The organism is Pseudomonas sp. MDT2-39-1 (assembly GCF_054898085.1).
The window spans coordinates 2667446-2725116 of the sequence record NZ_CM142716.1 but is presented as its reverse complement, the minus strand read 5'-3'; the positions used below and the strand labels follow the sequence as shown (position 1 = coordinate 2725116).

Sequence of the window (57671 nt, the reverse complement as noted above, 5' to 3'; positions counted from 1 at the left end):
GCGCCTTCACTGAAACTCAGCTTGTCGAGCAATGCCACCACGCTTTCGCGGTATTGCGGCAGGCCGGCGATCAAGTCCTGCTGGGCGCGAAACTTTTCCGCCACCCGTGAGAAAAAGTCCTGGCTGGCGGCGGCTCGTTGCCCATGGACCTGAGCGATCCGCGACTGCACATCGGCCGGCAGGGTCAGGTTGTCCACTTCTTCGAGCAAGGCTGCGTGCAGCTTGCCGCCCAGCAGGTCGGTGTGGGGCAGGGCGCGACGGTAGAAAATCGCGTTGCCTTCACGGCGAGTCGCCACCAGGTCGGCCTGGGCCAATACCTTGAGGTGGTGACTCATGCCCGACTGACCCATCCCGAAGATCTGCGCCAGTTCCAGTACGCCAAACGAATCGTTGGCCAGTGCGCGCAATACATTCAGCCGCAGAGGATCGCCGCCGGCCTTGCACAGGGCCGCCAGCTCATCGCAATCGTCATGTTGAATGGAAGGCACGCGTAAATTCATAAGGCCAGCAGTCTAGTGACGGGCAGAAATCACTGCAAGAGCAATATCAAAAAGTTTTGATATTGCTCGATAGATGGCACTTCTCGACGTTAGGTTCAGTCAACAAACGAACAGCGGAAAGGTTTCATCAGTCGAAACCGCTGTTAACAATTGGAAAAACGCCTCCAGATGACTATCTGTCATTGCCCCGAGGCGGGTGGGTGAGGGAAAATGCTCGCCTTTTTTCCGTTTCGTTTTATTCAGCCCCCAGGAGATCAGCGATGCCCAGCCGTCGTGAGCGTGCCAACGCCATTCGTGCCCTCAGCATGGATGCCGTGCAAAAAGCCAACAGCGGCCATCCCGGTGCCCCTATGGGTATGGCGGATATCGCCGAAGTACTTTGGCGTGACTACCTGAAGCACAACCCGAGCAATCCATCGTTCGCCGACCGTGACCGCTTCGTGCTGTCCAACGGTCACGGCTCGATGTTGATCTACTCGCTGCTGCACCTGACCGGCTACGACCTGTCGATCGATGACCTGAAAAACTTCCGCCAACTGCACAGCCGTACCCCGGGCCACCCGGAATTCGGCTACACCCCGGGCGTTGAAACCACCACCGGTCCATTGGGCCAAGGCTTGGCCAACGCCGTAGGTTTCGCCCTGGCTGAAAAAGTCCTGGCGGCGCAGTTCAACCGTCCTGGCCACAACGTTGTCGACCACCACACCTACGTGTTCCTGGGTGATGGCTGCATGATGGAAGGCATTTCCCACGAAGTCGGCTCCCTGGCCGGTACTTTGGGCCTGGGCAAACTGATCGCCTTCTACGATGACAACGGCATCTCCATCGACGGCGAAGTCGAAGGCTGGTTCACCGACGACACCCCGAAGCGTTTCGAAGCTTACAACTGGCAGGTGATCCGCAACGTCGACGGTCACGATCCGGAAGAGATCAAGACTGCGATCGAAACCGCGCGCAAAAGCGATCAGCCAACCCTGATCTGCTGCAAGACCACCATCGGTTTCGGTTCGCCGAACAAGCAAGGCAAGGAAGACTGCCACGGCGCCCCACTGGGTGACGCGGAAATCGCTCTGACCCGTGCTGCGCTGAAATGGAACCACGGTCCGTTCGAAATCCCGGCCGACATCTATGCCGAGTGGGACGCCAAGGAAACCGGTCGCGCGGCCGAAGCCGAATGGGATCAGCGTTTCGCTGCCTATTCCGCTGCGTTCCCTGAGCTGGCCAACGAACTGGTCCGTCGCTTGAGCGGCGACCTGCCGGAAGACTTCGCTGAAAAAGCCTCTGCTTATATTGCTGAAGTCGCCGCCAAAGGCGAAACCATCGCCAGCCGTAAAGCCAGCCAGAACGCACTGAATGCCTACGGCCCGCTGTTGCCTGAACTGCTGGGCGGCTCCGCTGACCTGGCCGGTTCCAACCTGACCCTGTGGAAAGGTTGCAAAGGTGTTTCGGCTGAAGACGCCAGCGGCAACTACATGTACTACGGCGTTCGCGAATTCGGCATGAGCGCGATCATGAACGGCGTGGCTCTGCACGGCGGTCTGGTGCCTTACGGCGCGACCTTCCTGATGTTCATGGAATACGCGCGCAACGCCGTGCGCATGGCTTCGCTGATGAAGAAGCGCGTGGTGTTCGTCTACACCCACGACTCCATCGGTCTGGGCGAAGACGGCCCGACTCACCAGCCGATCGAGCAACTGACCAGCCTGCGCAGCACGCCGAACCTCGACACCTGGCGTCCAGCCGATGCCGTTGAATCGGCCGTTTGCTGGAAAGAGGCCATCGAGCGCAAGGATGGCCCTTCGGCGCTGATCTTCTCGCGTCAGAACCTGCAACATCAGGAACGCAGCGCGCTGCAGATCGCCGACATCGCCCGTGGCGGTTACGTGTTGAAGGACTGCGCAGGCGAGCCTGAGCTGATCCTGATCTCCACCGGTTCCGAAGTCGGCCTGGCGGTTCAGGCTTACGACAAGCTGACCGAGCAAGGTCGCAAAGTGCGCGTTGTTTCGATGCCGTGCACCAGCGTGTTCGATGCGCAAGACGCCGGCTACAAGCAGGCAGTTCTGCCGTTGCAGGTCAGCGCCCGTATCGCTATCGAAGCCGCTCACGCGGACTTTTGGTACAAGTACGTGGGCCTGGAAGGCCGCGTGATCGGCATGACCACCTTCGGCGAGTCGGCGCCTGCGCCAGCCTTGTTCGAAGAGTTCGGTTTCACCCTGGAAAACATCCTGGGTCAGGCTGAAGAGCTGCTGGAAGACTGATCCAGAAAATGTGTCGTCTGGACTGCCGCTTTCGCGAGCAAGCCCGCTCCCACATGAGATCGCATTCTCATGTGGGAGCGGGCTTGCTCGCGAAGGCGTTGGTCCAGGCAACGCTGCAATAACGGATTCACCACGGTAATCGAGAACCCAATGCCTCAACCGCGTCCTTACAAAGTTGCACTCAACGGCTACGGCCGGATTGGTCGTTGCGTCTTGCGTGCGTTGTTTGAGCGAGGCGAGAAGGCAGGGTTTGAAATTGTCGCGATCAACGATCTGGCTGACATGGCCAGCATCGAATACCTGACACGCTTCGACTCCACGCACGGGCGTTTTCCCGGTGAAGTGAAGGTCGACGGCGATTGTCTGCATATTAATGGTGACTGCGTGAAGGTCCTGCGCAGTGCCACCCCCGAAGGCATCGATTGGGCGTCCCTGGGCGTCGATCTGGTGCTGGAGTGCTCCGGCGCTTACCACACGCGTGCCGATGGCCAGCGGTTCCTTGATGCCGGTGCGCCGCGTGTGTTGTTTTCCCAGCCGATGGCCAGCGAGGCGGATGTCGACGCTACCATCGTCTACGGCGTGAACCAGGATTGCCTGACCGGCGACGAGCTGCTGGTGTCCAACGCGTCCTGCACCACCAACTGCGGCGTGCCGCTGCTGCGCCTGCTGGATCAGGCCATTGGTCTGGAATACGTGTCGATCACCACCATCCACTCGGCAATGAACGATCAGCCGGTCATCGATGCCTATCATCACGAAGACCTGCGCCGCACGCGTTCGGCGTTCCAGTCGGTGATTCCGGTGTCCACTGGTCTGGCGCGTGGCATCGAACGCCTGTTGCCGGAACTTGCCGGGCGAATTCAGGCCAAAGCCGTGCGGGTGCCGACGGTTAACGTGTCTTGCCTCGACATTACGATGCAGACCGTCAGCGACACCGACGCCACCGAGGTCAATCGGATTTTGCGCGAGGCCGCCACCACTGGCCCGCTCAAAGGCCTTCTGGCCTACACCGAGTTGCCTCACGCCAGTTGTGATTTCAATCATGACCCACATTCGGCCATCGTCGATGCCAGTCAGACCCGAGTTTCCGGCCCACGGCTGGTGAACATCCTGGCCTGGTTCGACAACGAATGGGGTTTTGCCAACCGAATGCTGGATGTTGCGGAACACTATCTGCAATCAGCTGGCTCTCCAAAACACTGCTCTCCAAAACAGTAGGAAATGCGACCCATGACCGTGTTGAAGATGACCGACCTCGATCTGCAAGGTAAGCGCGTACTGATCCGCGAAGACCTCAACGTCCCAGTCAAGGACGGTGTAGTCACCAGCGATGCGCGAATCCTGGCTTCGCTGCCGACCATCAAGCTGGCCCTGGAAAAAGGCGCGGCCGTGATGGTTTGCTCGCACCTTGGCCGTCCGACCGAAGGCGAATTCTCGGCCGAGAACAGCCTCAAGCCAGTCGCTGACTACCTGAGCAAGGCCCTGGGCCGCGAAGTGCCGCTGGTTGCCGATTACCTGGGCGGCGTCGACGTGAAAGCCGGCGACATCGTTCTGTTTGAAAACGTACGCTTCAACAAAGGCGAGAAAAAGAACGCTGACGAACTGGCCCAGCAATACGCCGCCCTGTGCGACGTGTTCGTGATGGACGCCTTCGGCACCGCTCACCGCGCCGAGGGTTCGACCCACGGCGTGGCCAAGTTCGCCAAAGTCGCTGCCGCTGGTCCGCTGCTGGCTGCTGAGCTGGACGCACTGGGCAAAGCCCTCGGCGCCCCGGCCCAGCCGATGGCTGCCATCGTTGCCGGCTCCAAGGTGTCGACCAAACTCGACGTGCTGAACAGCCTGAGCCAGATCTGCAACCAGCTGATCGTCGGCGGCGGCATTGCCAACACCTTCCTGGCCGCTGCCGGTCACCCGGTCGGCAAGTCCCTGTACGAGCCGGATCTGCTGGACACCGCTCGCGCCATCGCCGCCAAGGTCAGCGTACCGCTGCCGGTCGACGTCGTCGTTGCCAAGGAATTCGCTGAAAGCGCCACCGCTACCGTCAAGCTGATCGCTGATGTGGCCGCAGACGACATGATTCTGGACATCGGCCCACAGACCGCGGCGAATTTCGCCGAGCTGCTGAAGTCGTCCAAGACCATCCTGTGGAACGGCCCGGTGGGCGTGTTTGAATTCGACCAGTTCGGTAACGGCACCAAAGTCCTGGCCCAGGCCATCGCGGACAGCTCGGCGTTTTCGATCGCTGGCGGCGGCGACACCCTGGCGGCCATCGATAAATATGGCGTTGCCGATCAGATCTCCTACATTTCTACCGGCGGCGGCGCGTTCCTTGAGTTCGTGGAAGGCAAGGTTTTGCCAGCCGTTGAAGTCCTGGAAAGCCGGGCCAAGGCCTGAGGTCGTCCATTTGACCACGCAAAGGAGTGTTCTTATGGTCAAGCCGTTAGCGCTGTTGATCGCTGCGGGTATGCTGGTGGCTTGCGGGAGTAACCCGAAAGCCAAGCCGGAACCTGCGCCGCAGTCAGTGGAAAAAGGCTGCTACCAGGCCGACTGGCAAGCGGAAACCAACCCGGTGATCAACAAGCGTTCCGGGCCTGATGGCCTGGAGAAATACGAGACGCAGACCCCGGCCAAGGAACATGGTTGCCCTTGACGGGTCTGACACATTACTCAGGGCTGGCGGCGTGCGCCGTCAGTCGAGGAACATGGATGAAAGGTTTTATCGCCGTTATGGCGTTGGCATTGCTGGCCGGTTGCTCGAATTTCAACCTGTTCAAGCCTGCCGAATCGACGGACAACTGGACCACCTGGACCTGTGACAGCCAGGCCAAAGTGCTCTGGCGCTACACCGACGACAGCCGCAAGGAAGTCGACGTGCGCCTCGGCGGGGCCGATCAGGTCTATCGCCTGAAGCTTGAACCGGGCGCCGAAGGTTCGCTGTACAGCAACGACATGCTGGCGTTTCACGTAAAAGGTGAGGAAGGCCTGGTTTACTGGGTCGCCACCAATGATTTGATTGGCCGCGGTTGTAAAGCGCAGTAATTGAAACGCTTTTGCGAAACCTGTAGGAGCGAAGCTTGCTCGCGAAGACGTCATCACATTCAACACATGTGTGCCCGTTAAACCGCTTTCGCGAGCAAGCTTCGCTCCTACAGAGATCGATGCAACACCGAATTCGCAGCCCAGGGCCAACCCCCGATCTGCAATAACTTGAATAGCCGCCGCCGCTACGGCAGGCTGGCACGATTAACGACCCAAACCGGGAGAGACACACACAATGGCACTTATCAGCATGCGCCAGATGCTGGACCACGCAGCCGAGTTCGGCTACGGCGTTCCAGCCTTCAACGTCAACAACCTTGAGCAGATGCGCGCCATCATGGAAGCCGCTGACAAGACTGACTCCCCGGTGATCGTCCAGGCCTCGGCCGGTGCTCGCAAATACGCCGGCGCACCGTTCCTGCGTCACCTGATCCTGGCCGCCATCGAAGAATTCCCGCACATCCCGGTGTGCATGCACCAGGACCACGGCACCAGCCCTGACGTCTGCCAGCGTTCGATCCAACTGGGCTTCAGCTCGGTAATGATGGACGGTTCCCTGGGCGAAGACGGCAAGACCCCGACCGATTACGACTACAACGTCCGTGTCACCCAACAAACCGTGGCCCTGGCTCACGCTTGCGGCGTATCGGTTGAAGGCGAGCTGGGCTGCCTGGGTTCGCTGGAAACCGGCATGGCCGGTGAAGAAGACGGCATCGGCGCCGAAGGCGTTCTGGACCACAGCCAAATGCTGACCGACCCGGAAGAAGCCGCTGACTTCGTCAAACGCACCCAGGTCGACGCCCTGGCCATCGCCATCGGCACCAGCCACGGCGCCTACAAGTTCACCAAGCCACCTACCGGCGACGTGCTGGCCATCGACCGCATCAAAGAAATCCACAAACGCATTCCGAACACCCACCTGGTAATGCACGGTTCGTCTTCGGTTCCGCAAGAGTGGCTGGCGATCATCAACCAGTACGGCGGCGACATCAAAGAAACCTACGGCGTGCCGGTTGAAGAGATTGTGGAAGGCATCAAGTACGGCGTGCGTAAGGTCAATATCGATACTGACCTGCGTTTGGCTTCGACGGGTGCGATGCGTCGGTTGATGGCGACCAATCCTAGCGAGTTTGATCCGCGTAAGTTCTTTGGCGCGACTGTGACGGCGATGCGTGATGTGTGTATCGCTCGTTATGAGGCTTTTGGTACTGCTGGTAATGCTTCGAAGATCAAGCCGATCTCGTTGGAAGCGATGTATCAGCGGTATTTGAAGGGTGAGTTGAACGCTAAGGTTAACTGAGCCTTTCTCGTTATATAAAAACCCGCAGTGATGCGGGTTTTTTATTGGCTGAAAGAAGCATGGCAGGAAAATTTCCTTCGCTAACAACGCTTATTTTTTTTGTGAGCGTGTATTCCTTGGCTGCTAAAGAGTCGTCTTCGACTTTATATGATCTTATGCCCCAAATTGCAGTGCATGGCCTACCTGCATTCATGGTCCACGTGTCCTCTATTCCTGAGTTCTCCGTTGTAAACTTTATAATGGTAAGGCTAGGTTTGACGTGCTAGTAACAACCATTCACTGTGTAGTGATACCCGTTTTCCTTTAGTATTCCCTTCATTTTTCCAGTGCTTTCATTGGCGTATGTGATTTCTATACAGACACCTTTAGCATTGTCGCAAAACTCTCCGTTGGGGCCGGCCATATTTCATGTCTCCAGATATTGTTGAAAGGTGCTTTGTTGCGATTTTGAAACGAGTGGCTTTATTTTTCGATTTTTCTCCTGGTTGTATTGCGTATTAAGGACAGGCGCCGGTTCTCAAATCTCCATTGCAATTGACGATGGATTTTACAAAGCTGAAAGGGAACGATCTGGTTATTTCTGTTCTGTTGTTTACTTCCCTGGTGTTCCAACTGTTTTCTTGTTCTGGATGTGTTCCGCCAGAGAGGCAGGAGACATGAATGACGCAGTCAAATTCATTGTAATGGTCGCTAGGAGGTGCGGTCGGTATTGGTTGCGTCTTCAAGGAGCAGTTTTTGCTTGCCGAACTCTGATACCAATCATCGTCGCACTGCCCGGCTAAGGTGACGCCTGCACCGGCTATTGAGATAAATATACTAATAAAGAAAATGATGATTTTTGTATGCTTGCGCATGGCAGATACCTTCAGAAGTTATAGGGTGGCTGAAGTTGTTTGTGTGTCCGATTCTATTTCATGTGTTGCGTAGGCCAGATTAGCTTGATGAGTAGGTGGGGTCACCTGTAAGAGTTGACAGTTTTTAATATGGTTTTGCTATAAGCGAGCACGATTAAAGTTGGTGAAAGTGGAGTGGGTTTATTTGGTCGTTTGGTCTCAAAGTAGATGCGTTCTCTTGGTCTGTGCAATGGTATGTTTGGCGATATCTGTTATTTCGAAACTGTATGAATAACTGTCATTTATTACAGGTGATTTAATGCGTGCTGGCTATTGTTTAGCTTCGCAATCCAAAAAAAAGAGACGAATTAATCAAGTCGTTCCAAATTTTATTTGTTCGATTTGTTTCCTGATTATTTTTAAGAGAGGGTGTATGCAAATTATAGTTCAGCAAGTCCAAGGCTCCGCAACAAATGTAGTCAAGACGGTAACGTTGGAGGTTGAGCGGTCCGATTCTATCGAAAATATAAAGGCCCATTATCAAGATAAAGAAGGCATTCCGCCGGGCCAGCAGCGTTTGAATTTTTTCCGGTAAGCAACTTGAAGACGGACGTACATTGTCGGATTACAATATTCAGCCGAACTCGACACTCCAGTTGGTGCTTCGATTGTGAAAAAAAGGAAATAAAAGGGATTGCCCATTAACCGGTCTCAAGTCCCAATAATCCGCCCCTTTGTTCCACCTTCGTTCCATAAAAACCCGCATAAATGCGGGTTTTTATTGCTTGAAAATCGGCTACTTGGTTTTAGGTGTATCAAACCCACGCTGTTCAATCACCCCGAATACATCGGCAATGTCCTGAACCATGATTCGGGCGATGTTGGTGACGGTGTTGATGTCGTGTTCCGCATAGTCCGGCAGGCTGGTGCAGGCCATGAGGTTCAGGTATTTGAGGACGGCGTTGAGGCGTTCGCTGACGCAGTTGTGAAGTTCGCGTAGCGGGGCGTCGCTGTCGATGAGCAGGACGGGGTGGTCGGTGGCGAGTTGGGACATGGGGGTGAAGCGGCGGGGCGGGTTGTTCATTGACATAAGTAAAGCTCCTCGAATCTAAAAGAAGAGCTACTGCCGTTCGCTGCGAAACGAATTGGGTGGTAGCTGTGTGCGGGTTCGCAGACCGAGGATACGAGGAACCCGGCAGACCCGAAGGTCTCCCACACACAGCCACCATAAAAAAGGAGGACGAGTGCTGAGGCGCCCGTCTTTTCGAGGCGCTAGGTTACTACACGTATCGTTAGGGCTGCGAAACCCTATCGCCAACGGTGTCAGCGACAGGCCAACTTTAGGCAGCAATTCATGCTCCCGCAACCGACCTGTAGGACGCCGCCTTGCTTTTTAGGTAGGTGGGGTGGTTGTGGTTTACGGCGCGACCGCAGTAAAACAGGGCGCTGTGGGGAGTCATCAGAAATTGATGGCAGGATTTTGAGATGCTTCGCCGTCCAGCGGGAGCAAGCTCCTTCGCCACGGTCAGAGGCGTCCTACGAGTTTTTCAGACGCTTAGATGACTGGTTTGTAGCAGCTGTCGAGCTTGCGAGGCTGCGTTCGGCTGCGCAGCAGTCGTAAATCAGACAACGCATTTATTCAGGTAGACCAGGTTCATCGGGCTTGCGAGGACTTTGTCCTCGGACGCAGCCTCGCAGGCTCGACAGCTGCTACAGGGGATGTTGTGTTCTTGGGAGGGTTGGGACGCGGAGCGTCCCGGGATGCGTTACCACGCGGGAGCGTGGGAACGATCGGGCGTGCTCTCGCTACTTATCGTGATCAATATCCAGCGTGCTGAACGTCACTTTCCCGCCTTCGCTGGTGTACCCGGTGTGGTCTTGCACGTACACCCCGGCCTTGAAGTACAGCGGCTTGTCGCGCCAGGTCGCGCTGATGTCGGTGTCCCACTGGTAGCCCGCCGCACTGATGCCCAGCGCTCCGCCCGGGCTCAGGTGGATGAGGTAGGAAAACTCCCGGTCGAGTTTCACCCCGGTGGCGATGGTGATGATCCGACCTTCGTCGTCATCAGGGCGCATACGAACCTTGGCGACGATGTTGCCCGACTGCGTACTGGTCTTGTACTGATACTCGAGTTTCACCATGGGTTTCTGGCTTTCATAGGCGTGGATCTGGCCGATGACGATTTTGCCTGAGCTCGGTACCTGGTTGACCGCGAGGGTGGCGCGCAGGGAGTTGTCGGCGTCCGGGTAGAGCCAGTTTTTCAGGGTGCCATTGCTGTAAGTTTCGCGAAGTTCGGTGCGGGGGTATTTTGCGTTTTCAGTTTTGGAGCCGGTGACCGGTGCCCAGAAAAACAGTGTGCCGGTGTTGGAGTGGAAGTATTGATCCTTGAAGCCGTTCACCAGTTTTGGCGTGTCAACGGTGTACGGCGGATTGCCGACAGGAACGCTCAGGTTCCAGGTTGCGAGATCGATCATAGACAAAAGCTTCCACGAATTTTTTACTGCACGCGCGTGCCAGAAGCTCTGGCACGCGCCTTGGGGGCAATCTTTATATGCGCAGAAGTTCAATTTGTTAATGTGTAAATGACAAACGGATGGCGTCAAAATCCTGTTAAAAGGCCATCTTTCCCGGTTTCAGGGGGCTGTAGAAGCGACCGTTAGTCGGCAAATGTACGTGATGGTTAAATGATGGCGCGCTGATAGCTTCTGCTTTTGCGGATCCCGGTCTAGAGTGAAGTCTCAGTATTTGTCCGGTTTTTACGAGAAACCGGCCTGACGCCCCGAATAAGAGAAGCAGCATGGAATGCGCGCAACCCACGCCAGCTGAAGGCAGCTCGATCCTTTTGATCGTCGATGATTACCCTGAAAACCTGATCAGCATGCGCGCGTTGCTCCAGCGCCAGGATTGGCAGGTGATTACCGCGGCTTCCGGTTTTGAAGCGCTCAGTCTTTTACTCGAACACGATGTCGACCTGGTACTGCTGGATGTACAGATGCCGGGCATGGACGGTTTTGAAGTCGCGCGCTTGATGCGCGGCAGTCAGCGAACCCGCCTCACGCCGATTATTTTCCTCACCGCCAACGAACAGTCCCAGGACGCTGTGATCAAGGGCTACGCCAGTGGTGCCGTGGATTACCTGTTCAAGCCGTTCGACCCGCAAATTCTCAAGCCCAAGGTTCAGGCGTTGCTCGAGCATCAGCGCAATCGCCGTGCGTTGCAGCGCCTGAGCCACGATCTGGAGGTCGCTCGCGCGTTTAATGCCTCGGTGCTGGACAATACCGCCGAAGGCATCCTGGTGGTGGGTGAGGACGGTCTGATCCGCTTTGCCAACCCGGCGATGTCGCGGCTGCTCAATGCCACGGTGCAAGACCTGCAAGGCAGGGAGTTTCTGGATTTCCTGCAAAAACCGCATATCCCGGTCTGGGCGGACTCCGATTTTTATACCGGCTACAAACGCGGCGAAACCCTGCGCCTGCACGACGCGCTGCTGCGAACGGCGCCCGGCCAACAAGTGCCGGTGGCGCTGTCGTGCGCGCCATTGCCCAGCGAACAGCATGCGATGGTGGTGACGGTGCTGGACATGTCGGTGGTGCGTCATCTGCATCAGCAACTGGAGTTCCAGGCAGTGACGGATCCGCTGACCGGGCTGCTCAACCGCCGCGGCTTTTACCAGACGGTTGAAAATCTGCTGCTGCGCGGCGAACGCTCCGATGGCGCCTGGGTGTTGCTGTACCTGGACCTCGACGGCTTCAAACGCGTCAACGACTCCCTCGGTCACGATGCCGGCGACCGGGTGCTGCGCTGGGTGTCCGAGCAATTGAAAGCCTGTCTGCGGCCCTTCGACATTCTGGCGCGCATGGGCGGCGACGAATTCACGGCGCTGCTGGACCTGGAGTTCCCCGAGCAAGCGGCGAAGATTGCCGAGAAGCTCATTGAGCGGGTGTCGATCTGTCAGCAGATTGATGGCCTGGACATCGCGTTGGGCGCCAGCATCGGCATCGCTGCTTACCCGGATTGCGGTGCGAATCTCGACGGGTTGCTACGTGCATCGGACATTGCGATGTACGAAGCCAAACGTGCCGGCCGGCAGCAATACCGTTTCTACGATCACGATATGAATGGCCGGGCGCGTTCGCGGCTGATGCTCGAAGAGAGCGTGCGCACGGCCATTGAAAACCGTGATTTCACCCTCGTGTATCAGCCGCAGGTGGCGATCAGCAGCGGGCAGATTCGTGGTTTTGAAGCGCTGTTGCGCTGGCAGCACCCGAGCGTCGGTGATGTACCGCCGGGGCTGTTTTTGCCATTGCTGGAAGAGGCGCGGCTGATCAGTCGTCTGGGCAGCTGGATTTACCATCGCGGCGCCGGCCAGCGCAAAGCCTGGGAAACCTTGTTTGCCGAGGATCTGGTGCTGGGCGTCAGTTTGAGCAGCACTCAGTTCGGCATGCCTAACCTGGTCACTGAATTGCGCCAAGTGCTGGAACGTCACGGCTTGCAACCGCGTTATCTGGAAGTCGAAGTGACGGAAGAAGCGTTGATGCAAAACCCCGAAGAAACCCGCAAGACACTACGCTTGCTGCGCAACCTCGGGGTGCGGGTGGCGCTGGATGATTTCGGCTCCGGGCCGTGCTCGCTGTCTCACTTGCGCGATCTTGAGCTGGACACACTCAAGTTCGATCGGCATCTGATCGCCCGCTTGCCGGCGTCCGAACGGGATGCGGCGCTGGTGCGCAATGTGATCGACCTGTGCAAGCAATACGGGATGCTGGTGATTGCCGAAGGGGTGGAAACCGTTGCGCAATATGAATGGCTGCAAGCCAATGGTTGCCAGTATGTGCAAGGTTTTCTGGTGGGGCGACCGATGATGGCCGAGGACGCCGGCGACTTTGTCGCGCCGTTTGACTGGAGCGCGCTGACCCGCTGAATTCGCTACACTGGCGACCTTTTCGTGATTCGTGTTGCCGCCTCTAATGACCGCGTTGAAATACCTCCAGGCCTATCCCGCTGCGTTGCAGGACCAGGTTCGCCAGTTGATCGCCGACGGTCGGCTGGGCGACTACCTGAGCAAGCGCTACCCGGAAAAGCACGCCGTGCAGAGCGACAAGGCGCTGTACACCTTTGCGCTGGACCTCAAGCAGGAATACCTGCGCAACGCTCCGGCCATCGACAAGGTTTTATTCGACAACCGCCTGGACCTGACACATCGCGCCCTAGGCCTGCACACGACGATCTCGCGGGTGCAGGGCGGCAAGCTCAAGTCCAAGAAGGAAATCCGCGTGGCCTCGTTGTTCAAGGAGGCGCCCTCCGAGTTTCTGAAAATGATCGTGGTGCATGAACTGGCACACTTTAAAGAGTCGGATCACAACAAGGCGTTCTACAAGCTCTGCGAACACATGTTGCCGGGGTATCACCAGGTGGAGTTTGATCTGCGGGTGTACCTGACGTGGCGGGATATGCAATAAAAAGAACAAGGAGCGCACAGGTGGACGTGAGCAAGACCAAGAGCAGTTTCTACCGCCGCTTATACGTGGCGTACCTGATCGACAGCGGGTTGGCGATCAGCGTCCCGGCGCTGACCGAAGTGACCGGCATGCCCCGGCGCACGGCGCAGGACACGATTGCGGCGTTGGCAGACCTGGACATTATTTGCGAATTCGAGCAGGAAGAGGGCGCGCGCAACCATGCGGGGCGCTATCGGATTCGCGAGTGGGGGGCGATTGATCGGGGGTGGATCGAGCGCAATTTGCGGCAGATTAAAGCGGTGCTGGAATATCCGTAAGATTTACGGTGTTGCGGCTGACGTCTTCGCGGGCAAGCCTCGCTCCTACAGATCACGCGAATCCCGTAGGAGCGAGGCTTGCCCGCGAAGAGGCCCTTAGGAGCGACGCATCCCGATATGCGGAATGTCATCCTCAAGATATTCCTCGCCCGTCACAACAAACCCGTAACGCCCGTAATACCCCTGCAAATGGGATTGCGCCGAGAGATAGATCGGCACCTCAGGCCAGCGTTTCTCAGCCTGCTTCAACGCCTGCGCCATCAACTCATGCCCAAGCCCGGTGCCACGCGCTCCGGGCGCAATAATCACCCGCCCAATCACCACGTCGCCGCCCTGTAGCTCAGGGTCGAGCAAACGCAGATAAGCCACCAGCCGATCCCCTTCCCACGCCATCAAATGGCAAGTGTCACCTTCCAGATCCTGGCCATCGACATCCTGATATGCGCATTTCTGTTCGACGACGAACACCTCCGCGCGCAGCTGCAGAATGGCGTACAGCTGCTCTTTACCCAGATCGCTGTGGTGTTTGCAGACCCAATCGATTGTCATTTTCACTTTCCTTGAGCAACGTCGTTCCGATACTAAGCGCCCCGGCGAAATATGTCTTTATGGCGAAGAAATTTGTGACAAAGGCCAAAATGCCACCATTCATTTCGCGCGGAACTGTCTTCTTTGTGTAATCTGCGATGAAGCGCTGTGCAGTGGCTCCAATGAGCTAATGTTGAGTACCTGAGTGTCGGTACACGGGTCTTGGAGTTTTGGCAGAAAAATACGCCGGGCAGCCCGCCCGCTAAGGATTTTCTAGCATGCCGCGATTGCATCGAGCGTTTGCTTTGATTGGATTGCTGTTGCTGGCCCAGAGCGCGGCAGCGGAAAGGCTGCGTCTGGTCGCCGACGCCTGGCCACCCTTTACCGACGCCACGCTGGTCAACGGAGGCTTGGCCACCGACATTGTCAGCACCGCGCTGGCCCGGGCCGGTTACGCCAGTGATTTCGAACAGGTGCCTTGGGCGCGAGCGTTGCTCGGGTTGGGTGAAGGTCGTTACGACGTGCTGGTCAACGCCTGGTACACCGACGAACGCACCAAACTGGGCCAGTTCTCCGGCGAATATCTGCTCAACCGCGTGCGCTTTCTCAAGCGCAAGGACGCGCCGATCGAGTTCAGTAATCTGCAGCAACTGCACACCTATCCGATTGCGGTGGTGCGCGGTTACGCCTACTCATCGGAATTCGATGAAGACGTGTCGTTGCAGAAAGTCCCCGTGCATAACTTCGCCATGGCCGTGCGGATGGTCGCGGCGGACCGGGTCAAGTTGACGCTTGAAGACGAGTACGTCGCCCGTTATTACCTTGCGCGGGAATCCTCCAAGGTGCGCAATGCCGTGGAGTTCCTGCCCAAGGCGTTGAGCGAGAACAGCCTGCATATCTTGGTTAGCCTGAAAAATCCGCAGCATAAGCAAATCGTCGCCAACTTCGATCGCGAGATTGCCGAGATGAAGGCTGATGGGAGCTATGAGCGGTTGATGAAGCAGCATGGGATGTGAGGATTGGTTTTTGTGGTGAGGCTGATGGCGCCTTCGCGGGCAAGCCTCGCTCCTACAGAGATCGCGTAAGTCCTGTAGGAGCGAGGCTTGCCCGCGAAGAGGCCCGCCCAGCCACCACAGATCTCAGGCCTCGCTGGTGTCCTTGATGAGATGCGCCGCCAACGTCCGCAACGGCCCCAACTGCCGACAGATCAACGCCAACTGCGTTTGCACCAACCGCTGCCCTTCATCGATCTCATCCGGCATCTGCTCAAGCGTATTGGCCAGCGCCTCTTCCGCATCGCTCTGAATCGCAATCGGCTGTTTGCTCGCCAGCCCTTGGGCTATTTCATCGATGCTGGCCGCCAGGCTCACACCCGCGCCGTCGATCAAGTGCTCGCGAACATCCGGCGGTAGTTGGGTTTCACGGTGCGCACCCAATCCGGACAGATAACTGAGCAAGGTGTGCGACAGCACCAGGAACCGAAATCCGACATCCGCTTCCTTACGGAAATGCCCCGGTTCCATGAGCATGTTGGCCAGCGTCGTCGACAGTGCCGCGTCAGCGTTGTGCGCGTTGCGTCGGGCCAGGCGATATGCCAGGTCGTCGCTTTTGCCGGCGGCGTATTGCTGCATGATTTGGCGCAGGTAAATGCTGTTGCAGGTCAGGGTGTTCGCCAGCACTTTGTTCAGGCGTCGGCCCTGCCAGTCCGGCAGGAACAGGAACACCGCGAGCCCCGCGATCAGGCTGCCGAGCAAGGTATCGAACAGCCGCGGCAGGAACAGCCCGTAACCATCCCCGACCTGATTGAAACAGAACAGCACCATCAGGGTGATCGCGGCGGTCGCCAAGGTGTAGCGAGTGGTGCGGTTGATAAAGAACACCACCCCGGCAGCGATCGCGAAGCACGACTGGACCAAGGGGTTGGGGAACAGGTCGAACAGCGCCCAGGCCACCGTCAGGCCAATCGCGGTGCCGATGATCCGCTGGCCGAGTTTGCGCCGAGTGGCGCCGTAGTTCGGCTGGCAGACGAAAAGCGTGGTGAGGATGATCCAGTAACCTTGCGACGGGTGAATCAAATGCACCATGCCGTAGCCGATGCTCAGCGCCAGGGGCAGACGCAGTGCATGACGGAACAGCAGCGACGTCGGGGTCAGCTGCGTGCGCAAGCGAATCCACACATCCTTGAGACTGCGCGGGGAGCGGTCGAGCAGGCTGCTGTCGGTGGCGTCGGCCAGGGCGTCGGGGTTGCTGGCGTCACTGAGCAATCGGTCGAGCGTGCCGAGGTTGGCCGCCAGTGCCCGCAAGGAACGCAGCAAGCCGCGCCAGGCCGGGTTGCTCTGGGTACGCAGGTGTTCGATGGCGGCGTGCAGGTCGCTCAACGCTTCGGCGAAGCTGGCGTCATAGATGAACGGCTGGCGCATCTGGATTGATTCGGCCAGCGCCCGGCAGGCCTTGCCTTGCTGGCGCAGCAGGCGCTGACAGCGGAACAGCACGTCGCTGTGGAAGAACGCCTCGGCCAGCGCGTTGTAAGGGTAGTGCGAAGAGCTGGCGCGCTCGTGGATGTCTTGAGCGAGGAAGTACAGCTTGAGGTAACGGCTGACTTTCGAGCCCGGCCGACCGTTGCCGACCCGGTGCAGGATGATTTCCTTGGCCGCGTTGAGCGCCGCCACCACCCGACCGTTTTGCTGGGCTAGTTCCAGTCGGCGCGCTTCCACGTCCATCTGTCGGATCGGCTCGAACAGCGACGCCTTGAGTTTCAAGTAATAACCCAACTCACGGAACAACCGCGCCAGGCTCTGCTGCACCGGCTGGTTGGAAAACATTGCCTGCCACAGCACCGAGAGCAAACCGTACCAGGCGGCGCCGGCCACCAGCAGCACCGGTTCGTGCCAGAAGTCGGTGACCGCGCCGCCGCGCTGGTCCACGCCGATCATGGTGTAGACCGACAGAATCAACGTCGCCGAGGCAATCGCGCCATAGCGTTCGCCCAATGCGCCGAGCATGGTCAGGCAGAAGGCGGCGAGGGCGAAGGCGATGATGAAAAAGACGGGATAAGGGAACAGCAGTTCGACCGACAGCGCGGCGACCAGAAAACACACCAGCGTCACGGCCAGCGCGTTGAGACGACCCTGCCAACTGTCGTCGGTCTCGGCCAGAGCGCTGGCGATGATGCCCAGGAACAACGGGATCAGCAGCCCCATTTCATCCTGGTACCAACAGACGGCCATGCTGCCGGTCAGAGCGATGAACACCCGCACGCTGTAGCTGAATTTATCCAGCGCCCAGAGACGGCGCAGAGACTGACGAAATGAGGTCGATGACATGAAGTGCGAAGGCCTTCCGAGGCAATGCCGCTAAATTGAGCCAGTAATGACGCCGACGCAATGGCGCCGATCACATCTGACAGCAAAATCTGTTCCTTTAACCAACACCACATCACCTATGCGGGAGCGAGCCTGCTCGCGATGAGGCCGGCACATGCAACATCGATGTTGCCTGTTAGGACGCCTTCGCGGGCAAGTCGGATCGCCGCACCGCTCGCTCCTACAAGTTTTGCGTCATTTCAAAATTGGCGTATGACCTGTAGGAGCGAGCGGTGCGGCGATCCGACTTGCCCGCGAAGAACGATGACGCGGTATATCAGACGTATTGCGCGGCGGCGTAGCCGGAGGCCCAGGCCCACTGGAAGTTGAAGCCGCCCAGGTGTCCGGTCACGTCGAGCACTTCGCCGATGAAGTACAACCCCGGGCTTTTCAGCGATTCCATGGTCTTGGACGACACTTCGTGAGTATCGACGCCACCCAAGGTCACTTCGGCAGTGCGATAGCCTTCAGTCCCGGCAGGAACCACTTTCCAGCTCGCCAGTTTCTCGGCGATGTCGGCGATTTCGGCGTGGGTGTATTGCTTCATCGGTTTGGAGACGAACCAGTTGTCCGCCAGCAGGTTGGCCATCTTCTTGGTGAAGACTTCACCGAGCAGGGTTTTCAACTCGCTGTTCGGACGCTCGGCTTGCTGCTGTTGCAACCAGGTCGGCACGTCGTGGTCCGGCATCAGGTTGATCTCAACCGTGTCGCCGGATTCCCAGAACGAGGAGATCTGCAAAATCGCCGGTCCGCTGAGGCCGCGATGGGTGAACAGGATGTTCTCGCGAAAGCTCTGGTCGTTGCAGCTCACCAGGCAATCAACCGACGTGCCGGACAGCTCGGTGCAAAGCTCCTTAAGCTGATCGGTGATGGTGAATGGCACCAGGCCGGCGCGGGTCGGCAGCAAGTCGTGGCCGAATTGCTTGGCGACCTGATAACCGAAGCCGGTGGCGCCCAGGGTCGGGATCGACAGACCGCCCGTGGCGATCACCAGCGATTCACAGGTGATCTGGCCCAGCGTAGTGTCCAGAAGATAACCGCTTTCGAGTTTCTCAATGGTCTGGATTGACGTGTCCAGGTGCAGGCTCACGCCGACCTGATCGCACTCATTGAGCAGCATCTCCAGGATGTCGCTGGATTTGTTATCGCAGAACAACTGGCCGAGTTTCTTCTCGTGGTACGGCACGCCGTGCTTGGCGACCATGCCGATGAAATCCCACTGGGTGTAGCGCGCCAGTGCGGATTTGCAGAAGTGTTCGTTCTGCGAGAGAAAATTGCCAGGTTCGGTGTACATGTTGGTGAAATTGCAGCGGCCACCGCCCGACATCAGGATTTTCTTGCCGGCCTTGTTCGCATGGTCGAGCAACATCACCTTGCGCCCTCGCCCGGCGGCGGTCAGCGCACACATCAACCCTGCGGCGCCAGCGCCAATGATCACGACTTCGGTAGAGCGCAAAACGGTGTCCTCACACAATGATCGTTCCCACGCTCTGCGTGGGAATGCCGCCATGGACGCTCTGCGTCCGCCGTTATGTGACGCGGAGCGTCACGGGATGCATTCCCACGCAGAGCGTGGGAACGATCAGGGTCAGAGGATGCGAACGCGCAGCGAGCGGCCCTTGATCTTGCCGTCGTTCAGGCGCTGCAAGGCTTGCTTGGCGATCCCGCGTTCCACGGCCACGTACGCCTGGAAGTCGAAAATCGCAATCTTGCCGACCTGGGCACCTGGAATACCGGCATCGCCCGTCAGTGCGCCCAGAATGTCGCCCGGACGCACCTTGTCTTTACGGCCAGCGCCAATGACCAGCGTGCTCATCACCGGCAGCAGCGGACCGCCACCCTGAGACTTGAGGTTATCCAGCTGATCCCAGCTCAACGGCGACTTCTGCAGTTGCTCGATGGCTTGGGCGCGATGCGCTTCGGACGGCGCGACCAGACTGATCGCAATCCCTTTCTCACCAGCACGACCGGTACGGCCAACACGGTGGATGTGGATTTCCGAATCACGGGCCAGCTCGACGTTGATCACCATGTCCAGCGCATCGATGTCCAGACCGCGCGCGGCGACGTCGGTAGCAACCAACACCGAAGTGCTGCGGTTGGCAAACATGGCCAGCACCTGGTCACGGTCACGCTGTTCCAGATCGCCGTGCAGGCCGACGGCGGAGATACCTTTGGAGGTCAGGTGATCGACGGTTTCCTGAACCTGCTGCTTGGTGAAGCAGAAGGCTACACAGGAGGCCGGACGATGATGCGCGAGGACTTTGACCACGGCGTCCATGCGCTCTTCCGGAGAAATTTCGTAGAAACGCTGCTCGATCTGCGTGTCGTCATGGAACGCCTCGGCCTTCACGATCTGAGGGGTGCGCATGAATTTCGCCGCCAGTTGCTTGATACCCGTCGGGTACGTGGCGGAGAACAGCAGGGTCTGGCGGCGTTCCGGGGTCTGGGCAATGATCTCTTCGATGGAATCGTAGAAACCCATGTCGAGCATGCGGTCGGCTTCGTCGAGGATCAGCGTGTTCAGGCCATGGAGCACCAGTGAACCTTTGCGCAAATGTTGCTGAAGGCGGCCCGGGGTGCCGACGATGATGTGCGCGCCATGCTCCAGAGAGCCGATCTGCGGGCCGAAGGACACGCCGCCACACAGGGTCAGGACCTTGATGTTGTCTTCGGAACGGGCCAGGCGACGGATTTCCTTGGCAACCTGGTCAGCCAGCTCGCGCGTCGGGCAAATGACCAGCGCCTGGCAACCGAAGAAGCGCGGATTGATCGGGTTCAGCAGGCCGATACCGAAGGCGGCGGTCTTGCCGCTGCCGGTCTTGGCCTGGGCGATCAGATCCATCCCCTTGAGGATCACCGGCAAGCTTTGCGCCTGGATCGGCGTCATCTGGGCATAACCGAGGGAGTCGAGGTTAGCCAGCATGGCGGCGGACAGCGGCAAAGTATTAAAAGCGGTGGCGATGGTGGTCACGGGACTGGCCTGCAAAACAAAATGTCGCGCAGTGTATCAGTCCCGCGCGCTCCACCTGCAACTTCTGGACGAACGCAAACCTGTGGCGATGGGGATTTACTGTGGCGAGGGGATTCATCCCCGTTGGGGTGCGCAGCGCCCCCTTTTGATCTGCCGCCTCGGTGGGTCAGATCAACCTTCTCAGGATTGCTGCGCAATCCAACGGGGATGAATCCCCTCGCCACAGATAAATCCCCTCGCCACAAGTGCCTTGTTCAATGTTCGATGTGCTGTTCCGGACGTTTGACGCGGCGTCCGTCTTCCTTTGAGAGCTGCGAGAAGATCGTCGCGGCCAGCATCGCCATGATTCCGACCGTGACAAACGTCAGCTGGAAAGCCCCCAGAATTGTGTCCACACCGTCGTTGCCGATCTCTGCGGTAAAGCCGCCGAGCAAGGCGCCGGCGCAGGCAACGCCGAGGCTCAGGGACAATTGCGCGACCACTGACAACAAGCTGTTGCCGCTGCTGGCGCTGGCGTCGTCGAGGTCGATCAGGGTCACGGTGTTCATTGCGGTGAACTGCAAGGAGTTGATCGCGCCGAGAATCGCCAGCATCCCCAGCAGCAGCCAGTACGGCGTCTGCTCGCTGACCAGGCCCATGCTCGCGAGCATGAGTCCCAGCGCCAGGGTGTTGCCGGTGAGCACGATGCGATAACCCAGGCGCTCGATCAGCGGCCGCGCCACCGACTTGGCGACCATGGCCGCAGCCGCCAGCGGCAACATGCTCATCCCGGCCTGGGACGGCGAGTAACCCAGCGCCACTTGCAGCAGCAACGGCACGAGGAACGGCAAGGCGCCGCTGCCCAGGCGGGCGAACAGGTTGCCGAGGATGCCCACGGCAAACGTCCGGGTCTTGAACAGCGACGGCGCGAACAGCGGATTATCGATGTGCCCGGCGCGCAACCAATACGCCGCCAGACACGCCATGCCGCCGAACAGCAGCAACATCACACGCAAGTGCGGCAAGTGCAGTTCGCCGAGGCCTTCCATGGCGATGGTGATCAGCACCATCGCCGCGCCAAACAGCAAGAAGCCGAGGCTGTCGAAGCGGGTGCGTTCGCTGCCACGCAGGTCGGGGATGAACCTCCACACCGCGTAGCAACCGACGGCGCCCACCGGCAGGTTGATCAGGAAGATCCAGTGCCAGGTCAGGTATTCGACCATCCAGCCGCCCATAGTCGGACCGATCAACGGGCCGAGCAGGCCGGGAATGGTGATGAAGCCCATGATCCGCACCAGTTCCGAGCGCGGATAAGCGCGTAACACCACTAATCGCCCGACCGGCAGCATCAGCGCGCCGCCCAGGCCTTGGATCACCCGCGCGCCGATCAGCATGTTCAGGGTGCTCGACAACGCGCAGAGCAATGAGCCGAGGCTGAACAGCAGAATGGCGCCGAAGAAAATTTTCTTGGTGCCGAAACGGTCGGCGATCCAGCCGGAGGCGGGGATCAATAATGCGACGGTGAGCATGTAGGCGATGATCACGCCCTGCATGCGCAGCGGATCTTCGGCGAGATCTCGGGCCATGGCGGGCAGGGCGGTGTTGAGGATGGTGCCGTCGAGGGATTGCATGAAGAAAGCGATGGCGACGACCCACGGCACCCAGCGGGCGGTGACAGCGTCGAGAGGCAGGCGGTTGGGCATGGGACCTCTTGTGGGTTGAAGTTGTTAATGCAAGGTCATTGTGGGTCGCAATCCATGTGGGAGCGGGCTTGCTCGCGAAGAGGTCATCACATTCAACATCAATGTTGACTGACCCACCGCTTTCGCGAGCAAGCCCGCTCCCACAGGGGCCTCTGTGTACCGTGGAATTGTGTTTACAGCGTCAAGGTCAGTTTGCTGATCAGCGCCCCAGGCAACAACGCCGAGGCCGTGGCCCGCTGGCTGTAGGTACTGGCCGACAACATCAGCTCGCGCTCTTCGGTCAATGCTTCCAGCTGCGATCCCAGCAAACTGTAGGCACTGTCATCAAACCGCATGGTGCTGACCGGCGCCTGAATCTCGCCGTTCTCGACCCAGAAGGTCGCAAACCGCGTCATGCCGGTCAGGCGCGCCGCCGGTTGGTCCGAATAGTTCAGGTACCAGAGGTTGCTGATGTACAAACCAGTGCCCAGTTGCTTGAGAATCTCTGCGTCAGGCAACGCGCCCGCGGCCATGTTCACTGCGCTTGGCATTTCACCGCCGCTGGCGCCGTTGGCGGTCAGGCCGTACTCGGCCGCACTGCGTGAACTGACCATCTGCGCGCCGGCCTTGCCGTCGACGATCAAGCCAAGATCGCTGCGCGGATACCCTTCGCCGGAAAACGCCGGGCTCAAAGAACCGCTGACCTTTTCATCGACCGATACCAACGGGCTGAACGCACTGTCGCCCGCGTAAAGCTTCTGCAGCGGACTGTTTTTGCTGGCAATCGACTGCGCCGAGAAACCACCCCAGCCCAGCATGTCCATGATTTCGCCCAGGGCTGCAGGCGCCAGGTAGGCGCGGTACTGACCCGGCGCCAGGGTGCGTTGCGGTCTGCCCAGGAATGCCAATTGCTCGCGTGCCTGCGCAAAGCGTTTGGCAAACCCTTCGCTGTTCCAGTCGTGCCCGGCGTAGCTGGCCTTCACCGCTTGGCCGTTTTCGTGGAACAAGCTGAAATCGAAATTGAAGCTGTTGGCCTGGTGCCAACCGAACGCGCCCGAGGAACTGGCGAAACCACGGCTGATCGGCCCGGCGGCATAGAAGCCCACCAGATCCAGCCCTTCGGCCGCCTGGGTGATTTCAGCGACCACTTGCTCGGTGTCCGGCAGCGGATGATCCTGCACGTTCTTGCTCTGCCAGCCATTGTGGTTGAGCAGCAGGTACGGATCCTGCGGCAGCAATGGCAAGGTTTCGCGCAGCTGTTGCAGACCTTCGGCCAGTCGCTGAAAGTCGACTTCCGCATCGCCGGCCAGGGTGATGTAGAGGTCGGCATGTCGGCCATCGTTGATCAGTTTGAAACCGACGCTCGCTTGCTGTACCTGACCGGCTTGTCGCACCTTGGCGTGGTTGAATCGCACGAAGGCCGACGATTCGGCGGCGTAGCTGAGGGTGAATTGTTCCGGCTTGCGAATCGCATCGCGCAGCCAGTTGACCAAAGCCTTGAACGACTCGGCCTGATTGTTTGAAGTACTCATCAGGCGTCTCCCCCAAATACATCTACGTTGCTGAACACACAGGCCGGCGAGGCATGCCCGACGCGAATGACCTGATTCGGTTCGCCCTTGCCGCAGTTCGGCGTGCCCAGGACCTTGACGGTGTTCGCATCGCCGACGGCGCTGAGGCTTTTCCAGAACTGTGCGGAAATCGCCCGGTAGTTCGGGTTTTTCACCACGCCTTTGAGCTCGCCGTTTTCGATCAACTGCGCCCATTCGCACCCGAACTGGAACTTGTTGCGTGCATCGTCGATGGACCACGAGCGGTTGGTCGACATCATGATGCCGTGCTCGATGTTGCCGATCAGTTGTTCCAGCGGCTGATCGCCGGGCTCGATGTTCAAGTTGGCCATGCGGTCTATCGGCGGACGGTTCCAGCCACAGGCGCGGCTGTTGGCGACACCGTCCATGCCGGCTCGAAATTGCGACAGCGCGCCGCCCAATGGACGCAGCAGCAGGCCTTCTTTAATCAGGAATTGCTTGCTTGCAGCCGTGCCGTCGTCGTCATGGCCGTAGCTGGCGAGCTGCTCGGGGATGTCCGGGTCGAAGGTCACGTTGAGCAGTTTGGAGCCGTATTGCAGGCGGCCGAAGTCTTCTGCCTTGACGAAACTGGTGCCAGCGTAATTGCGTTCGTCGCCCAAGATGCGGTCCAGTTCCAACGGGTGACCGATGGATTCGTGGATCTGCAGCATCATTTGGTCCGGCATCAACAGCAGGTCGCGCGGGCCTTGCGGGGTGTTCGGCGCCAGCAGCAATTGCAGCGCCTGGTCGGCGATTTCCGGACCGGCACCCACCAGGCCGCAGCGGCTGATCACATCGAAGCCGCCTTGCTGGCCGAAGTTTTCACGGCCCAGGGTGCGGGTCTGGCTGTCGCTGCCGTCATAGGCGGTGACATCCAGGCCCGGGTAGACGAAACGTTGAGCCTGACGCAGTTCGGCGCCGACGCTGTTGAGGTAGATCTGCTCGACGTGGGTGATGCCGATGCTCACCTGCCAGTTCACCAGCCGCTCGTCCTTGGGTACGGCGGCGGATTCGGCGCCGAGCAGTTGATAGCAATCGCTCAGGGACGGGAAGGGCTGGTCGAAGTTCGGCGAGAAGTAATCGGCGCGGTCGCTGGAGACGGCTTGGCCGCGCAGGTCGAGCAGGGCGTGGGGCTTGAGTCGGCGAGCTTGTTGCTCGGCACGCTCCAGGGCGGCTTGCAGGCCTGATTGAGACAGGTCGTTGGTCGCGGCGTAGGCTTCGACGCCGTTGACCCGAACGGTCAGCATCGCGCCTTCGTCACGGCTCAGGCTCGGAGGTTCGGCGACATTCTTGCGCACCGAGAGGTATTGGCCGGACTCGCGCACATAACGCAGCGAAAAGAATTCAGCGCCCGTGCGCAAGGCAGCGAAGCGCTGCTTGAGCTGGGGGTGGAAATCGAACATTCGGGAACCTCCTTGGTATGGGGTTGCGATGTATCGGTATTGCGAGGGGGGTGAAACGTTTGCGTGGCGCTAGATTAGGCCTGGGCGGGGGGTAGGATCAAGGGCGGAGCGGTGTGGGAAGGGATTACCAGGGTGTGTCAGATGGAGATGTGTCGTTTGGTCGGGCCTCTTCGCGGGCAAGCCTCGCTCCTACACGGAAACACGATCCCATGTAGGAGCGAGCGGTGCGACGATTCGATTTGCCCGCGAAGGCCGCACCTTGGTGTAACGGTCTTACTGAGCAGCCAGGCTCACATCCCGCAACGGCTTGCCACGCACCGGTGCATCACCGGCCACGAAGTAGTCGGCGGTGCTGCGCGGCAACGGCTGGCGACCACGGATCTTGTCGGCGATTTTCTCGGCGATCATGATCGTTGGCGCATTCAGGTTGCCGGTGGTGATGATCGGCATGATCGAGGCATCGACCACACGCAAGGCTTGCATGCCATGCACACGACCTTCGCCATCGACCACGGCCATTTCGTCGGTGCCCATCTTGCACGAGCAGGACGGGTGGAACGCGGTTTCGGCGTGTTCGCGGATGAACTTGTCCAGCTGCTCATCGGTTTGCACGTCGATGCCGGGGCTGATTTCGCGGCCACGGAAAGCGTCCAGCGCAGGCTGTTGCATGATTTCACGGGTCAGGCGGATGCCGTCACGGAATTCCTGCCAGTCCTGCTCGGTGGCCATGTAGTTGAACAGGATGCTCGGGTACTCGCGCGGATCCTTGGACTTGGCCTGGATGCGACCACGGCTCGGCGAACGCATGGAACCCATGTGCGCCTGGAAACCGTGTTCTTTCACGCCATTGCTGCCGTTGTAGTTAATCGCGACCGGCAGGAAGTGGTACTGAATGTTCGGCCAATCGAATTCTTCGCGAGTGCGGATGAAACCGCCGGCTTCGAACTGGTTGCTGGCGCCGATGCCGGTGCCGTTGAACAGCCACTCGGCACCGATGGCTGGCTGGTTGTACCAGAGCAGCGACGGGTACAGCGAGACCGGTTGGGTGCAGGCGTATTGCAGGTACAACTCGAGGTGATCCTGCAGGTTTTCGCCGACGCCTGGCAGGTCATGGACCACCGGGATGTCGAGTTTGTTCAGTAGTTCGGCCGGGCCGACACCGGAGCGTTGCAGAATCTGCGGCGACGCGATGGCGCCGGAACACAGCAGCACTTCTTTGCGGGCGCGGGCTTCAACGCGCTCTTCAGCGGCGCCGATCAAGTAACGCACGCCGACTGCACGCTTGCCTTCGAACAGGATCTTGTCGGTCAGGGCGTGAGTGACGATGGTCAGGGTCGAACGCTTCTTGGCGACGTCCAGGTAACCGCGAGCGGTGCTGGCGCGACGGCCGTTCGGCGTCACGGTGCGGTCCATCGGGCCGAAGCCTTCTTGCTGGTAACCGTTCAAGTCTTCGGTGCGCGGGTAACCGGCTTGCACGCCTGCTTCAACCATCGCGTGGAACAGCGGGTTGTTGCCGGCTTTCGGGGTGGTCACGCTGACCGGGCCGTCGCCACCGTGGTAGTCGTTCGCGCCGATGTCCCGAGTTTCAGCCTTGCGGAAGTACGGCAGGCAGTTCAGGTAGTCCCAGTCTTCCAGACCTGGCAGTTTCGACCAGTTGTCGTAGTCCATCGCGTTGCCGCGGATGTAGCACATGCCGTTGATCAGCGAAGAACCACCCAGGCCCTTGCCGCGACCGCATTCCATCCGGCGACCGTCCATGTGTGGCTCTGGATCGGTTTCGTAGGCCCAGTTGTAGCGACGACCTTGCAGCGGAAACGCCAGGGCAGCCGGCATTTGCGTACGGAAGTCCAAACGGTAGTCCGGGCCACCCGCTTCGAGCAGCAGGACGGTGACGCCTTCGTCTTCAGTCAGACGGGTCGCCAGGGTGTTACCGGCCGAGCCGGCACCAATGATGATGTAATCGAATTCTTGGGACATTAAATGCACCCTCTTTGAAAGTGGTCAGGTCATGGCCATGGCGAGTGCTGCGCACTCGTTCGCGGGCAAGTCGGAACGCCGCCCGCTCACTCCTACAGGTTTTGCGTCGTGCACAAAACCGCGGCAAACCCCGATCCTGTAGGAGCGAGGCTTGCCCGCGAAGGCGGCCTCGCAGGCGAAGCAGATGCCTGCTTAGAAAACCGAGGCGTAATCGCCCAGTTCGACCTGTACCGATTTGATGCGTGTGAAGTTGTTCAGCGAGCTGATGCCGTTCTCACGGCCCACACCCGACTGCTTGTAGCCACCGACCGGCATCTTCGCGTCGGACTCGCCCCAGGCGTTGATCCAGCAGATACCGGCTTCCAGTTGATGAATCACGCGGTGAGCGCGGTTCAAGTCTTTGGTGACGATGCCAGCCGCCAGGCCGAAGTCGGTGTCGTTGGCACGACGGATCACTTCTTCTTCGGTGTCGTAGGTCAGGATGGCCATGACCGGGCCGAAGATTTCTTCGCGAACGATGGTCATCTCGTCGGTGCAGTCGGTGAACACGGTCGGTGCCACGAATGCGCCTTTGGCGAAGTCGCCGTCGGTCAGGCGAGTACCGCCGCACAGGACGCGAGCGCCTTCTTCCTTACCTTTGGCGATGTAACCCAACACGCTTTCCATGTGGGCAAAGCTGACCAGCGGGCCGAAGTTGGTGTTTTCGTCTTCCGGGTTGCCGATACGGATGCGCGCAACGCGCTCAGCGATCTTGGCTTCGAAAGCGGCTTTCAGATGAGTCGGTACGAACACGCGAGTGCCGTTGGTGCAGACCTGACCGGAACTGTAGAAGTTGGCCATCATCGCGGTGTCGGCGGCGCGATCGAGGTCGGCGTCGTCGAAAATGATCAGCGGGGATTTGCCGCCCAATTCCATGGTCACGTCTTTCAGCGAAGACGCGGAAGCGCTGGCCATCACCTTCTTGCCGGTATCGGTGCCGCCGGTGAAGGAGATTTTTTCGATGCGTGGGTGTTCGGTCAACCAAGTGCCGACTTCACGGCCGCTGCCGGTCAGCACGTTGAACACGCCAGCCGGAACGCCGGCTTCGGTGTAGATCTCGGCCAGTTTCAGCGTGGTCAGGGACGTGACTTCGCTTGGCTTGAAGATCATCGCGTTACCGGCCGCCAGGGCTGGTGCGGATTTCCACAGGGCGATCTGGATCGGGTAGTTCCATGCGCCGATACCGGCCACGACGCCCAGCGGCTCGCGACGGGTGTAAACGAACGACGTGGTGCGTAGCGGGATCTGCTCGCCTTCGATGGCTGGGACCAAGCCTGCGTAGTATTCCAGTACATCAGCACCGGTGACGATGTCGACATACTTGGTTTCGGAGAACGATTTACCGGTGTCCAGGGTTTCCAGGGCGGCCAGTTCATCGTTGCGCTCGCGCAGGATGTCCACGGCACGGCGCAGGATGCGCGAACGCTCCATGGCGGTCATCGCGGCCCAGATTTTCTGGCCCTTTTCAGCGCTGACGACAGCGCGCTCAACGTCTGACTGGGTCGCACGTTGTACTTTTGCGAGGACTTCACCGTTAGCCGGGTTGATGGCTTCGAAAGTGGCGTCGCTGCTGGCGTCGGAGTAGCCGCCATCGATGTAGAGTTTTTGCAGTTCGAAACGGGCCATAAAGTCCTCGCAAGTGCATAAGTGGTTGGCGTTGGCCACCGGGCGTGCCCTATAGCTTTGGGCAACGCTGGTCAGTGGCAGTTCAGGGGTTGAGCGGTTATGTGTGCTCTAACTCACCTGCTTGGCCAGTTGAAAATCCATGTATTCGTAAGCGATCTGGTGCGCTTGCTCAGTGTCGAAAGCATCTCCCGACAGCGCGCCGCGCAACCACAAACCGTCAATGAGGGCTGCCAGACCCCGGGCTGCACTGCGCGCGTCATCGAGCGGCAATACACGGCGGAACTGGCAGCACAGGTTGGAATACAGGCGGTGATCGTTAATCCGCTGCAACCTGTGCAATGACGGGTGGTGCATGCTGGTAGCCCAGAAGGCCAGCCAGGTTTTCATTGCTGGGCCATTGACCTGGCTGGCGTCGAAGTTGCCTTCGATAATCACCTGCAGATGTGCCCGTGGGCTGTCATCTGCCAGCGCCTGACGGCGCGCGGTGACGTTCTCGCTGAGGACACTCATCAGATACTGCGCCGTGGCAGCGATCAGGCCGTTCTTGTCCTGAAAATAGTGACTGATGATGCCATTCGAGACACCGGCCAAACGGGCGATCAGCGCAATGCTGGCGTCCCCCATTCCGACCTGATCTACCGCCTGCAATGTGGCTTCGATCAACTGCTGGCGGCGGATGGGTTGCATACCGACCTTGGGCATCTTGCACATCTCCTTAGGCCCTCCGGTGGACGTAAAACGTCTATCGGATTAAGGGCCAGTCTATTTTGTTTTGATTGAACGTTCAATCAACAAAGAATAAGATCTGCGACAATTCGTCGCTGCCTACAGGTTTTTCCTACACGTAGTTGGCGGAAAAACGACATCCGAAAACGCTCGAAACCCGCGCGCACTGGCGCTCCCGGGTTTCGGGCTTTTTTCGGGGTGTCTTTATATCACCCGCCTGTCTGCTGCCAACTAGCCGATTAGTCGGGTACTGCGTTGCCTTGTGTTCTTCTCTCGCACTGCCTGGAGCATCTGTGCCATGAGTTCTGCCTCTCTTATAAAGACCCCACCCGAGAAGGTGACGGTCAACGGTTGGGTGTTCTACACCTCTACCGCGTTGATCCTGCTGTTGACCGCCATTCTGATCATCGCCCCGCAAGAGGCCGGCAGATTGCTTGGTATTGCCCAGGCCTGGTTGTCCCGCAGCTTCGGCTGGTACTACATGGTGGTGATCGCCGCTTACCTGGTCTTCGTGCTCGGCCTGGCGTTTTCGTCCTACGGCAAACTCAAGCTGGGCAGCAAGGACGACACCCCGGACTTCAGCTACGGCGCCTGGGCGGGGATGCTGTTCTCGTCGGGTATCGGCATCTCGCTGCTGTACTTCGGTGCTTCCGAGCCGCTGGACCACTACTTCAATCCGCCGGAAGGCGTGGCCGGCAGCAACCTTGCCGCACGTCAGGCCGTACAGCTGACGTTCCTGCACTGGGGCCTGCATGGCTGGGCGATCTACGCCCTGGTCGGTTTGGCCGTGGCGTACTTTGCTTACCGTCATAACCAGCCGCTGGCGTTGCGTTCGGCGTTGTATCCGCTGGTCGGCGAGCGTTGGGTCAAAGGCGCGGCCGGTCATGCGGTGGACGGCTTCGGCATGTTCGTGACCCTGCTGGGTCTGGTGACGAACCTGGGGATTGGTTCGCTGCAAGTGTCGTCGGGCCTTGAAAACCTGTTCGGCATGGAGCACAACAACACCAACCTGCTGATCGTGATCATCGTAATGAGCACCGTGGCGACCATCGCTGCCGTGTCTGGCGTGGAAAACGGTATCCGTCGTCTGTCCAACCTGAACATTGTGCTGTTCAGCGGCCTGCTGATATTTGTGCTGCTGTTCGGCCCAACCCTGCACCTGCTCAACGGCTTCGTGCAAAACGTCGGCGACTACCTGAACAGCGTGGTGCTGAAGACCTTCGACCTCTATGTGTACGAAGGCGACAGTGAGAAATCCGACCGCTGGTTGGGCCTGTGGACCCTGTTCTACTGGGCGTGGTGGATTTCCTGGGCGCCATTTGTAGGCATGTTCATCGCGCGTATTTCCCGTGGTCGCACGGTGCGTGAACTGGTGGCCGGCGTGCTGCTGATTCCGCTGGGTTTCACTCTGGCATGGCTGTCGATCTTCGGTAACTCGGCCCTGGACCTGGTGATGAACCATGGGGCGGTGGAGCTCGGGAAGACGGCGCTGGAACAGCCGTCCATGGCGATTTACCAATTGCTGGAGCATTACCCGGCGTCGAAGATTGTGATCGGCGTGTCGATCTTTGTTGGTTTTGTGCTGTTCCTGACCCCGGCGGATTCCGGCGCGGTGATGATGGCCAACCTTTCGTGCAAGGGCGGCAACGTTGACGAAGATGCGCCGCACTGGCTGCGGATCTTCTGGTCGGCGGTAATTACCCTGGTAACCATCGGCCTGCTGTTTGCCGGCAACTTCGAAGCCATGCAAACCATGGTGGTGCTGGCCGGTCTGCCGTTCTCGGTGGTACTGGTGTTCTTCATGTTCGGCTTGCACAAGGCGATGCGCCAAGACGTGCAGATCGAACAGGAGCAAGCGGAACTCGCAGCGCGCGGTCGTCGTGGTTTTAGCGAGCGTTTGACCGAGCTGGACTTGCAGCCGAATCAGTCGATCGTTCAGCGTTTCATGGACAAGCAAGTCAGCCCGGCGCTGGAAGAGGCTGCGGTGCAACTGCGTACTCAAGGCCTGGACGTGCAAACGTTGCTGGGCAAGGCCAAGCGTTGCATGGGCCTGCGGATCGAGATGGAAGAGGGCAACCCTTTTGTCTACGAAGTGAGCCTGGACGGTTATCTGGCGGCGGCGAGCGACACGGTCTCGGCTGAAAGCGCTGATGAACCACGTGCACGTTACTACCGCGCCGAGGTGTACTTGCACAACGGCAGCCAGGACTACGACTTGATGGGCTTCACTCAGGATCAGATCACCCGTGACGTGCTCGATCAGTTCGAAAGCCATCGGCAGCTCCTTGGCCGGGTCTATAGCTAATGTTGAAGGGCGCGGTGCATCAGATGCACCGCGTCGCATCCTTCGCGGGCAAGCCTCGCTCCTACAGGATTTCCGTTGAACTTGTAGGAGCGAGGCTTGCCCGCGAAGGGGCCATCAGCCGCAATACTGTTTGACTCGATATCCCCTAAACAAAAACGCCGCGATCCTCTCGCGGCGTTTTTGTGTCTGCTGCCTTACCCCAGATTCTTGCCAAGCAACGCGTGATACAGCTCGCTGTCACCCAGAATCCCGACCACCTTGTTGTTGTCGTGCAGCACCAGCTTATTACCCGTCTGATATCGAATCTGCAGTGCGTCGCGCATGCCGATGTTCGAATCCACCAGCGTTGGTCGACGACCCAAGCCTTCAACCGCTTGCCCTGGAATCCAGTTCTGCAGGTCCAGGCTCGCGCCGTTCTGGCGTGCGCCTTTGATGGTGTTGCCTTCGGCCAGGTCCAGCCAGGAGTCGCCGCCCGGATCGAGGCATACCGAACCGTTGATGCGTTTGCAGTTGTCCAGGGTGCGCATCAGGCTGCGACCGCACAACACGTTCAGCGGGTTGGTATGGGCGACGAAGGTCCGCACATAGTCGTCCGCAGGGTTCAATACGATCTCTTCCGGCTTGCTGTACTGGACGATCCGACCGTCTTTCATGATCGCGATACGGCTGCCCAGCTTCAGTGCTTCATCGAGGTCGTGGCTCACGAACACGATGGTTTTGTTCAGCTTGCTCTGCAGCTCCAGCAGTTCGTCTTGCAGGCCCTGGCGGATCAGCGGGTCGAGGGCCGAGAACGGTTCGTCCATCAGCAGAATGTCCGCGTCCATCGCCAGCGCACGGGCCAGGCCCACACGTTGCTGCATACCACCGGAGAGCTCGTCCGGCTTCTTGTTGCGCCACTGGGTCAGGCCCACCAGCTCAAGCTTGTCGTCCACCAGTTTGCGCCGTTCTTTTTCCGGGCGACCCTGCATCTCCAGACCGAAACTGATGTTCTCGCGCACTGTCAGCCAAGGCATCAGGGCGAATTTCTGGAACACCATCGCGATACGCTTGGTGCGCATCATTTTCAGTTCTGCCGGGGTGCAGGAGGCGATATCGATCTGCTTGCCTTCGTGCTCGACGAACAGCTTGCCGCGGCTGACGGTGTTGAGGCCGTTGATGCAGCGCAGCAGGCTGGATTTACCGGAGCCGGACAAGCCCATCAATACGCAGATTTCACCTTTTTCGACGTCCAGGCTGGCTTTTTCAACGCCAACAATCTGCCCGGTCTTTTTCAGGATCTGGTCGCGGGTCATGCCCTGGTCGAGAAGCTTGAGCGCCTCACGCGGGTCTTTGGAGAAGATTACGTCGACGTCTTCGAAGCGAATAATGCTCATGCGTCACCCCCTACTTTAGCGTCGGGTTGTTTGCAGATACGGTCGAGCATGATCGCCAGCAGTACGATCGCCAGGCCCGCTTCGAAGCCCAGGGCGATATCAGCAGTGTTCAGTGCGTTGACCACGGGTTTGCCCAAGCCGTCGGCGCCCACCAGTGCCGCGATCACCACCATCGACAACGACAGCATGATGCACTGGGTAATACCGGCCGCGATGCTTGGCATGGCGTAGGGCAGTTCGATGCGTGCGAGCAGTTGGCGGCGCGAGCAGCCGAAGGCTTTGCCGGCGTCCATCAGTTCCTGCGGAACATCGCGAATACCCAGGTAAGTCAGGCGGATAGGTGCGGCAATCGCGAACACCACCGTAGAAATCAGGCCCGGGACCACACCCAGACCGAAGAGGGTCAGGGTAGGAATGAGGTACACGAATGTCGGCACGGTCTGCATCAGATCGAGCACCGGACGCATCAGTGTGTAGAACATCGGTTTGTGTGCAGCGACGATGCCCAGCGGCACGCCGATGACCACGCAGACCAGGGTGGCGAACAACACCTGGGCGAGGGTTTCCATGGTTTCCTGCCAGTACCCCAGATTGAGGATCAGCAGGAAGGAGGCGATAACGAAAACGGTCAGCCCCCACTTTCGTTGAATGAAGTGTGCCAGTAGCGCGATGAGGCCGATCAATGCCAGCGGGTTGAACCAGGTCAGCGCAAAAGTCACGCCGTGGATCATCGTTTCCAGTGACACGGCGATTGCGTCGAAAGTGTTGGCGCCGTGTTGCGTCAACCATTCAACGAAGCCCGCGATGTACTGGCCTAGAGGTATTTTCTGATCAATCAGCATGGTAGTGAACGTCCGCATGCAAGGAAATAAACAGCCCGGACGGCCGAAGCCGTCCGGCGTAAGCGATGCTTCTTAATTCAAGGCTGCGCGAGCTTGGCTTTCACGGCCTCCAGGCCTGGTTTACCGTCAATGGTGGTCACGCCAGCGAGCCAGGTATCGAGCACCTGTGGATTCTTTTTCAGCCAGGCCTTGGCGGCCGCGTCAGGCTTCATTTTGTCGTCCAGGACGTTGCCCATCAGGGTGCTTTCCATGTCGAGGGTGAACGCCAGATTTTTCAGCAACTGGCCCACGTTGCTGCATTCCTGTGCATAGCCCTTGCGGGTGTTGGTGTAGATGGTTGCCTGGCCGAAGTTGGGGCCGAAATACTCGTCGCCGCCGGTCAGGTACTTCATCTTGAAACGCGTGTTCATCGGGTGTGGTTCCCAGCCCAGGAACACCACGGCGGTGTTGCGGCGCTGGGCGCGATCGACTTGCGAGAGCATGCCTGCCTCGCTGGACTCGACCACCTTGAAGCCGGCGGCTTTCAAGCCGAAGGCGTCCTTGTCGATCATGCTCTGGATCAGACGGTTGCCGTCGTTACCCGGTTCGATGCCGTAGATCTTGCCGTCGAGTTCTTTCTTGAACTTGGCGATGTCGGCGAAATCTTTAAGACCTTTGTTATACAACTCTTCCGGGACGGCGAGTGTGTATTTTGCGTTTTCCAGGTTGGCACGCAGGGTGTCCACGGTGCCGGCATCGCGGTAGGCCTTGATGTCGTTTTCCATGGTCGGCATCCAGTTACCCAGGAACACGTCCATGTTCTTGCCGTCGGCCAGGGACTTGTAGGTCACCGGTACGGAAATCATCGTGGTTTTGGTCTTGTAGCCGAGGGCATCGAGGACGACGCTGGTGGTGGCGGTGGTGACGGTAATGTCAGTCCAGCCGACATCGGAGAAGTTTACGGTGCTGCATTGAGCCGGTTCGGCGGCTTGAGCCAGAAACGGCAGACTCAGCATGGCGGCCAACAACAACGATGGGGAACCTTTCATGGATGGACTCCTTGGTGTTTTTTTTGGCAGTGTTCCGACTGGACCACCGCACTTATAGGTTGCGGTTGGATGGCGTTTTGGAGACAGCTCTACCACGGCGCCTTGCAATCGAGTCGATACGATCATGTACCAGTGAAAATCTGACGCCTACAGGGGGCGTCGTAACCAGTACAGGGATGGTCGCATCCAGTGTCGGTGAAGTCGTTTACAGCTATTTTCAGCCCTTTCTGCTCGTTTGAACCGTAAAGAAACCGTGAAAACGTAGCGCTGATGGCCTGCGACGTTGGTGGGCATGAGTGGGTCGGTGTCAGACGTCGAACGACATGGTAAAAGCCCGATGATGCGGCCATCCCGACGGATTGCAGCTTGAGCGTAGCAGCTCCGTCACTGGGCGCTTTTGCGTCCGGAGTTGGCACACCCAGGAGTTCGGCAGTCATGGCAATCAGCGTTTTCGACCTGTTCAAAATCGGCATTGGACCTTCCAGTTCGCACACCGTGGGACCTATGCGGGCCGCCGCGTTGTTCGTGCAAGGTTTGCGTGAGCAGGGTCTTTTGGAACAAGTGCGTCGCGTCGAAGTTCAGCTTTATGGTTCGTTGTCGGCCACCGGCGTTGGTCACGGCAGCGACAACGCGGTGATCATGGGCCTGATGGGCGAGTGGCCGGATGCGATCGATCCGTCGCAAATCGGCATCCGCATCGAAACCCTGCGCGAAACTCACACGCTGTTGCTCGACGGTCACTTGTCGGTCCCGTTCATTTGGGCCCGGGACATGCGCCTGATCGACGAAAACCTGCCATTCCATCCCAACGCCATGACCCTGATTGTCGAAGGCGATCGCGGCGAACTGCATCGCGACACCTACTATTCCATCGGCGGCGGTTTCGTCGTCGATGAGGCGCAGGCCTCCAGCGGCGTGGTCGATCTGGATCGCACGGTGCTGCCGTACGATTTCTCCAGCGCCGTCGAGCTGCTCAGCCTCTGTAAGCAGCACAACCTGCGCGTTGCCGAATTGATGATGGCCAACGAGAAGGTCTGGCGCAGCGAAGAGGAAATTCGCGCCGGCCTGATGAAACTCTGGCGCGCCATGCAGGATTGCGTCGAACAAGGCCTCAAGCACGAAGGCATCCTGCCCGGCGGACTTAATGTGCGTCGTCGTGCGGCCAAGTTGCATCGCAGCCTGCAAGAATTGGGTAAACCCAATGTCATCGGTTCGACATTAAGTGCCATGGAGTGGGTCAACCTGTTCGCCCTGGCGGTCAACGAAGAAAACGCCGCTGGCGGGCGCATGGTCACGGCGCCGACCAATGGCGCGGCGGGGATCATTCCGGCGGTGTTGCACTACTTTATGAAGTTCAGTGAGGTGGTGACCGACGCCAACGTGGTCGACTATTTCCTCAGTGCGGCGGCGGTAGGGATTCTGTGCAAGAAGAACGCTTCGATTTCCGGTGCCGAAGTCGGTTGCCAGGGTGAAGTCGGTTCGGCCTGCGCGATGGCGGCGGCCGGGTTGGCGGAGATCCTCGGCGCCACACCGGAGCAACTGTGCAACGCGGCGGAAATCGGTCTGGAACACAACCTCGGTCTGACCTGCGACCCGGTGGGCGGGCTGGTGCAAGTGCCGTGCATCGAGCGCAACGCGATTGCCGCGGTGAAAGCCATCAACGCGGCGCAGATGGCGCTGCGTGGCGATGGTCAGCACTTTATCTCGCTGGATCGGGTGATCCGCACGATGCGTGATACTGGCGCCGATATGCATGACAAATATAAAGAGACATCGCGGGGTGGGTTGGCGGTTAGCGCGGTTGAGTGTTGATTCAGTAAGACCGAGTCGCCTGTTTCGCGAGCAAGCCCGCTCCCACATTCGACCGCATTTCCCTGAGAGAACTCGGTCACCTGTGGGAGCGGGCTTGCTCGCGAAGGCGTCAGACCAATCAAAACTGCGCGCTAAGTGAACACCTGAATCGAAACGCGCCACGTTTTAGCGCGTCGCTTACAGATAAGCGACCTCACCTAGATCAGGGATCCAAGTTGGCCAGTACCGCCTGTCACCTGTGCTTGCGGTGACACTCTCCATCCGGTCGCCGTAGCCCTGTTCCCACAAGTGCTACCGATTTGCTCACGCCCAACGGGGCGGAGCGTCTCCCGCCGATAATGGCACCTATAACCCCTACTCACGGCGCGGCTTATATAGACGCACTGCGACGTCGTTTTCAGGAGTTATTGAATGACCATTCAACTTTAGGCATGGCAATTGCTCTGTCATTACAAAGCCCGTCTCCCACGCGAGAACGATGGCAATAACAAGAGCCTCCGCCTGAGGCCATCACCCGCTTTGTGTGAGGAGATACCGCGATGACGACGTTCAACTCCGGGGCCCAACCCCAGAACCGTGCGCCTCAATCCATCGGCTTTTTGCTGCTGGACAATTTCACGCTTATTTCTCTGGCCTCCGCAGTAGAACCCCTGCGCATGGCCAACCAATTGTCCGGCCGCGAGCTGTATCGCTGGTCCACACTCAGCGTCGACGGCGGTCAGGTCTGGGCCAGTGACGGCCTGCAGATCACTCCCGACTGCTCCATGCACAAAGCTCCCGCCCTGGACATCATCATTGTCTGCGGCGGTATTGGCATCCAGCGCACTGTTACCCGTGAACACGTTTCGTGGCTGCAAAGCCAGGCGCGGCAGTCCCGCCGTCTCGGTGCGGTCTGCACCGGCAGCTGGGCTCTGGCGTGCGCCGGCCTGCTGGACGGTTTTGATTGCAGCGTGCACTGGGAATGCCTGGCCTCGATGCAGGAAGCGTTTCCGCGTGTGGCCATGAGCACACGCCTGTTCACCCTCGACCGTAACCGTTTCACCAGTTCCGGCGGCACCGCGCCGCTGGACATGATGCTGCACCTGATCAGCCGCGATCACGGCCGTGAACTGTCGGCCGCGATCTCGGAAATGTTCGTCTACGAGCGCATCCGCAACGAGCAGGATCACCAGCGTGTGCCGCTCAAGCACATGCTCGGCACCAACCAGCCGAAGTTGCAGGAAATCGTTGCGCTGATGGAAGCCAACCTGGAAGAGCCGATCGACCTCGACGAACTGGCGGTGTATGTCGCTGTTTCGCGTCGTCAACTCGAGCGGCTGTTCCAGAAGTATCTGCACTGCTCGCCGTCGCGTTACTACCTCAAACTGCGCCTGATCCGTGCTCGGCAGTTGCTCAAGCAAACGCCGATGTCGATCATCGAAGTGGCGTCGGTGTGTGGCTTCGTTTCCACACCGCACTTCTCCAAGTGCTACCGCGAATACTTCGGCATTCCACCGCGTGACGAGCGCGTAGGTTCCAACACCACGCAACAAGTGGCGATGATGCCGCTGCCACAAGCGTTGGTGCTGTCGCCGTTGTCCGGGCCGTTGTCGGCGCTGAGTCAGGCGCGCAACGAGTCGACGTTCGCCAGTGTAAGGCTCTAAACCGAGGCGCCTGCTTCGCGAGCAAGCCCGCTCCCACATTCGACCGCGCTCACCTGAGAGAACTCGGTCACCTGTGGGAGCGGGCTTGCTCGCGAAAGCGGTTTATCAGGCGCTACGGCTCTGCTGATATTGCGCCAACGCTGGCAACAATTGCTTGTCGATGGCCTGGCGCACAGCCGGCAGGATGGTCGCGCTACTGGTGTACATCTGCTTGACCATGGTCCGCAGCGTCATCGCCCGTTCATCGTTCAAGCCTCGCACTGCACACTCGCAAGCCTGCTCGGCTGTGGAGCCGCTCGGTACTTGAAAACCCAGCGATTTCAGCTGGCCCAACAGGTCTTCCTGGTCAATCAAATCGGCGTACATCATGACGCAATCCTTCTTCAGGGAACGGTGTCGTGGCTCGATTCTCGTAGGGGCCGTGGGCGTCGGCAAGGACGATTTGTCGCAATGGCCGCGATACCTATGAACAGGTCGTTTTCGGCTAACTTGCCAGAGGTGAGAGTGGGCACACTGGATTCAGCTGGCTTCACGAAGGTTTGGTCACCCTCGCGCAACGGCTCCTCAACAGTACCCTCCTCAGCTCCGATCTTGTCACGGCTTGATCGGGGTTTTTTTTGCCTGTGAATCCGGGAGATTTGAGGTGTCCAGACTGACGCCTTCGCGGGCAAGCCTCGCTCCTACAGGTTTGGGGGCGGTCGCGGATTGGGCGAACGACGCAATACCTGTGGGAGCGAGCCTGCTCGCGATGAACGATGACGCGGTCTAGCGCTGCAACACGAGAATGCGCGACAACAATTCATCCCGGTCGACATAGCAACCCTGAAAATGCCGGGCGCCGCTGGCGGGGTCGAAGGCGTTGCGGGCGTGGAGGGTGCGGCGGTTGTCGAAACACCACATTTCGCCGGGTTTTAGCCGCGTCATCACCCGGAATCGCGTTTCGCGGGTCATGGCAATAAAACGTCTGTAAGCGTGGTAAAGCTTGGGCATGTCCTCGATCGACGCATCAAACGGCCCACGCAGAAAGTTCGCCATGCGGATCTCCGACACCTGCCCCAACGCGTCCAGGGCGATGATCGGCGCCAGGCAGCGGTAGTCGCTGTGGCGGTCCTTGTTGCGGAACTCCACGGGAATTTCACACAGGGCTTTGAACGACTCGGGATCCTCCTCGCGTAACGCCTGGGCGATGGCAAAGCCGTCGACGAAAATACTTTCGCCACCGTCGGCGTCATTGACCAGGCAATGCAAAAATTGCAGCCCCGGTTGCAACTCTCGAGTTGGCAAGTCGCTGTGCAACGGCAGGTTGAAAGCGGTGTAGGCGTTGCTGTCGGCATCGGACTTGGATTGTACGTTGAACAACACGCCGAAATTGCTCTCGCGGATGAAGGAAATCCGCTGGGCGATCAGCTTCAGTGAACCGGGTTCGGTGGGCACGCCGCGCACTTGAGTCAGGCCGATATCACGCACCGCAAGCAGCCATTGCAGCAGTGCTTCGTTGTCGTTCATCAGTGCGTGGTATTCGAATACCGGCAGCTTCAGATGGCTGTTCCACAGCTGGCTTCCGGGCTTGGCGGCGCGGCGTTCGGCCCGGGACTCGTCGTCATAAGCGTGGGCTCGTAACCAGCCCGGATCGAAGCGGCTGAGGTGGCCGTCCTGCCATTCGACACTGAGGCAACCATCGGCATCGACGGTCGCCTCTCTCGGCACCAAATCTTCTGCGACATCGACGATTTCCAGCACTTGCTCGCGGGTCACCGTGTAGACGCATTGCGGGCACGGGCAGTTGTCCCGCAGCCATTGATGATGAAAGGGACTGACTCGACCGTCGGCCCACTTCACTTGAATGCGATCCGCCAGGGTGTGCACGGCGGTCAACGCGCTGATCAACGGGTAGGTACGGAAGTCGGCAAAAGCTGCGGCGGTGTTCAATGGCGATCTCCTTGTTATTTTTTAGGGGGCAATGCGATCACTCGGCCAATGCAGGCGGGGGCGGGCAGGTCGGTCTGCTCGGTGACGATGGCTTGCAGCTTGCTCAAGGTTTCTTCGCTGAACGGTGCGGATCGCGGCCCGTCAAGGTCGACGTGCAGCAGCATTTGTTCGTTGCCCGCCAGTTCCTTGTCATCGCCCACCAGATGCAGGCTGTGATGGAGATGCAGGCGTTTGCTGTCGTGGCCAATGATTTGAGTGTGCACTTCGACGTCGGCGTCGAGCTTCACTTCGTGCAGGTAATTGAGGTGCAGTTCGAGGGTGAACAGCGAGTTGCCGCTGGCTTCGCGGTTGTTGCTGTCCATTCCCAGGCGATCCATCAGCGCGTCGGTGGCGTAGCTGAAAATCAGCAGATAGAAGGCATCGCGCAGGTGGCCGTTGTAGTCGACCCAGTCGGGGATGATTCGGGTTTGGTAGGTGGTGAGGGTGGGCATGATGGGTGATCCAAGATGTGTGGTGACTGGGCGGCCGCTTTCGCGAGCAAGCCCGCTCCCACAAGGGATTAGTGGTGTGAACACTGTCTATGTCACAACGCAGAACCAATGTGGGAGCGGGCTTGCTCGCGAAGGGGGCAGGCCTGCTGGCTCGTTACTCGCTAAACGCCATGCCGTGTTTCTCTTTGGTGGTTTTTACCGCCTCCAGCACCGCCAGCAAACAATCATCACGATAGCGCTCCAGGGCCGAAATGCTGTGTTTGCCCAATTGTTCGCTGGTGCCCTCCACCACATCATCGATCAATTTGTCGGTCAATTCCGGCGCCGGCAGATACGTCCACGGCAACTGCAACGCCGGGCCGAACTGCGCCATGAAGTGCCGCATGCCCGCATCACCACCCGCCAGGGTGTACGTCAAAAACGTGCCCATGAACGACCAGCGCAGGCCCGCACCAAAACGAATGGCATCGTCGATCTCACCGGTAGTCGCCACACCGTCCTTAACCAGGTGCAGCGCCTCACGCCACAGCGCTTCGAGCAAACGGTCGGCGATAAAGCCCGGCACTTCCTTGCGCACATGCAGCGGACGCATCCCCAGGGATTCATACACTTTTATTGCCGCTTGAACCGCTTCAGGCGCGGTGTTTTTGCCCCCTACCACTTCCACCAGCGGCAGCAGGTAAACCGGGTTGAACGGGTGCCCGACCACGCAGCGTTCCGGGTGCGTAGAACTCTCGTAAAACTCGCTCGGTAACAGGCCCGAGGTGCTGGAACCGATCAAGGCATTGGGCTTGGCCGCTGCGCTGATTTTGCTGTGCAGTTCCAGTTTCAGATCGAGGCGTTCCGGGGCGCTTTCCTGAATGAAATCCGCGTCGCGAACGCACTCTTCAATCGTCGCGACAAAGCGCAGCCGATCCTGCGAGGCGCCAGGCGCCAAGCCTTGTTTCTCCAGCGCACCCCAGGCATTGGCGACGCGTTTGCGCAGCGCGGCTTCTGCACCGGGCGCCGGGTCCCAGGCGACAACATCGAGGCCGTGGGCGAGGGCGCGGGACACCCAACCGCTGCCGATGACACCGCTGCCTAACGCTGCGAAGGTTTTGATTTCAGTGATAAAGCTCATGGCGTCGTCCTAAGGAAATTCGGTGATCCCTGTAGGAGCGAAGCTTGCTCGCGAAGACGGTATTTCAGCCACAGACAATGTGGCGGATGTACCGGCCCCTTCGCGGGCAAGCCTCGCTCCTACAGGCTTTGTGTGTGGGTTTAACCGCGCTTGGTCAGGCCCATTTTTGCCCGGCCTTCAGCCGGCGTCAGAACGCGGGCGCCGAGGCGGCTGAGGATTTCCGAGGCGCGTTCGACCAGTTGGCCGTTGGTCGCCAGGACGCCCTTGTCCAACCAGATGTTGTCTTCCAGACCGACCCGCACGTTGCCGCCGAGCAGCACGGCTTGTGCCGCCATCGGCATTTGCATGCGTCCGATGCCGAAGCCAGCCCAGACCGCATTGGCAGGCAGGTTGTCGACCATGGCTTTCATGGTGGTGGTGTCGGCCGGCGCGCCCCACGGGATGCCCAGGCACAGTTGGAACAGCGGGTCGTCGAGCAGGCCTTCTTTGATCATTTGCTTGGCGAACCACAGGTGACCGGTGTCGAAAATTTCCAGCTCGGCCTTCACGCCCAGCTCTTGAATGCGTTTGGCGCCAGCGCGTAGCTGGGCCGGGGTGGACACGTAAATGGTGTCGCCGTCGCCGAAGTTCAGGGTGCCGCAATCGAGGGTGCAGATTTCCGGCAACAGTTCTTCAACGTGGGCCAGACGGGTCAGCGGGCCGACCAGGTCGGTGTTCGGGCCGAACTCCATCGGGTTCTCGCCCGCGCCGATTTCCAGGTCGCCGCCCATGCCAGCAGTGAGGTTGACGATGATGTCGACGTCGGCCTCGCGGATGCGCTCCATCACTTCGCGGTAAAGCGCCACATCACGGCTGAACTTGCCGGTTTCCGGGTTGCGCACATGGCAGTGAACAACCGTAGCGCCCGCTTTTGCGGCTTCTATCGCGGCGGCGGCGATTTGTTTCGGGGTGACCGGCACGTGTGGGCTTCTGGCGGTCGTGTCGCCAGCACCGGTAAGTGCGCAGGTGATGATGACGTCGTGGTTCATGAGGCGGGTTCCTTGCAGGCGTGATGGTTCCGTTCGCAGCCCCTTAGGGCTGCGAGTCGGTGGTTCAATCGGGGTTTATTTGCTGGTCAGTTTCAGATTGTCAGCCGCCGGTTTGCCATCGAAGGTGGTCACGCCTTCGAGCCAGCGTTGCTTGTCTTGCGGGTGATCTTTCAGCCATTGCTTGGCCGACTCGAAAGCGTCTTTGTGATCGAGCAGCGGCTGCATCATCCGGCTCTCGTCTTCGGCGGTGTAGGTCAGGTTGCTCAGCAATTTGCCAATGTTCGGGCATTGCTGCGCGTAGTTCGGCGAGGTGACGGTCCAGACTGTGGCCATGCCTTCGTTCGGGCCGAGCGCGTCTTCGCTGCCAGTGAGATAAGTCATCTGCACGTTGACGTTCATCGGATGCGGCGCCCAGCCGAAGAACACCACGGCCTCTTTGCGGCGCACCGCGCGATCCACCGCCGCGAGCATGCCGGCTTCGCTGGACTCGACCAGCTGGAATTTGCCGAGGCCAAACTGGTTCTTGGCGATCATCGCCTTGATCTGGGTGTTGGCGCCCGAGCCTGGCTCGATGCCGTAAATCTTGCCGCCCAGTTCTTTTTCGAACTTGGCGATGTCGGCGAAGGTTTTCAGGCCCTTGTCGGCGAGGTAAGTCGGTACGGCGAGGGTGGCGCGAGCGTCTTTCAGGCTTGGCGCTTCAAGCACTTTGACCTGATTGCCATCGACGAACGGCGTGATGGTCTGGGTCATCAGCGGGTTCCAGTAGCCCAGGAACAGGTCCAGGCGCTGGTCGCGGATCCCGGCGAAGATGATTTGCTGGGAGGCGCTGGTTTGTTTGGTGTTGTAGCCGAGGCCATCGAGCAGGACCTGGGTCATGGCGCTGGTGGCGATCACGTCGGTCCAGTTCACGACGCCCATGCGCACGTTCTGGCATGAAGCAGGTTCGGCCGCCATAACGCTGGCGCTCAAGAAAGCGGTACCGCTGAGTGCAAGAACACAGCTGCTGATCAGTCGTTTCATGTCGGGTTCCTCGGCAGGTCGTTATTGTGGGTCCGGGCGTCTTCGTGCGCCGGTGATGCTCAAGTTACGCAGCATAGCCCCTGTGAAAGCGCACTACGGCGACCAGCTCTTGCACTGCAGCGACCTGTCCTCTTGAATGCCATCGACAACTGGCGTATCAACGTCCACACGCTACCCGTCAACCGAGTGCGCTCCATGTCCCAGGATTTCTACTTTTTGTTGATGCCGGGTTTCTCGGCCATCGGTTTCATCTCGGCGATCGAGCCGCTGCGGGTCGCCAATCGCTTTCGCGGCGAGCTGTATCGTTGGCATGTGCTGAGCGCTGACGGCGGCGCGGTGCTGGCCAGCAATGGCATGTCGGTTAACGCGGATGCGGCGCTGGAACCGTTGAAGAAAGGCGCGACCCTTTTGGTGGTCGCCGGCTTCGAACCCCTCAAATTCGCCACTCCGGCGCTGGAGCATTGGCTGCGCCGACTCGACAACGAAGGCGTGACCCTCGGCGCCATCGACACCGGCAGTTTCGTCCTCGCCGAAGCCGGCCTGCTCGACGGCCATCGCCTGACCCTGCACTGGGAAGCCATCGACGCCTTCAAAGAATCTTATCCACAGCTCAGCGTTACTCAGGAGCTGTTCGAGATCGACCGCCGGCGCATTACCTCCGCCGGCGGCACCGCGTCCATCGACCTGATGCTCGACCTCATCAGCCAGGCTCACGGCCCGGAACTGGCGATCCAGGTCAGCGAACAGTTCGTACTGGGGCGCATCCGCCCGCGCAAAGACCACCAGCGCATGGAAGTCGCCACGCGTTATGGCATCAGCAATAAGAAATTGGTGCAGGTGATTGGCGAGATGGAGCAGCACAGCGAACCACCGTTGAGCACATTGGCGTTAGCCGAATCGATCAAGGTGACGCGGCGGCAGTTGGAGCGATTGTTTCGCCTGCACCTGAACGACACGCCGAGCAATTTCTACCTGCGCTTACGGCTGGAGAAAGCGCGGCAGTTGCTGCGGCAGACGGACATGAGTGTGCTGGAAGTGAGCATCGCGTGCGGGTTTGAATCGCCGTCGTATTTCACCCGCAGCTATCGGGCGCGGTTTGCGCGGTGCCCGCGGGAAGATCGCCGACAAAGCCAGAAGGCCTGAACCTCCAGCGGTGAAACCGGACCCTGTAGGAGCGAGGTTTGCCCGCGAAGGCGGCGTATCAGTCGACACTGATTTTGGATGTGCCGGCCTCTTCGCGGGCAAGCCTCGCTCCTACAGGGTCTGTGCCACTTACTTTTTCATCAGTGCGGAGCAGGCCGCTTTAAATGCCTCATGCTGATACTTGTTCAGCGTCTCTGGCAGTGCAAAGTCGAATTTCTTGTTCTGCGCATTGATCGTCTGCGGCGACAGCAACGTCACCTCACAACTCTCCAGCAACTGAAAAACGCCCTCGATCTTGAACGTGGTCGGCCCGCCGGCGAATTCACCCTTCTTGCTGCGTTTCTTGATCGCAATCCGGTCGACGGAATTCTCACGCACGAACGACGCCACCTGAGCAGCAAACACTTTGACGTTGGCGGCTTCGTCGTCATCGTCCAAAGCGATTTTCTTGGTGGTCAGGGCGACGTGGCTCAGCGTCTGACCGTCCAGCGAGGCCACGGCGATGATCGCTTCGCTGCCTTTGATTTCGATGCCGCAGATTTTCATGTCGATCCCTTTCACCAATGGTTGTGTGCAGCCTACAGCTCAAGTTGATTGGCCGTGATACCAAACGCCGCGGCAATTTTCTCGCGAGTGGCCTTGCGTGGCTTCGCGACGGTCTCTTGCTGGGCAAAAGCCGGTTGAGAAATGCCCATACGTTTGGCCACTTCATCCTGTGTAAGGTTCAAGTGTTCGCGCCAGGCGCGAATCGGTGTAGCGCCATCGACGATACGGCTGACCACTTCGTGTGGGATCAGGTCGGGCTCAATTTTTTGTGCCACGTATTGCGCGTAAGGGATAACCACGAATGCCGGGTTTCCGTCTGCGTCATTGATGATTTGAACGTCAGTAGGTGCGTTCATCGCGTTTTTTGACCTCTTGAATACTGACCACTTTGATTGCGCCATCCCAGTCGAACATGACTCGATAGTTACCCACTCGAAGTCGATAGGCGTAGTCATGACCGACCAGTGCTTTGACATTGCCGATGTCAGGCATGTCAGTCAGCACAGTGACTGCATCACGAACCTGGATCTGGTGAGCGGAATGCAATTTCAGAAGCTGCTTAACGGCTTTTCGAGTCCAGTGAATGCTGTTCATGGGAGAATATAAGTCTTTTATAAGATTTTCCAATCGTTACTTATATTTCTCTCTCGGCCAATTAACGAAGCATGTCGGGATGTTGCCCGGGCAATAGGGTCTGCTGCGAGGTGTAGGGAGTGCTGTAGGTTTAGTCAGCAAGGTTTGTAGGAAACAGCATCTCTTGAGAATCGAAAGCCGGAGACGGTGCCAGCTTCCGACAGAAATTCAGGATCACTCCTGCCCAATCGACTCCAAAAACTCCGACCGCTCATCACTCATCCGCGCCACGCAATCATTCTGCGCAATCGTGAACGCCTTGCTACCACTGGTCGCCGGAAACGCCTCAACCGCGCAATCCGCATCCCGGGTTTTCAGCCACTGTTGTTGCGCAGCCTTGAGCTTGGCGGTGATGTCGGCCAGTTGCGCCTGATTCTTGCCGTAGGCCGTTTGCATGCGCTCGTTCAGACTTTGGTAGTTGTCTTTGAGCAGGTCTTCGGCGGTGGTCCTGCTGTAGGCGGAGCATTCCAGGGTCTGGACGTCGTTTTCGACTTTGTCGCAGGGGTTGTCGTCGGCCTCTTCAGCCGCGTGTACGCCGGTCGCTATCAGTGCCAAAGCCAGGAAGATCGTTCTCATTGCGACGCAGCCCCTTTTTTTTAGTGCCTATTCAGTAATGCAGCGAATTCTGGCCCAAGCCGCGGCCCTTGAACAGGTGGGTGATTGCGTCCATCAACGACCCTTTGTCGCAGATTGACGCTTTCGGCAAACCCCCTGTCGTTTTTGCACCCGGCTACCCCGTCCCTCAGGCATATGCTGGCCCCAAAGCGCCGGCACACGATTCGGCGCACGAATCGCTAATAGGGGACAGCCTGATGAGCCCAGCCGAATTGCACGCCGACAGCATCGTTATCGACGGGCTGATTATTGCCAAGTGGAACCGTGAGCTGTTCGAAGACATGCGCAAGGGCGGTCTGACCGCGGCCAACTGCACCGTGTCGGTGTGGGAGGGCTTCCAGGCCACCGTCAACAATATCGCCGCCAGCCAGAAGCTGATCCGCGAAAACAGCGACCTGGTGATTCCAGTGCGCACCACCGCCGATATTCGCAAGGCCAAGGAGCAGGGCAAGACCGGCATCCTGTTCGGCTTCCAGAATGCTCACGCCTTCGAAGACCAGATTGGCTACGTCGAGGTGTTCAAGCAGCTCGGCGTCGGTATTGTGCAGATGTGCTACAACACCCAAAACCTGGTCGGTACCGGCTGCTACGAGCGCGATGGCGGCCTGTCGGGTTTCGGTCGTGAAATCGTCGCCGAGATGAACCGCGTCGGCGTCATGTGCGACCTGTCCCACGTGGGTTCGAAAACCTCTGAAGAAGTCATCCTTGAGTCCAAGAAACCGGTCTGCTACTCCCACTGCCTGCCGTCGGGTCTGAAAATTCACCCGCGCAACAAATCCGATGAAGAACTGAAGTTCATCGCCGATCACGGCGGTTTCGTCGGTGTGACCATGTTTGCGCCGTTCCTGGCCAAGGGCATCGATTCGACCATCGACGATTACGCCGAAGCCATCGAATACACCATGAACATCGTCGGCGAAGACGCCATCGGCATCGGCACGGACTTCACCCAGGGCCATGGCCAGGACTTCTTCGAATACCTGACCCATGACAAGGGCTACGCCCGCCGTCTGACCAGTTTCGGCAAGATCATCAACCCGCTGGGCATCCGCACCGTCGGCGAGTTCCCGAACCTGACCGAAACCCTGCTCAAGCGCGGCCATCCCGAGCGCGTGGTCCGCAAGATCATGGGCGAGAACTGGGTCAACGTCCTGAAGGACGTCTGGGGCGAGTAAGCCACAGCACCTCTGAATCCTTTCCCCCGGCCGTCCGCGCCGGGGGCAACACCCAAAATTTTCTGGAGTTAAGTTTCCATGGCCAAGATCGCCCCGCAATTGCCAATCGAAGTCGACAGCGAAACCGGTGTCTGGACCTCCGACGCCCTGCCGATGCTGTACGTACCGCGTCACTTCTTCGTCAACAACCACATGGGCATCGAGGAAGTGCTGGGCGCCGACGCCTACGCCGAAATCCTCTACAAGGCCGGCTACAAATCCGCCTGGCACTGGTGTGAAAAAGAAGCTGAATGCCACGGCCTGGAAGGCGTTGCGGTGTTCGAGCACTACATGAAGCGCCTGTCGCAACGCGGCTGGGGCCTGTTCAAGATCCAGGACATCGACCTCGACAAAGGCACTGCCAGCGTCAAGCTCGAACACTCGGCGTTTGTCTACGTGTACGGCAAGGTCGGACGTAAGGTCGACTACATGTTCACCGGCTGGTTTGCCGGTGCCATGGACCAGATTCTGCAAGCCCGCGGCAGCAACATTCGCACGGTTGCCGAACAAGTCTACGGTGGCTCCGAAGAAGGCCACGACGACGGTTTGTTCACCGTCAAGCCGTTGTAAGTCGAGGACCCCGCCATGGCTTTCGAAGCAATGTTCCAGCCGATCCAGATCGGCAAACTGACCATCCGTAACCGCGTGCTCAGCACCGCGCACGCCGAGGTCTACGCCACCGACGGCGGCATGACCACCGACCGGTACGTCAAGTACTACGAAGAGAAAGCCAAGGGCGGGATCGGCCTGGCGATTTGCGGCGGTTCCTCCAGCGTGGCCATCGACAGCCCGCAAGGCTGGTGGAAGTCGGTCAACCTGGCCGACGACCGGATCATTCCGCACTTCCAGAACCTGGCCGATGCCATGCACAAGCATGGCGCCAAGATCATGATCCAGATTACCCACATGGGCCGTCGTTCCCGTTGGGACGGCGAGCATTGGCCAACCCTGCTGTCGCCGTCGGGCATCCGTGAACCGGTGCACCGTGCGACCTGCAAAACCATCGAGCCGGAAGAAATCTGGCGGGTAATCGGCAACTACGCCACTGCGGCTGGCCGCGCCAAGGCCGGTGGCCTGGACGGCGTCGAATTGTCCGCCGTGCACCAACACATGATCGACCAGTTCTGGAGTCCGCGGGTCAACAAACGCACCGACGAGTGGGGCGGCAGTTTCGAGAACCGCATGCGTTTCGGCCTGGAAGTGATCAAGGCTGTGCGGGCTGAAGTCGGCCCGGATTTCTGCGTCGGCATCCGTCTGTGCGGTGACGAATTCCACCCGGACGGCTTGTCCCACGAGGACATGAAGCAGATCGCCAAGTACTACGACGACACCGGCATGATCGACTTCATCGGCGTGGTGGGTTCGGGTTGCGACACCCATAACACCCTGGCCAACGTTATCCCGAACATGAGTTATCCACCGGAGCCGTTCCTGCACCTGGCTGCCGGTATCAAAGAAGTGGTCAAGGCCCCTGTTTTGCACGCGCAGAACATCAAGGACCCGAACCAGGCGACCCGTATTCTGGAAGGCGGCTACGTGGACATGGTCGGCATGACCCGCGCCCACATCGCCGACCCGCACCTGATCGCCAAGATCAAAATGGGTCAGATCGACCAGATCAAACAATGCGTCGGCGCCAACTACTGCATCGACCGTCAGTACCAGGGCCTGGACGTCTTGTGCATCCAGAACGCCGCGACCTCCCGTGAATACATGGGCGTGCCGCACATCATCGAGAAATCGACCGGTGTGAAGCGCAAAGTGGTGGTGGTCGGTGCCGGTCCTGCCGGGATGGAAGCCGCTCGCGTGTCGGCCGAACGCGGCCACGACGTGACCCTGTTCGAGAAGAAAGAATTCATCGGCGGGCAGATCACCACTGCCTCGAAAGCGCCACAGCGTGACCAGATTGCCGGTATCACTCGCTGGTTCCAGCTTGAGCTGGCGCGTTTGAAAGTCGACCTGCGCCTGGGCGTGGCGGCCGATGCGGCAACTATTCTGGACCTGCGTCCGGACGTGGTGGTGCTCGCCGTCGGCGGTCATCCATTCCTGGAGCAGAACGAACATTGGGGCGCGGCTGAAGGCCTGGTGGTCAGCAGCTGGGACATCCTCGATGGCAAGGTCGCACCGGGCAAGAACGTGCTGGTCTACGACACCATTTGCGAATTCACCGGGATGTCGACCGCCGACTTCCTCGCTGACAAGGGCAGCCAGGTCGAGATCGTCACCGACGACATCAAACCGGGCGTGGCGATTGGCGGCACATCGTTCCCGACGTACTACCGCAGCATGTACCCCAAAGAAGTGATCATGACCGGGGACATGATGCTGGAGAAGGTCTACCGCGAAGGCGACAAGCTGGTGGCGGTGCTGGAGAACGAATACACCGGCGCCAAAGAGGAGCGGGTGGTGGATCAGGTGGTCGTCGAAAACGGCGTGCGTCCGGACGAAGAAATCTACTACGCCCTGAAGGAAGGCTCGCGCAACAAAGGCCAGATGGACATCGAAGCCCTGTTCGCGATCAAGCCGCAACCATCGCTGAGCCAGGCGGGTGACGGTTACTTGCTGTTCCGCATCGGCGACTGCGTGGCCCAGCGCAACACCCACGCTGCGATCTACGACGCGCTGCGGTTGTGCAAGGATTTCTAAGAGCTTGTGGATAACCCTGTAGGAGCGAGGCTTGCCCGCGAAGGCGTCCTGACATTCAACATTGATGTCGGCTGATCCATCGCCTTCGCGGGCAAGCCTCGCTCCTACAGGAATTCGAGCAAGGCATCCAGCTAGTTAGGCCTGCAAGACCCGAGGTCTTTGGGAGCTCCACCATGTTGAACACCCTTCTTCCAATCCTGTTGTTCGCTGCTCTGGGCCTCGCTGTCCTGGGCGCGTTGCGGCGGGTGGCTATGTGGCGTCGAGGCCGGGCTTCGAAAGTCGACCTGATCGGCGGCCTGTTCGCCATGCCCAAGCGCTACATGGTCGACTTGCACCATGTCGTCGCGCGGGACAAATACATCGCCAACACTCACGTCGCTACGGCGGGTGGTGCGGTGGCGTCAATGGTGCTGGCGATACTGGTTCACGGTTTCGGCCTGCACAGTCGCATTCTTGGTGTTGCCCTGCTGATTGCTTCGGCGGTGATGTTCGTCGGTGCGATTTTCATGTTTCTGCGCCGTCGCAACCCACCGGCTCGCCTGTCCAAAGGGCCATGGATGCGCCTGCCGAAAAGCCTGTTGGCGTTCTCTGCGAGCTTCTTCCTGTTGACCCTGCCGGTGGCGGGCATCCTTCCGGAAAACTTCGGTGGCTGGGTGCTGGCGGCGATCCTCGGCGTCGGTGTGCTGTGGGGCGTTAGCGAACTGTTCTTCGGCATGACCTGGGGCGGGCCAATGAAGCACGCCTTCGCCGGTGCCCTGCATTTGGCCTGGCACCGTCGCGCCGAACGTTTTGGTGGCGGCCGTTCCACCGGTTTGAAACCGCTGGACCTGAACGATCCGACCGCGCCGCTGGGCGTGGAAAAACCCAAGGATTTCACCTGGAACCAACTGCTCGGCTTCGACGCCTGCGTGCAGTGCGGTAAATGCGAAGCCGCGTGCCCGGCGTTCGCCGCCGGCCAGCCGCTGAACCCGAAAAAACTGATTCAGGACATGGTGGTCGGCCTCGCCGGTGGCACTGATGCCAAGTTCGCTGGCAGCCCATATCCTGGGAAGCCAATCGGCGAGCACGCCGGCAACCCGCATCAACCGATCGTCAACGGTCTGGTGGACGCTGAAACCTTGTGGTCCTGCACCACCTGTCGCGCCTGCGTCGAGGAGTGCCCGATGATGATCGAGCACGTCGATGCCATCGTCGACATGCGTCGCCATCTAACCCTGGAAAAAGGCGCAACCCCGAACAAAGGCGCCGAAGTCCTCGAAAACCTGATCGCCACCGACAACCCTGGCGGTTTCGCCCCGGGCGGGCGGATGAACTGGGCGGCGGATTTGAACCTGAACCTGCTCAGCGAGAAGAAATCGGTCGACGTGCTGTTCTGGGTCGGCGACGGCGCCTTCGACATGCGCAACCAGCGCACCTTGCGTGCCTTCGTCAAAGTGCTGAAAGCGGCCAAGGTCGACTTCGCCGTACTGGGCCTCGAAGAACGCGACAGCGGTGACGTGGCCCGACGCCTGGGCGATGAAGCGACGTTCCAGTTGTTGGCCAAACGCAACATCCAGACCCTGGCCAAGTACAGCTTCAACCGCATCGTCACCTGCGACCCGCACAGCTTCCACGTGCTGAAAAACGAGTACGGCGACTTCGACGGCAACTACCTCGTGCAGCACCACAGCACCTACATGGCCGAAATCATCGGCGCTGGCGCCCTGAACCTCGGCCAGCACAAAGGCAGCAGCGTGACCTATCACGACCCGTGCTACCTCGGCCGTTACAACGGCGAATACGAGGCACCGCGTGAAGTACTGCGCGCCCTCGGGATCGAGATCAAGGAAATGCAACGCTCCGGTTTCCGCTCGCGCTGCTGCGGCGGTGGCGGCGGTGCGCCGATTACCGACATTCCAGGCAAGCAACGGATCCCCGACATGCGCATGGAAGACATCCGCGAAACCGGCGCCGAACTGGTGGCTGTGGGTTGCCCACAATGCACCGCGATGCTCGAAGGCGTGGTCGAACCGCGACCGCTGATCAAGGACATCGCCGAACTGGTGGCGGACGCGTTGCTTGAAGACGCTGCGCCTAAGCCGACCACACCGGCCCAACGTGAACCTGCGGAGGCCCACTGATGAGCGACATTATCCGCCGCGACCCACGCGCCGAATGGATCGCCCGCAACCGCCTGCACCCGCTGCACGCAGCCATGCAGCCGGCGCAACACAGCTGGATGGGGCCTAATGGCGTTATCCGCAAGAATCCCCATGGCATCGGTTTTATCGGTCCCAACGGCATCAAACGGATCGACCGCAGCGGCGCTCAACAGGGCGGGGCGAGCAAACGTTCGGTCGCGGTTGAAGTGCAATTGCCGCTGCATCAAGTACCTGCACCTGCGTTTTACATCAGCGTGGTGCCGGACATGGTCGGCGGCCGCTTGAGCAGCCACGACCGCGACTTGCTCGGTCTGGCTCATCAGTTGGCCGGCAAGGACGGCGCGGTGTTGGCCGTGGTCTTCGGCGAACACAAAGAAAACGCATTCGCCACCGCGGGCGTCGATCGCTTGCTGGTGATGGATGGCGACGAATTCAGCGGTTATGCACCGGAACAAAGGGTCCAGGGCCTGCGGGCTGTGGATAACCAGTTCAGCCCACGTCACTGGTTGCTGCCGGACAGCCGCAGTGGCGGTGGCGAACTGGGTCGACGCTTTGCCGCTGCACTGGGCGAACGCCCGGCCACGCGGGTCTGGCAGGTCAAGGATCAGGAGTGCATCGGCCGCGCCGGCGCTGGGTTGCAGGACCTTGCGCGCCCGGTCGCTCGCCTGATTCTGGCCGCCGTCGAGTGCGCCGAGCCGGTCAGCGAAACCCGTCACGAAGCCTTGCCGGTGGAGTTATCCACAACGGTTGCCCGCAGTCTGTCGCGCATCGAAGATTTAGGCGCGGTGGCGGTGGATCCGGCGGCGATTCCGATGGCCGAAGCCGAATTCATCTTCTCCGGCGGCAACGGGGTCAAGGACTGGGGACTTTTCCACAGGACCGCCGAAGCATTGGGCGCCACTGAAGGTGCATCTCGGGTGGCCGTGGACGATGGCTTCATGGCCCGTGACCGTCAGGTCGGTGCGTCCGGCACCTGGGTTACCGCAAGGGTCTACGTGGCGGTGGGGATTTCCGGGGCGATCCAGCACCTGCAAGGCATCGGAGCCTGCGACAAAGTGGTGGCGATCAACCTCGATCCTGGCTGCGACATGATCAAACGGGCCGACCTGTCGGTGATCGGTGAAAGCGCCGAAATTCTTCAAGCCTTGATCGATGCGGTAGAGGCTTACCGCAATGAAGCCAAGCGCGATGCGGCTTAAGGAAAGGAAAGGGTTATGAGCACGAAAATCATCAGCCTGGTGTCCATCGGCGCCCACCCGACTTCCGGCCGGCCACGTCGCGCTGAGCAGGATGCGCGAGCCGTGGAACTGGGTCTGCAACTGGCTGGGGATAACCTGCAAGTGCTGCATGCCGGCGATGTCGCGGAGCCTGCATTGCGCGCGTACCTGGGCATGGGCCTGGAACAGTTGCATGTGCTTGAACAACCTTCAGGCGCCGATGCACTGCCGGCATTGACCGCGTATTTGCGTGACGCCGGGGCTCAGGTCGTGCTGACCGGCAGCCAGGCGGAAACCGGCGAAGGCTCGGGCATGTTGCCGTTTCTGCTGGCGGAAAATCTGGGCTGGCCGCTGGTCATAGGGCTGGCTCAAGTTGAATCCATCGACGGCGGTTCGGCGCTGGTGCTGCAAGCCTTGCCACGTGGTCAACGCCGTCGTCTGAAGGTGCGGTTACCGTTTCTCGCCACTGTGGATAACGCTGCGCCGAAACCTCGGCAGAGCGCTTACGGCCCGGCCCGACGCGGGGTGTTGCAGGCGGATGAAGTCGAAGTGATCGACGATGAACTGCTGGCGCTCGCCACCCTGCAACCGGCCAAGCCACGGCCTAAACGCTTGAAGGTGATCAAGGCCAAGAGTGGCGCGGACCGGATGAAAGCCGCGACGGCCAAGGCCAGTGGCGGGGGCGGGCAGGTGCTAAAAGGGTTGAGTGCGGAGGCTGGGGCTGAAGCGATTCTCAAGTTGTTGATCGAAGAAGGCGTGGTCCGCTAGCGGTCCTGTGGGGGCAGGTAAATGGCAGTTGAATTTCGTTCGGCCCTGCGCGCGGATGCGCGGGAGATTGCTCGTTTGTTTCAGATTTCATCAGAAGGCGCTGCGGATTACATCTGGAGCCAGCTAGCGCAGCCCGGCCAGGATTTGCTGGAAGTGGGCGCCAGTCGCTACGCCCGTGAAGACGTGGATTTTTCCTGGCAGAACTGCCTCATTGCCGAGGCAGGGGGAAATGTCATCGGCATGATGCACAGCTACGTGATGCGCCACGATCCGCTGGCGGCCCCCGTGACCGATCCGGTCCTGGCGCCCTATGCCACGATGGAAATTCCCGACACCCTCTATATTTCCAGCCTGGCGCTGCATGAAGGCTGGCGAAATCAGGGGCTGGGCAAGCAATTCCTCGCCTACGCCTACGACCGTGCCAACCAGCTTGGGCTCAATGGCTTGAGCCTGATCGACTACGCCGTGAACACCGGCGCCCGCCGGTTCTACGAGCGACATGGCTTCCGTGTCGTCGATACCTGCCAGATCACACCGCACCCGATGATTCGGGTCACGGGTGAGGCGTATCTGATGTATCGGCCTTAAGGCACGAACCCAATCCCTGTGGGAGCGGGCTTGCTCGCGAATGCGGTGGTTCAGTCGACATCAATGTTGGATGTCAGTCCGCCTTCGCGAGCAAGCCCGCTCCCACAGGGGTGATGTGTTTATCCACAATCCCTGTTAGCGCTTCTGTGGATAACGTGTTCGCCCATCGCTACACAGCATGCAAATCAAGCCCTGCAACCCTTCGTACAAAAAACAACCAGCCTAACTTGCGGTTTTTTCACACTTTTTCCTGAGGATAACTTTTCACGCAAGCTAATACTTGCCCCCAATCTCTGTTAGCGCATCTGTGGATAAGATGTTCGCTGACCGCTACAGGCCATATAAAACGGGCTTATCAGGCGAGTGATCAAAAAACGATCAAATCATCGTTTTAGTTCGATAAACCTCGCATAAACCCCGGTATATCGCGGCCTTCAACGGTTTTCCACAGATCCATCGAAGTTGCCCCCAAAGTCTGTTGGCGCTTCTGTGGATAAGGTGTTCGCCATCCTTTGCAAGCCACGTAATTCGTGCCCTACAGGCTTTCGATCAAAAAACAACCAATCGCAGTTCAAAACCCTGCTTCTGGATAAGTCACGGATTTTCTTCGGTTTCTGTGTAGAAAGTTTTCGCTGTAAAACGAGTTGTCCCCATTTGCTGTGGGTGAAGGTGTGGATAACTTGTTCGCGAACCTCTACAGCCCCACACCCGTGGCAGCTCTAAAGCGATTGATCGAAATTTGAACAATAAAAAACCGCGAAACTTGTTCGCGGTTTTTTGTCTCAGCGGGGTCGGTCAGCCTTGAACCGGCACGCCTTTGAGATAAGGCGCAGGTTCAGCCCCAAGGTTGTTCAGCAGACGCTCGCTGTACCAATCCACGAAGTTCACCACGCCGAACTCATAGGTCTTGGAATACGGACCTGGCTGGTACGCCGTGGAGTTGATCCCGCGCTGGTTCTCTTCAGCCAGACGACGGTCCTGGTCGTTGGTGGCGTCCCAGACCTGACGCATACGGTCCACGTCGTAGTCCACGCCTTCAACCGCGTCCTTGTGGACGATCCACTTGGTGGTGACCATGGTTTCCTGAGCGCTGATCGGCCACACCGTGAAGACGATGATGTGGTCGCCCATGCAGTGGTTCCACGAGTGTGGCAGGTGCAGGATGCGCATCGAGCCCAGGTCCGGGTTCTTGATGCGGCCCATGAGTTTGGCGCAGCCCTGTTTGCCGTCGAGGGTCATCGACACGGTGCCCTTGAGCAGCGGCATGCGCACGATGCGGTTACGCAGGCCGAAACTGGCGTGGGCGTAAGGGATCTTCTCGGCTTCCCAGGCCGCGGCGGAGGCGGCGACGTGGTCCTTGAAGGCCTGGTCAGCGCGCGGGTCGGTGACGTCGTCCCATTCCAGCAGGGTTTTCAGCAATTCCGGGTGCGACGCGTTGCAGTGGTAGCACTCGCGGTTGTTTTCCAGCACCAGTTTCCAGTTGGCTTTTTCGAACAAGGTGGTCTGGATCGCCACCTTGGTGTTCTCCATGTCGTACGGTTCCATGTAATGGTTCAGCGTCGACAGGAAGTCATCAATGGCCGGCGGATTCTCCGACAGGCTGATGAAGATGTAACCGCCGGCAGTCTTCACGTTCACCGGTTTTAGGCCGTACTGCTTCATGTCGAAGTCGGCGCCCATCTCGGTGCCGGCGAACAGCAGGCGACCGTCCAGTTCGTAGGTCCACTGGTGGTAGTGGCAAACCAGTTTGGCGACCTTGCCTTTTTCGCTGGTGCACAGCCGCGAACCGCGGTGACGGCAGACGTTGTGGAACGCATGCACCACACCTTCGGCGCCGCGAATCACGATGATCGGGTTCTTGCCGACTTGCAGGGTCAGGTAATTGCCCTTGGTCGGGATCTCGCAGGTCATGCCGGCGATCAACCACTCTTTCGAGAAGATTTCCTGCATGTCGATATCGAACAGCCGCTCGTCAGAGTAAAACGGCTGCGGCAG

At 59.3% G+C, this 57671-nt stretch carries 51 protein-coding genes (2 of these 51 running past the window's edge); 23 read left to right on the top strand and 28 right to left on the bottom strand.

Annotated features, from left to right (window positions below; all coding sequences use genetic code 11):
• A protein-coding gene (locus ACYZTM_RS13080; RefSeq protein WP_461988901.1) for an ArsR/SmtB family transcription factor crosses the window boundary here: on the bottom strand, window positions 1-500 show its 5' portion. It extends 496 nt beyond the left edge of the window; 500 of the gene's 996 nt are visible here — the first part of the coding sequence; the start codon lies at window positions 498-500; the stop codon falls past the left edge of the window.
• Window positions 501-760: 260 nt separating this feature from the next.
• Here ACYZTM_RS13080 and tkt point away from each other — a divergent pair, with 260 nt between their 5' ends.
• The 6 genes from tkt to fba all read left to right on the top strand — a co-directional run bounded on the left by tkt (window position 761) and on the right by fba (window position 7097).
• The gene (gene tkt, locus ACYZTM_RS13075; RefSeq protein ID WP_461988900.1) at window positions 761-2758 is read left to right on the top strand and encodes a transketolase; all 1998 of its coding nucleotides are present in this window, start codon (window positions 761-763) and stop codon (window positions 2756-2758) included.
• 150 nt (window positions 2759-2908) lie between these two features.
• On the top strand, window positions 2909-3976 hold the full coding sequence (gene epd / locus ACYZTM_RS13070; protein WP_461988899.1) for an erythrose-4-phosphate dehydrogenase: 1068 nt from the start codon (window positions 2909-2911) through the stop codon (window positions 3974-3976).
• Between the two features lie 12 nt (window positions 3977-3988).
• Entirely contained in the window at window positions 3989-5152 is a 1164-nt protein-coding gene (locus ACYZTM_RS13065; RefSeq protein ID WP_131060608.1) for a phosphoglycerate kinase, read from the top strand.
• A gap of 34 nt (window positions 5153-5186) precedes the next feature.
• Window positions 5187-5408 (top strand): hypothetical protein, encoded by a 222-nt coding sequence (locus ACYZTM_RS13060; protein ID WP_010466937.1) that lies wholly within the window; start codon window positions 5187-5189, stop codon window positions 5406-5408.
• 56 nt (window positions 5409-5464) lie between these two features.
• Window positions 5465-5797: an MliC family protein gene (locus ACYZTM_RS13055; RefSeq protein ID WP_131060609.1), complete on the top strand. Its 333-nt coding sequence runs from the start codon at window positions 5465-5467 to the stop codon at window positions 5795-5797.
• 235 nt (window positions 5798-6032) lie between these two features.
• Complete coding sequence (gene fba, locus ACYZTM_RS13050) at window positions 6033-7097, top strand: class II fructose-bisphosphate aldolase (protein ID WP_131060610.1); 1065 nt, start codon at window positions 6033-6035, stop codon at window positions 7095-7097.
• A 497-nt stretch (window positions 7098-7594) separates the two neighbouring features.
• Here the strand turns inward: fba and ACYZTM_RS13045 are convergent, their stop codons facing one another.
• On the bottom strand, window positions 7595-7951 hold the full coding sequence (locus ACYZTM_RS13045) for a hypothetical protein (protein WP_461988898.1): 357 nt from the start codon (window positions 7949-7951) through the stop codon (window positions 7595-7597).
• Window positions 7952-8249: 298 nt separating this feature from the next.
• On the opposite strand from ACYZTM_RS13045, the gene ACYZTM_RS13040 reads away from it, so the two are divergent.
• Window positions 8250-8525, top strand: a complete 276-nt coding sequence (locus tag ACYZTM_RS13040) for a ubiquitin-like protein (protein ID WP_461988897.1) — start codon at window positions 8250-8252, stop codon at window positions 8523-8525.
• On the top strand, window positions 8512-8604 hold the full coding sequence (locus ACYZTM_RS13035; RefSeq protein WP_218568845.1) for a ubiquitin-like protein: 93 nt from the start codon (window positions 8512-8514) through the stop codon (window positions 8602-8604). Before ACYZTM_RS13040 ends, ACYZTM_RS13035 begins: the two co-directional genes overlap by 14 nt.
• A gap of 122 nt (window positions 8605-8726) precedes the next feature.
• On the opposite strand, the gene ACYZTM_RS13030 is transcribed toward ACYZTM_RS13035, so the two are convergent.
• Together ACYZTM_RS13030 and ACYZTM_RS13025 are read right to left on the bottom strand one after the other, a co-directional pair.
• The gene (locus tag ACYZTM_RS13030) at window positions 8727-9020 is read right to left on the bottom strand and encodes a fructose-bisphosphate aldolase (protein WP_131060612.1); all 294 of its coding nucleotides are present in this window, start codon (window positions 9018-9020) and stop codon (window positions 8727-8729) included.
• A gap of 716 nt (window positions 9021-9736) precedes the next feature.
• A complete protein-coding gene (locus ACYZTM_RS13025; protein ID WP_131060613.1) occupies window positions 9737-10405 on the bottom strand; it encodes a polysaccharide lyase family 7 protein in 669 nt (222 codons plus the stop codon).
• Window positions 10406-10728: 323 nt separating this feature from the next.
• Here ACYZTM_RS13025 and ACYZTM_RS13020 point away from each other — a divergent pair, with 323 nt between their 5' ends.
• From ACYZTM_RS13020 to ACYZTM_RS13010, 3 genes are read left to right on the top strand one after another with little or no spacing between them, the layout of a single operon-like run.
• Complete coding sequence (locus tag ACYZTM_RS13020) at window positions 10729-12852, top strand: putative bifunctional diguanylate cyclase/phosphodiesterase (protein WP_131060614.1); 2124 nt, start codon at window positions 10729-10731, stop codon at window positions 12850-12852.
• Between the two features lie 46 nt (window positions 12853-12898).
• Window positions 12899-13390: a M48 metallopeptidase family protein gene (locus tag ACYZTM_RS13015; protein ID WP_131060615.1), complete on the top strand. Its 492-nt coding sequence runs from the start codon at window positions 12899-12901 to the stop codon at window positions 13388-13390.
• Window positions 13391-13410: 20 nt separating this feature from the next.
• Window positions 13411-13707 (top strand): winged helix-turn-helix domain-containing protein, encoded by a 297-nt coding sequence (locus ACYZTM_RS13010; RefSeq protein ID WP_461956078.1) that lies wholly within the window; start codon window positions 13411-13413, stop codon window positions 13705-13707.
• Window positions 13708-13803: 96 nt separating this feature from the next.
• On the opposite strand, the gene ACYZTM_RS13005 is transcribed toward ACYZTM_RS13010, so the two are convergent.
• On the bottom strand, window positions 13804-14256 hold the full coding sequence (locus tag ACYZTM_RS13005; RefSeq protein ID WP_131060617.1) for a GNAT family N-acetyltransferase: 453 nt from the start codon (window positions 14254-14256) through the stop codon (window positions 13804-13806).
• A 257-nt stretch (window positions 14257-14513) separates the two neighbouring features.
• On the opposite strand from ACYZTM_RS13005, the gene ACYZTM_RS13000 reads away from it, so the two are divergent.
• Window positions 14514-15251: a substrate-binding periplasmic protein gene (locus tag ACYZTM_RS13000; RefSeq protein ID WP_131060618.1), complete on the top strand. Its 738-nt coding sequence runs from the start codon at window positions 14514-14516 to the stop codon at window positions 15249-15251.
• Between the two features lie 123 nt (window positions 15252-15374).
• Here ACYZTM_RS13000 and yccS read toward each other — a convergent pair whose 3' ends face one another.
• The 9 genes from yccS to betI all read right to left on the bottom strand — a co-directional run bounded on the left by yccS (window position 15375) and on the right by betI (window position 29550).
• On the bottom strand, window positions 15375-17558 hold the full coding sequence (gene yccS, locus ACYZTM_RS12995; RefSeq protein ID WP_131060619.1) for a YccS family putative transporter: 2184 nt from the start codon (window positions 17556-17558) through the stop codon (window positions 15375-15377).
• A gap of 316 nt (window positions 17559-17874) precedes the next feature.
• Complete coding sequence (locus tag ACYZTM_RS12990) at window positions 17875-19053, bottom strand: BaiN/RdsA family NAD(P)/FAD-dependent oxidoreductase (RefSeq protein WP_461988896.1); 1179 nt, start codon at window positions 19051-19053, stop codon at window positions 17875-17877.
• A 132-nt stretch (window positions 19054-19185) separates the two neighbouring features.
• Window positions 19186-20523 carry an ATP-dependent RNA helicase DbpA gene (gene dbpA / locus ACYZTM_RS12985; protein ID WP_256656952.1) on the bottom strand — a complete coding sequence of 446 codons (1338 nt, stop codon included), beginning with the start codon at window positions 20521-20523 and terminating at the stop codon, window positions 19186-19188.
• A gap of 302 nt (window positions 20524-20825) precedes the next feature.
• Complete coding sequence (mdtD, locus tag ACYZTM_RS12980) at window positions 20826-22253, bottom strand: multidrug transporter subunit MdtD (protein ID WP_461988895.1); 1428 nt, start codon at window positions 22251-22253, stop codon at window positions 20826-20828.
• 173 nt (window positions 22254-22426) lie between these two features.
• Window positions 22427-23764: a TldD/PmbA family protein gene (locus tag ACYZTM_RS12975; RefSeq protein WP_461988894.1), complete on the bottom strand. Its 1338-nt coding sequence runs from the start codon at window positions 23762-23764 to the stop codon at window positions 22427-22429.
• Complete coding sequence (locus ACYZTM_RS12970) at window positions 23764-25206, bottom strand: TldD/PmbA family protein (RefSeq protein WP_461988893.1); 1443 nt, start codon at window positions 25204-25206, stop codon at window positions 23764-23766. Before ACYZTM_RS12970 ends, ACYZTM_RS12975 begins: the two co-directional genes overlap by 1 nt.
• A gap of 273 nt (window positions 25207-25479) precedes the next feature.
• Complete coding sequence (gene betA / locus ACYZTM_RS12965; protein WP_461988892.1) at window positions 25480-27183, bottom strand: choline dehydrogenase; 1704 nt, start codon at window positions 27181-27183, stop codon at window positions 25480-25482.
• 192 nt (window positions 27184-27375) lie between these two features.
• Complete coding sequence (betB, locus tag ACYZTM_RS12960) at window positions 27376-28848, bottom strand: betaine-aldehyde dehydrogenase (protein ID WP_131060626.1); 1473 nt, start codon at window positions 28846-28848, stop codon at window positions 27376-27378.
• 108 nt (window positions 28849-28956) lie between these two features.
• Complete coding sequence (gene betI / locus ACYZTM_RS12955; RefSeq protein WP_131060627.1) at window positions 28957-29550, bottom strand: transcriptional regulator BetI; 594 nt, start codon at window positions 29548-29550, stop codon at window positions 28957-28959.
• A 379-nt stretch (window positions 29551-29929) separates the two neighbouring features.
• Here betI and ACYZTM_RS12950 point away from each other — a divergent pair, with 379 nt between their 5' ends.
• Window positions 29930-31879: a BCCT family transporter gene (locus ACYZTM_RS12950; protein ID WP_256656953.1), complete on the top strand. Its 1950-nt coding sequence runs from the start codon at window positions 29930-29932 to the stop codon at window positions 31877-31879.
• A 194-nt stretch (window positions 31880-32073) separates the two neighbouring features.
• Here the strand turns inward: ACYZTM_RS12950 and choV are convergent, their stop codons facing one another.
• The 3 genes from choV to ACYZTM_RS12935 form a co-directional block, all read right to left on the bottom strand.
• A complete protein-coding gene (choV, locus tag ACYZTM_RS12945) occupies window positions 32074-33252 on the bottom strand; it encodes a choline ABC transporter ATP-binding protein (RefSeq protein ID WP_131060629.1) in 1179 nt (392 codons plus the stop codon).
• Window positions 33249-34094 carry a choline ABC transporter permease subunit gene (gene choW / locus ACYZTM_RS12940; protein ID WP_131060630.1) on the bottom strand — a complete coding sequence of 282 codons (846 nt, stop codon included), beginning with the start codon at window positions 34092-34094 and terminating at the stop codon, window positions 33249-33251. Before choW ends, choV begins: the two co-directional genes overlap by 4 nt.
• Before the next feature lie 77 nt (window positions 34095-34171).
• Complete coding sequence (locus ACYZTM_RS12935) at window positions 34172-35122, bottom strand: choline ABC transporter substrate-binding protein (RefSeq protein WP_461988891.1); 951 nt, start codon at window positions 35120-35122, stop codon at window positions 34172-34174.
• Between the two features lie 435 nt (window positions 35123-35557).
• Between ACYZTM_RS12935 and ACYZTM_RS12930 the strand changes: the two genes are divergently transcribed.
• Complete coding sequence (locus ACYZTM_RS12930) at window positions 35558-36934, top strand: L-serine ammonia-lyase (protein WP_461988890.1); 1377 nt, start codon at window positions 35558-35560, stop codon at window positions 36932-36934.
• 539 nt (window positions 36935-37473) lie between these two features.
• The gene (gene gbdR / locus ACYZTM_RS12925; protein ID WP_131060633.1) at window positions 37474-38577 is read left to right on the top strand and encodes a choline metabolism transcriptional regulator GbdR; all 1104 of its coding nucleotides are present in this window, start codon (window positions 37474-37476) and stop codon (window positions 38575-38577) included.
• A gap of 105 nt (window positions 38578-38682) precedes the next feature.
• Here gbdR and ACYZTM_RS12920 read toward each other — a convergent pair whose 3' ends face one another.
• The 6 genes from ACYZTM_RS12920 to choX all read right to left on the bottom strand — a co-directional run bounded on the left by ACYZTM_RS12920 (window position 38683) and on the right by choX (window position 44165).
• Window positions 38683-38946 (bottom strand): hypothetical protein, encoded by a 264-nt coding sequence (locus tag ACYZTM_RS12920; protein ID WP_131060634.1) that lies wholly within the window; start codon window positions 38944-38946, stop codon window positions 38683-38685.
• A gap of 396 nt (window positions 38947-39342) precedes the next feature.
• Complete coding sequence (locus ACYZTM_RS12915; protein ID WP_461988889.1) at window positions 39343-40506, bottom strand: gamma-butyrobetaine dioxygenase; 1164 nt, start codon at window positions 40504-40506, stop codon at window positions 39343-39345.
• Window positions 40507-40520: 14 nt separating this feature from the next.
• Window positions 40521-40997, bottom strand: coding sequence for a thioesterase family protein (locus ACYZTM_RS12910; RefSeq protein WP_461988888.1), 477 nt, complete (start codon window positions 40995-40997; stop codon window positions 40521-40523).
• 154 nt (window positions 40998-41151) lie between these two features.
• Entirely contained in the window at window positions 41152-42117 is a 966-nt protein-coding gene (locus ACYZTM_RS12905; protein ID WP_461988887.1) for an L-carnitine dehydrogenase, read from the bottom strand.
• 140 nt (window positions 42118-42257) lie between these two features.
• On the bottom strand, window positions 42258-43145 hold the full coding sequence (locus ACYZTM_RS12900; protein ID WP_461988886.1) for a beta-keto acid cleavage family enzyme: 888 nt from the start codon (window positions 43143-43145) through the stop codon (window positions 42258-42260).
• A gap of 75 nt (window positions 43146-43220) precedes the next feature.
• The gene (gene choX / locus ACYZTM_RS12895) at window positions 43221-44165 is read right to left on the bottom strand and encodes a choline ABC transporter substrate-binding protein (protein ID WP_131060640.1); all 945 of its coding nucleotides are present in this window, start codon (window positions 44163-44165) and stop codon (window positions 43221-43223) included.
• Window positions 44166-44360: 195 nt separating this feature from the next.
• Here choX and ACYZTM_RS12890 point away from each other — a divergent pair, with 195 nt between their 5' ends.
• Window positions 44361-45308, top strand: coding sequence for a GlxA family transcriptional regulator (locus tag ACYZTM_RS12890; protein WP_461989135.1), 948 nt, complete (start codon window positions 44361-44363; stop codon window positions 45306-45308).
• A 129-nt stretch (window positions 45309-45437) separates the two neighbouring features.
• On the opposite strand, the gene ACYZTM_RS12885 is transcribed toward ACYZTM_RS12890, so the two are convergent.
• From ACYZTM_RS12885 to ACYZTM_RS12870, 4 genes are all read right to left on the bottom strand, one after another.
• Window positions 45438-45854 carry a DUF3010 family protein gene (locus tag ACYZTM_RS12885; protein WP_461988885.1) on the bottom strand — a complete coding sequence of 139 codons (417 nt, stop codon included), beginning with the start codon at window positions 45852-45854 and terminating at the stop codon, window positions 45438-45440.
• A 32-nt stretch (window positions 45855-45886) separates the two neighbouring features.
• Entirely contained in the window at window positions 45887-46210 is a 324-nt protein-coding gene (locus ACYZTM_RS12880; RefSeq protein ID WP_131060642.1) for a helix-turn-helix domain-containing protein, read from the bottom strand.
• Window positions 46194-46448, bottom strand: a complete 255-nt coding sequence (locus tag ACYZTM_RS12875; protein ID WP_131060643.1) for a type II toxin-antitoxin system RelE family toxin — start codon at window positions 46446-46448, stop codon at window positions 46194-46196. The genes ACYZTM_RS12880 and ACYZTM_RS12875 overlap by 17 nt, the downstream gene beginning before the upstream one ends.
• 213 nt (window positions 46449-46661) lie before the next feature.
• Window positions 46662-47063, bottom strand: a complete 402-nt coding sequence (locus ACYZTM_RS12870; RefSeq protein ID WP_131060644.1) for a lysozyme inhibitor LprI family protein — start codon at window positions 47061-47063, stop codon at window positions 46662-46664.
• A 236-nt stretch (window positions 47064-47299) separates the two neighbouring features.
• Here ACYZTM_RS12870 and ACYZTM_RS12865 point away from each other — a divergent pair, with 236 nt between their 5' ends.
• The 7 genes from ACYZTM_RS12865 to ACYZTM_RS12835 all read left to right on the top strand — a co-directional run bounded on the left by ACYZTM_RS12865 (window position 47300) and on the right by ACYZTM_RS12835 (window position 55676).
• A complete protein-coding gene (locus ACYZTM_RS12865; RefSeq protein ID WP_131060646.1) occupies window positions 47300-48277 on the top strand; it encodes a dipeptidase in 978 nt (325 codons plus the stop codon).
• A 78-nt stretch (window positions 48278-48355) separates the two neighbouring features.
• A complete protein-coding gene (locus ACYZTM_RS12860) occupies window positions 48356-48886 on the top strand; it encodes a DUF5943 domain-containing protein (protein WP_003194877.1) in 531 nt (176 codons plus the stop codon).
• Window positions 48887-48901: 15 nt separating this feature from the next.
• Window positions 48902-50962: a dimethylglycine demethylation protein DgcA gene (gene dgcA, locus ACYZTM_RS12855; RefSeq protein ID WP_282380559.1), complete on the top strand. Its 2061-nt coding sequence runs from the start codon at window positions 48902-48904 to the stop codon at window positions 50960-50962.
• Window positions 50963-51135: 173 nt separating this feature from the next.
• Window positions 51136-53082, top strand: coding sequence for a dimethylglycine demethylation protein DgcB (gene dgcB, locus ACYZTM_RS12850; protein ID WP_461988884.1), 1947 nt, complete (start codon window positions 51136-51138; stop codon window positions 53080-53082).
• Window positions 53082-54302, top strand: coding sequence for an electron transfer flavoprotein subunit alpha (gene etfA / locus ACYZTM_RS12845; protein WP_461988883.1), 1221 nt, complete (start codon window positions 53082-53084; stop codon window positions 54300-54302). The genes dgcB and etfA overlap by 1 nt, the downstream gene beginning before the upstream one ends.
• A gap of 15 nt (window positions 54303-54317) precedes the next feature.
• Entirely contained in the window at window positions 54318-55088 is a 771-nt protein-coding gene (etfB, locus tag ACYZTM_RS12840) for an electron transfer flavoprotein subunit beta (RefSeq protein WP_131060651.1), read from the top strand.
• 21 nt (window positions 55089-55109) lie between these two features.
• Window positions 55110-55676 carry a GNAT family N-acetyltransferase gene (locus ACYZTM_RS12835; protein ID WP_461988882.1) on the top strand — a complete coding sequence of 189 codons (567 nt, stop codon included), beginning with the start codon at window positions 55110-55112 and terminating at the stop codon, window positions 55674-55676.
• A 795-nt stretch (window positions 55677-56471) separates the two neighbouring features.
• On the opposite strand, the gene gbcA is transcribed toward ACYZTM_RS12835, so the two are convergent.
• Window positions 56472-57671, bottom strand: partial view of a glycine-betaine demethylase subunit GbcA gene (gene gbcA / locus ACYZTM_RS12830; RefSeq protein WP_461988881.1) — the 3' portion only. It continues 96 nt past the right edge of the window; only the last 1200 of its 1296 coding nucleotides appear in the window; its start codon lies off the right edge, out of view; the stop codon is at window positions 56472-56474.

Excerpts from the sequence above, each read along its gene's own strand:
- ACYZTM_RS12975 (WP_461988894.1), bottom strand. The coding sequence starts at position 23,764 with ATGAGTACTTCAAACAATCAGGCCGAGTCGTTCAAGGCTTTGGTCAAC.
- betI (WP_131060627.1), bottom strand. The coding sequence starts at position 29,550 with ATGCCCAAGGTCGGTATGCAACCCATCCGCCGCCAGCAGTTGATCGAA.
- fba (WP_131060610.1), top strand. The coding sequence starts at position 6,033 with ATGGCACTTATCAGCATGCGCCAGATGCTGGACCACGCAGCCGAGTTC.
- etfA (WP_461988883.1), top strand. The coding sequence starts at position 53,082 with ATGAGCGACATTATCCGCCGCGACCCACGCGCCGAATGGATCGCCCGC.
- ACYZTM_RS12930 (WP_461988890.1), top strand. The coding sequence starts at position 35,558 with ATGGCAATCAGCGTTTTCGACCTGTTCAAAATCGGCATTGGACCTTCC.
- ACYZTM_RS13020 (WP_131060614.1), top strand. The coding sequence starts at position 10,729 with ATGGAATGCGCGCAACCCACGCCAGCTGAAGGCAGCTCGATCCTTTTG.
- ACYZTM_RS12875 (WP_131060643.1), bottom strand. The coding sequence starts at position 46,448 with ATGAACAGCATTCACTGGACTCGAAAAGCCGTTAAGCAGCTTCTGAAA.
- ACYZTM_RS13040 (WP_461988897.1), top strand. The coding sequence starts at position 8,250 with ATGCGTGCTGGCTATTGTTTAGCTTCGCAATCCAAAAAAAAGAGACGA.
- choX (WP_131060640.1), bottom strand. The coding sequence starts at position 44,165 with ATGAAACGACTGATCAGCAGCTGTGTTCTTGCACTCAGCGGTACCGCT.
- ACYZTM_RS12920 (WP_131060634.1), bottom strand. The coding sequence starts at position 38,946 with ATGATGTACGCCGATTTGATTGACCAGGAAGACCTGTTGGGCCAGCTG.
- ACYZTM_RS13030 (WP_131060612.1), bottom strand. The coding sequence starts at position 9,020 with ATGTCAATGAACAACCCGCCCCGCCGCTTCACCCCCATGTCCCAACTC.
- mdtD (WP_461988895.1), bottom strand. The coding sequence starts at position 22,253 with ATGCCCAACCGCCTGCCTCTCGACGCTGTCACCGCCCGCTGGGTGCCG.
- yccS (WP_131060619.1), bottom strand. The coding sequence starts at position 17,558 with ATGTCATCGACCTCATTTCGTCAGTCTCTGCGCCGTCTCTGGGCGCTG.
- ACYZTM_RS12870 (WP_131060644.1), bottom strand. The coding sequence starts at position 47,063 with ATGAGAACGATCTTCCTGGCTTTGGCACTGATAGCGACCGGCGTACAC.
- ACYZTM_RS13045 (WP_461988898.1), bottom strand. The coding sequence starts at position 7,951 with ATGCGCAAGCATACAAAAATCATCATTTTCTTTATTAGTATATTTATC.
- dbpA (WP_256656952.1), bottom strand. The coding sequence starts at position 20,523 with ATGCTGGCTAACCTCGACTCCCTCGGTTATGCCCAGATGACGCCGATC.
- ACYZTM_RS13025 (WP_131060613.1), bottom strand. The coding sequence starts at position 10,405 with ATGATCGATCTCGCAACCTGGAACCTGAGCGTTCCTGTCGGCAATCCG.
- ACYZTM_RS13055 (WP_131060609.1), top strand. The coding sequence starts at position 5,465 with ATGAAAGGTTTTATCGCCGTTATGGCGTTGGCATTGCTGGCCGGTTGC.
- epd (WP_461988899.1), top strand. The coding sequence starts at position 2,909 with ATGCCTCAACCGCGTCCTTACAAAGTTGCACTCAACGGCTACGGCCGG.
- choW (WP_131060630.1), bottom strand. The coding sequence starts at position 34,094 with ATGCTGATTGATCAGAAAATACCTCTAGGCCAGTACATCGCGGGCTTC.
- ACYZTM_RS13000 (WP_131060618.1), top strand. The coding sequence starts at position 14,514 with ATGCCGCGATTGCATCGAGCGTTTGCTTTGATTGGATTGCTGTTGCTG.
- betB (WP_131060626.1), bottom strand. The coding sequence starts at position 28,848 with ATGGCCCGTTTCGAACTGCAAAAACTCTACATCGATGGCGGCTACTCC.
- ACYZTM_RS13065 (WP_131060608.1), top strand. The coding sequence starts at position 3,989 with ATGACCGTGTTGAAGATGACCGACCTCGATCTGCAAGGTAAGCGCGTA.
- ACYZTM_RS12910 (WP_461988888.1), bottom strand. The coding sequence starts at position 40,997 with ATGCCCACCCTCACCACCTACCAAACCCGAATCATCCCCGACTGGGTC.
- gbdR (WP_131060633.1), top strand. The coding sequence starts at position 37,474 with ATGACGACGTTCAACTCCGGGGCCCAACCCCAGAACCGTGCGCCTCAA.
- ACYZTM_RS12935 (WP_461988891.1), bottom strand. The coding sequence starts at position 35,122 with ATGAAAGGTTCCCCATCGTTGTTGTTGGCCGCCATGCTGAGTCTGCCG.
- ACYZTM_RS12970 (WP_461988893.1), bottom strand. The coding sequence starts at position 25,206 with ATGTTCGATTTCCACCCCCAGCTCAAGCAGCGCTTCGCTGCCTTGCGC.
- ACYZTM_RS12865 (WP_131060646.1), top strand. The coding sequence starts at position 47,300 with ATGAGCCCAGCCGAATTGCACGCCGACAGCATCGTTATCGACGGGCTG.
- ACYZTM_RS13060 (WP_010466937.1), top strand. The coding sequence starts at position 5,187 with ATGGTCAAGCCGTTAGCGCTGTTGATCGCTGCGGGTATGCTGGTGGCT.
- ACYZTM_RS12880 (WP_131060642.1), bottom strand. The coding sequence starts at position 46,210 with ATGAACGCACCTACTGACGTTCAAATCATCAATGACGCAGACGGAAAC.
- ACYZTM_RS12860 (WP_003194877.1), top strand. The coding sequence starts at position 48,356 with ATGGCCAAGATCGCCCCGCAATTGCCAATCGAAGTCGACAGCGAAACC.
- ACYZTM_RS13015 (WP_131060615.1), top strand. The coding sequence starts at position 12,899 with ATGACCGCGTTGAAATACCTCCAGGCCTATCCCGCTGCGTTGCAGGAC.
- tkt (WP_461988900.1), top strand. The coding sequence starts at position 761 with ATGCCCAGCCGTCGTGAGCGTGCCAACGCCATTCGTGCCCTCAGCATG.
- ACYZTM_RS12885 (WP_461988885.1), bottom strand. The coding sequence starts at position 45,854 with ATGAAAATCTGCGGCATCGAAATCAAAGGCAGCGAAGCGATCATCGCC.
- betA (WP_461988892.1), bottom strand. The coding sequence starts at position 27,183 with ATGTCCCAAGAATTCGATTACATCATCATTGGTGCCGGCTCGGCCGGT.
- dgcA (WP_282380559.1), top strand. The coding sequence starts at position 48,902 with ATGGCTTTCGAAGCAATGTTCCAGCCGATCCAGATCGGCAAACTGACC.
- choV (WP_131060629.1), bottom strand. The coding sequence starts at position 33,252 with ATGAGCATTATTCGCTTCGAAGACGTCGACGTAATCTTCTCCAAAGAC.
- ACYZTM_RS13005 (WP_131060617.1), bottom strand. The coding sequence starts at position 14,256 with ATGACAATCGATTGGGTCTGCAAACACCACAGCGATCTGGGTAAAGAG.
- etfB (WP_131060651.1), top strand. The coding sequence starts at position 54,318 with ATGAGCACGAAAATCATCAGCCTGGTGTCCATCGGCGCCCACCCGACT.
- dgcB (WP_461988884.1), top strand. The coding sequence starts at position 51,136 with ATGTTGAACACCCTTCTTCCAATCCTGTTGTTCGCTGCTCTGGGCCTC.
- ACYZTM_RS12905 (WP_461988887.1), bottom strand. The coding sequence starts at position 42,117 with ATGAGCTTTATCACTGAAATCAAAACCTTCGCAGCGTTAGGCAGCGGT.
- ACYZTM_RS12900 (WP_461988886.1), bottom strand. The coding sequence starts at position 43,145 with ATGAACCACGACGTCATCATCACCTGCGCACTTACCGGTGCTGGCGAC.
- ACYZTM_RS12890 (WP_461989135.1), top strand. The coding sequence starts at position 44,361 with ATGTCCCAGGATTTCTACTTTTTGTTGATGCCGGGTTTCTCGGCCATC.
- ACYZTM_RS12835 (WP_461988882.1), top strand. The coding sequence starts at position 55,110 with ATGGCAGTTGAATTTCGTTCGGCCCTGCGCGCGGATGCGCGGGAGATT.